This window comes from Salinispora pacifica CNR114, assembly GCF_000514775.1.
GTDB lineage: Bacteria > Actinomycetota > Actinomycetes > Mycobacteriales > Micromonosporaceae > Micromonospora > Micromonospora pacifica.
Map to the genome: position 1 here is coordinate 1 of NZ_AZWO01000034.1, position 55,737 is coordinate 55,737.

The following is a 55,737-nucleotide window of genomic DNA, read 5'->3' on the forward strand; positions in this document are numbered from 1 at the left end:
GGCTCTTCGAAGTTAGGCGAGGTTGAGGTGTCCGCGGTGGCGTCGGGTGGTCGCGGTGCGGGTGCGTAGGCGCTGGTTTTCGGGGTTTCGGAAGCCGTAGGCGTCGCGGGCGACGGTCTTGATGACCCGGTTGGTTCCTTCTGAGCCGGCGTTGGTGATGCCGGTGGTCAGGAACGCGTGGATCTGCGGCCACCAGGTCTCGATGGTGGTGGCGAGTCGGTGTAGTTCGGGCAGGTCAGTGGCAGCGCAGCGGGTGTAGAAGCGGCGTAGCAGCCGGTGGACGTGTTCGCGGTCGGGCTGGGTGCGGGCGGTCGCGAGCAGGTCGAGCAGGTCTTCCTTGGCGTTCCACGCGGCGAGGATCGGGGTGCCGATCTTGGCGGGTAGGGCGTCGAGGGTGTCGGTCAGGCGGTCGACGTGTTTGCCGGGCATGCGAGCCGCCGAGCGGGTCAGCCGGTTGCGCATCCGCCACTCCGGGTCGTTACCGCGGCCACGACGCCCGCGTTGGGTGAGCGTGACCCGGCGGCGGACCTCGGTCACGGCCCGGTTGGCCAGCTGCACGACGTGGAAGTGGTCGGCGACCAGCACCGCGTGCGGCAGCACTTGCCGGATCGCGGCCTTGAACACGGTGCACATGTCGATCGCGACCGCGCGGATCTGCTCGCGCCAGGCCGGTGGGCGAGCGGCCAGCCAGCCGGTGACAGCGGCGGTGGTGCGGCCTTCGACCTGCGCGAGGAGCCCTTGGCCGCCGGACAAGTCGCAGAAGCCGACGTGCCACCGGTCCGCGGTCGTGGTCCACGAGGCGGCCTGCTCGTCCCAGATCCAGTGCGGTTTGCCCCGGCGGACCTCGTCGATGCCAAGCACCGCGACCGGCTCGGGCTCGGCCGGCAACACCGCAGTGGCGTGGGTGGTGAACGCGGCCGCGACGATCGGCCACGAGACACCGTGGTCGCGGGCGGCCTGCACGATCGTGCGCCCGCCGTCGGCGACCGCCGCCCCAGCCGCCTGCCGCAACCGGATGGTCAGCCTTGAACGGGCCGGCACCTGGGCGACCTGCTCGGTGAACGACCTGCGCGGACAGGCCGGCGTCGGGCAGTACCAGCGTCGTTTACGCCAGCGCAGCCTCACCGGCCGCCCAGCGACCGGCAGGTCCCGCGGCCGCGTCGTGGTCCACTGCTTCACCCGCGCTGCTCGCTGCCCGCACTGCGGGCAGCATCGTGCCTGTTCACAACTGGTGGACAGGTTCACCACGGGGACGCCGGCGGCGTCCAGCTCGACTCGCTCGGCCACCAGGCCGTCCAGACCCAGCAGCCGGGTCGTATCGTTGACCATGCTCGCAGCTCTTCACTTGTGACATCCGAACTAGACACTCAGATGATCACCGATGAGCTGCGAGCCCTTCACATCCGGGTCACCGCCAGCCACGAACCCCGCTCAACTTCGAAGAGCCCCGATGAGCGGACGCGTAGCCAGTAGGGTCAGAAGCCGCCGGGACGGTGAGTAAGGCCACGGTTCCAGACGGGCACCGGGCTATCCTGCCCCGCCCGGCGCAGGCACAATCAGTTGGTCAACGGCCCAGAAGTCGCTGCCGTCCCGGACGTCACCGGTCTCCTTCCACTTCACGAGCAGGCGGCGGACCTCGTCGACGGTGAGGATCGTCAGTGCCCACCTGGAGCCGTCAGGAAGGTCGCCGACGGTATCCACGTTGGTCACCCACTCCTCGGTCTCGTCGGGATCAAGGAGGAACCGTGCCACAAAGGTCGATTTCATGACGGTCACGTACGGCTCGGTCGCGCCCATGAACGCCCATCCTGCCGCACGGCTACGAGCAGGTCGGGGTTCGCGGGTGTCGCTCACGCAATCTGCGCTGAGGTCGGCACGGACACGCCCGGGTCGTGGCCGACAAGGCGTACACATCAAGGCCAACCGCTGCTACCTGGACCGGCGCGGGATCGCCGCGACGGTCCCGTCGAAGGTCGACCAGGACGCCAACCGGGGTAAGGAGGGGGCCTAGGGTGGGCGGCCACCGGCCTTCGAGCCTGGGCGGTACAAGCAACGCCAGGCCGTGGAGTGCGGTATCAACCGCCTCAAACGCCACCGCGCCGTGGCCACCCGTTTCGACAAACTCGCCGCGCGTTACGGAGCCACCGTGCACATCGCCGCGATCAACGAGTGGCTATGACCGACTTCGACACAGGCCCTTGGTCGCCCCGGCGCGCCCAGGACTCCGCCGACGTCACCCCAGCGCCGGCGGGCCGACCGTGTCCGCCCTCACCGTGAAGTGAGTTCTTCCCGAACGCGTTCCACCAACCGTTACCCGAACAGATCCGCCGCGCCGAGCGGTGCGCTCAGCCATCGCCTGTCCGGCATCGCGGGCGGCATCGACCAGCAACCGGTACCGAACTCCGGTCATCACGGTGACGTCGACCGGCGCGCGACCGCTCGACGTCACGCCACGATTACGCTCACGGGCCACCCGCACGATCATCGCAGAGTTCACGGGGGTACGGCTTGGCGCAGCTCGGCCAGGCGACGTGCTCGTACGGTGTCCAGGACGCGGACCCGGCGGGTGGCGTGGTCGGTGACCGCCGGGCGCACCTTCCGGCGCCGGTCGGCCCAGGTGTCGAAGAAGCGGGCCTCGCGGAGTACGGGGAGGTCAGCTGAGGTGGCTCCGGTCGGACGAGATGTGGCACAGTCCGGTGGTGTCCGTGCCCACTATCCTCCTCGCCGAGGACGATCCCGCCATCCGCCGCGCCGTCGAGCAGTCCCTGCTGCTCGAGGGCTACCACGTCGTCGCCACGGGTGACGGCCTTGAGGCGATTGCCGCGGTCCGCCGGGACAACCCGGACCTACTCGTCCTGGATGTGATGATGCCCGGCCTGGACGGTCTCACGGTCTGCCGGGTCCTGCGGGCACAGGGCGACTGGACCCCGATCCTTGTGCTGACCGCACGAACCCAGGTCTCCGACCGTGTCGCTGGGCTCGACGCCGGCGCGGACGACTACCTTGTCAAGCCCTTCGAGCCGGAGGAACTCCTGGCCAGGTTGCGCGCCCTGCTGCGCCGGGCGGCCCCGAGCATCGGCCCAGACAGCCCTGCCAGCGACGAGTTGGCAGCAGCCGGGGTACGGCTCGACCTGGCAGCGCGCCGAGCATGGCGGGGTGGTGCGGAGATCATCCTGTCGCGGACGGAATTCGACCTGCTCGAACTGCTGATTCGTAACTGCGGGGTGGTGCTGGACCGCACCACGATTCACGACCGCATCTGGGGCTACGACTTCGGCACTGGTTCGAAGAACCTGAGCGTCTTCATCAGCTACCTGCGGCGCAAGCTGGCCCGCCCAGGCGCACCCGAGATCATTCACACGGTCCGGGGAGTCGGGTACACGCTCCGCGAATCATGACTCTGCGTGACATGACCCGACCCAGCTTGCGCCTGACCTTCTCCCTGCTGTTCGCCACGGTCGCGGCGGTGGTCGCCGTCGGTGTCGGCGCGCTGAGCTATGGTCAGGCGTCCGGGTTGATCTGGCAGGAGACCGACGACGACTTCGACCGGGCGACGGAGGCCGTGGCGGAGCTGACGATTGACGCCGGTGACCTGACGCCGGAGGACCTGGTCGAGCTGGACGACGATCTCGGTGTTGATCTCGGTGATGTCCTCGCTGGATCCGACACGCTCATCGGCCAGATCCTCGGACCCGGAGGGCAGGTCGTTGACGAGGGTCACCCCCAGCCGCTTCCGGTGTCCTACACGGACCGGGCGGTGGCCGCGGCCGGGGATCCGGGGCACACCCGGAGCAGCGAAGCACAGCTGGATCACACTCGGGTACGAATTATCACGGTCGCGCTCGGTGGAGGACGCGGAGCTATCCAGGTGGCACAACAGCTCAGCGAGGTGGATTCGCTACTCACGAGCCTCAGGACCAGAATCACGGCGGTCGGCGTCGCGATCTCGCTGGCGGCCGGGGTGTGTGGCTGGTTCGTGGCGACCCGGGTGACCCGCGGCCTTGTTCGACTGACCAGGGTGGCGGAGGAGGTAGCGGTCACCGGAAGGCTGGATCTTCCCGTGCCGGCGGGTGGGCGAGACGAGGTCGGCCGCCTCGGCACGGCCTTCGACCGGATGCTGGGTCAGCTCGCCCGGTCCAGGGACGCCCAGCAACGACTGGTGCAGGAGGCAGGCCATGAGCTACGCACTCCACTGACCAGCATGCGGACCAACATCGCCCTGCTGCACCGGTTCGACGAACTGCCCCTGGCCGCCCGCGGTCCACTGCTGACCGACCTCACGATGGAGTCCAGGGAATTGATCAAGCTGGTGAACGAGCTGGTGGAGCTTGCGACGGACACCCGAGAACTGGAGGCGACCGAGCCCGTTGATTTCGCGGAGATCGCGGGAAGGGTTGCCCAGCGGTTCCGTACCCGATCCAGCCGGGAGATCACGACGCAGGCCGACGATACCGTCGTCACCGGCCGGCCACAGGCCCTGGAACGAGCCCTCACCAACCTTGTCGAGAACGCCACCAAGTTCGATTCCTCCGGGGCCCCGGTGGAGATCGTGATCCACCGGGGCCGGGTCGAGGTGAGGGACCGCGGACCCGGGATACCAGACCTACCCGAAGGGCGGCTCTTCGACCGGTTTTACCGGGCTCCCGAGGCCCAGGGCATGCGCGGCTCGGGGCTGGGCCTGGCGATCGTCCGGGATGTGGTGACCGCTCACGGCGGGACGGTGTTCGCGGGTAACCGCGACGGTGGGGGCGCCACGATCGGCTTCGAGCTGCCGGAGCGCTGAACCGATCATCTGGCGCTCACAAGCCCAACCTCGGCCCCGAGGATGAGTGGCCGCCATGTGGCCCCCCTTTGTGTCGTCGGCCTGCGGACCTTCACGCACGCGCCGGGGACCGTTTCCTGCCTCCGCCCAGCAGCGAGGGACGTCTGCGGGCAGCAAGGTCCTCGACCCAGCCGAACACACACGCCGCGACCAGGACCAGCGAGAACTCCACGCAGATCATGGCCAGCGCCTCCGGCATCGGCCACCCGGCGAACACGCCGTCCTCACTCAGCCACCACACCAGCGGCAGCAACGGGTAGTGCCAGAGGTAGATGGTCACCGCCCGGGAGTTCATCCGTTCGCTCAGCACACGGAGTGGGGCGATCCGGTCGATCAGCCCGGCACCCGGCCGGAAGCGTAGCAACACCAAGGCGAAAGCGAGTGACAGCAGCGTATTCAACATCAGGCTGTCATAGAGGCTCAGAGAGCTGAATTCGATCTCTTGCTCGGCCCGGTAGGTCCACCACAGGCCTACGGCTGTCAGCCCGCCGGCCAGGAGCATGGTGGCCCAGCCGCTGATGCGGGACAACAGACCGTCGTGGTGAGCGAATCCCAGCAGCCAGCAGGCCAGGTAGACGACGAAGCTGCTCAACAGCCCTTCCGAGCCGCTCAGCGTCGAGCTTAGGATCCCCTGCTCCCCGACGGTTGACAGGTCGAGGGCAACCACCCCGCACACCGCCACAGCCAGCACCGCCCAGGGACTCAGGCGGAAGATGCGCAGCAGCAGGGGCGAGAGCAGCACGAACCACAGGTACGCGCGCAGGTACCACAGCACGCCGGTGAAACCGCCACCGAGCTCGGACTCGCCGGCGGGTGGGTCACCCACCGGCAGGAGCCAGAAGAGATACTGCCACGTTGGGCGGAACGGCTCATCCGACCCGTGTGCCTCCCACCACATCAACGGCAGGGCCACCGCCGCCACCATCCACAGCGGGGGTAGTAGCCGACGCATCCTGCCCCGAATGACGGTCGTGACTCCCTTCCGGCGGTCGAGGGACGCAGCCATCATCGCTCCACCGAGCGTGAACATGATGCCCATGGATGGAAAGGCCAGCGTCATCCAGGGTGCCCCGGCGGTGTGTAGCACCACCACGCGAAGGATGGCGACGGACCGCAGGAGGTCAAGGTAGCGGTCTCGTCCCACCGCTGGCGGGGTCGATGAGGCAGCACTGTCTGCCCCCTCATCGCCGGTCGACGGAGCGGTGTTTTTCCTGGTGTTGAGCAACAGACGTCTTCCTCACTCGGTGAATCCACAAAGGTGGCGACGCACCGCCGGACCGGTGAGTGGGAGGTGCGCAGCTTCGGCAGGCCTCACGATGGCAGCGCAAGGTGAAGGCACGTCTGGAAAAGGGTAAGAAGCAGTCAAGAACCGGCCAGCGTTTCGGCGTCGGCCACAGCACCTTCTGCAGTGGCTGCCCGCCCCCACGGCGCCCGACAGCTCCCGCCGAGCCGCATGAACGCGGACATCGGTGGAATCGCAAGGCGGTGGCCCGACTGATGCGGCTGGCCGGTATCGAGGGCGCCCACCGCCGGCGCCGCGGTCAGTCCCGCCGCCAGGCCTCGTCCACGGCGACCGCGTCGGACCTGGTCCAGCGGCAGTTCACCACCACGACCGCAGCCAACCGGCGGTGGTCACCGACCTCCTACCTGCGCACCGGGGAAGGGTTCCGCAACCTCGCCGTCCTGGTCGACGCCTACTCCCGGCGAGTTGTCAGGTGGGGCGAAGGCCGAGCATTCGCGCACCCGGCCGGTCAGGAGGCGGTGCCGGCGGTGCGCGGGGCACCGGTGGTAGGTGCGCGCGCGCCACCGTCCTCGGCGCGCAGTACCCGGCGCAGCACCTTGCCGGTGGGATTGCGCGGGAGGCTATCGAGGAATCGGTATCCCACCGGCACCTTGTAGTCCGCGATCCAGCCGCGGAGGAACAGCATCAACTGGCGCGGCGACACCTGCGCGCCGGGGGCCAGCACGACGGCCGCGTGGACCACTTCACCCCAGCGCGGGTGCGGTACGCCGTAGACGGCCACGTCGGCGACGTGCGGGTGGGTCCGGATCACGTTCTCCACCTCGACCGGGTAGATGTTCTGGCCGGCCACGATGATCGTGTCGTTGATCCGGTCCCGCAGATACAGGTAGCCGTCGTCGTCGAGGTAGCCGCTGTCGCCCATGCGCAGCCAGCCGTCTACCTTCATCGCGGCGGTCTCGTCCGGCCGGTTGGCGTACTCGATGAACTCGGCCGGGGTGCGTACGCAGATCCGGCCTGGCTGCCCGGGTGGCAGCTCGACGCCGGCCTCGTCGAGGATACGCAGATCATTGCCGGGACAGATCCGCCCCGCCGAGCCGAGCTTGGGGTGACCGGGGGTGTGTTCGTCGGCGCGTAGGCAGGTGACAAAGCTGCCCGTCTCGGCGGCGGCGTACGCCTGCACCAGGTCGCAGTCGAACTCGCGCATGCAGCGTTCCTGCAGTTCCGGGGAGATCGGCGAACCACCGTAGACGATCTTGCGCAGGGACCGGAACCGATGCGGGCCAGCGTCCGGCTCCGACAGCACTATCTGCAGCATGGCGGGGGCGGCCCACAAAGTTGTCACGGCATGACGTTCGATCAACGCGCCCGCCTCGCCGGCCACGAACGACTGCATCACGATGCTGGTCGCGCCGACGCTCAGGCTGTGCATGAACCACGCGTAGCCGCCGGCGTGCAGGCCAGGAAAGGCGCTGAGACTGCGGTCCTCCGGCCGCCAGTCGATCCAGTCCACGCCGGCGCGTCGCATGTTGTCGATGAACGTGAAGAATGTGCGGTGCGCCAGTATGACGCCCTTGGGTAGTCCGGTGGTGCCGCTGGTGTACATCTGCGCCACGGGGTCGTCGGTGTCCACTGGTAGATCCAGGTCGTGTGTCGGGCCGCCAGCGAACCACCGCAGAAATCTGCCGTAGCGCGCTCCCGGCGCGTCCATGTCGACCATTTGTCGCAGCGCGGCCAGGTCCGCCCGCAGCGGTTCGATCACCGACACGAACTCGTGCTCGACGAAGAGGATCTCCGCCGTGGAGTCGCGCAGCACATGGTTGATTTCCACTGTGGTGAGTCGAGGATTGACCGGCACCAGCACCGCGCCGATCTTCGCGCACGCGATGGCAATCGTGTAGAAGTGGTGTGACTCGCGGCCGAGATAGGCGACGCGGGAGCCTCGGTCGAGGCCGTCCCGCAGCAGAGCGTGCCCGACACGGTTGCTCTCAGCGTGCAGCTCCGCGTAGCTGACCCGCACGTCCTCGAAGAGGATCGCGGCCACGTCCGGCCGATGCCGGGCGTGCTCCGCGATGCGCGCGGCGATGGTGTGCTCGTAGGAGATCATGCCGCCCCTGCGCCCATCTCGTGCAGAACGTTGTCCCAGAGCACTCGGGTTATCGCAGGTGGTAACGCGGTCGGCGGCGAGGCGGATTGCGGGAACATGTCGGGCAGCACGTCGGTCGTAAGGTAGTCGATCACCTGGGCGACCGTGCAACTGTTGAATAACACGGAACTGTGCAGATTCTGACCGAGCAGGTCGGAGAGGCGATGTTGCACCTCGCCGATGAGAACCGACGACATGCCGAGTGCGAACAGACTCTCGTGCAACGGCACGGGCTCGTCGTCCGGAATGAGGAGTACCGCCCGGAACTGTTCGGTCACCATGGATTCCAGCTCCGCGCGGCGCTCGGAAGCCGGCAGGTGCCTCAGTCGTTCGACGGCTGGAGCGCGTGTGGTGGTCATTCATTTCCTCCCCATCATGAACGACAACGAACTGCGCAGTGGTCCTCAGCCCAGTGGTTGTGGGGTTCCCACCCAGTTAACTATTAGATCAGTTGATCTTTACGTCACGCTGACCCGACGCTGATCCGGCCCGATGCTCCTGAGCCGCGTAAATGATATTGGACGATTCTCTGGGGTTGCGAGGATAGGCCCACGACCGGGAAACGTTGCCGGGGCAGTCCGCAGTTCAAGGCCCAGCCTGCAACTGGTCGTCAAGACCGGTAGCCGGTAGACCGATCGCGGCTGTGGCCTGCGATCCGGAGGTCCACGAGGGCATCCGGGACGATCCGGCCTGCCCGTGGCGCGGCCGCACGGGCAGGTCGGCCAGGTCGGGCGGTCAGCGCGCTGATTGCGGCGCCCGGGGCAGGAATTGGACCAAGGTTGCCACCAGGACCCCGACCACCGCGATGAACACGAGGCTGGCACTGAAGGCGTCCCGGAACGGATCGCCGCCGACGCGCGACAGCGTCCCGTAGAAGATGATGCCAATGATCGCGACACCGAAGGCGTTGCCGGCCCAGATTCCGGTACTGAGCACGCCGGAGGCCGCGCCGGCATGCTGCGGGTCGATGCGCGACAGCACCGTCGACGCGAGCGGCGCTACGGCCAGCCCCTGTCCGGCACCGTCAATAACCAGCGCGGGGACCAGCCACCAGATGCTGCCCTCGCCCGCCGGCCCGGCCAGCGCCACGATCATCAACACCGCGGCGGTGGTACGCAGCAGGGCGCCGAGGGCGATCACCTGACGCCCGAGCCGCATCGCCACCCGCTGGGCGCTCAACGACGTGGCCATGTAGCCGCCGCCGATGGCGATGAACAGGAGGCCCGCCTGCAGCGCGCTGAATCCTCGGCCGTTCTGCACGTAGACGGCGAAGACGAGGAAGAACGACGCCTGCCCGAAATAGAAGAGCAACTGGGTGAGCAGTCCAGCGGAGAACGCCCGATCGTGAAACAGCCCCGGGTGCACCAACGGCGCTGCGCGGCGCCCGGCCACGGCCCGCTCCCGCACCATGAAGGCGGCGAAGAGCATCAGCGCGGCGGCCAGGCACAACCAGGCCCAGAGCGGCCAGCCGCGCTCGCGGCCCTCGATCAACGGCAGGACCATCGCGCCCATCGCCAGCGAGATCAGGATCATGCCGGGAAGGTCGAGCACCGGCCGGCCGGTGGCGCGTGACTCGGGCACCCGGCGCGGCACCAGAACCAGCGCCGCGACGCCGATCGGTACATTGATCAGGAACACGCTGCGCCAGCCGAGCCCCATCGGGTCGGCCCAGATCAGCACACCACCGATGAGCTGGCCGAAGAGTGCCGCTACGCCCATCGTGAAGCCGTACGCGGTGAACGCGCGGGCGCGCGATGCGCCGGTGAGTGTCGCGCTGACGATGCTGAGCACCTGCGGCGTCATGATGGCAGCGGCGAGCCCCTGCGCGAACCGGCCGGCAATCAGGGATCCGGCGTTCGGGGCCACCCCGCACACCGCCGACGCGACAGTGAACAACAGGATGCCCGCGCTGAACATACGGCGGCGGCCGAAGATGTCACCAAGGCGGCCACCGACGATCAGCAGGCCGGCGTATCCAAGGGCATAGGCGGCGATGGTCAACTGCACGGTCGCTGACGTGGCGGAAAGATCCCGCTGAATCGACGGTACGGCGACGCTGACGACAAAGAAATCGAGGACGCTGAGGAATATGCCGATCATCAGCACGAGGACCATGCCTGGGTGATCGGCTGACCCCGCGGCAGTGGCATCCGTGCGCGGAGTCGGCGGTGTCGTGCCGCCACCGGCGTCGACCGGGCGTGCGTGAGTCGCCATCGTTACTCCTGGAAAAGGTGCCATCACCGGCCGTCCTGATACTCTGCGACGGAGATGGCGACGGGCAATAACCTCAGAGGTCGCGAGCGGAAATGAGCGAGACGGCACAGCGGAACCGCTCGATGGTGTCCCGGGGCCCGGCGCCGGCCCTGGTGCGGGAGCGGCGTCATGCGGGCACGCTGCTGCGCTGGTGGCGGCAGCAACGCCGAATGAGCCAGCTGCGGCTGGCCTCGGACGCCGCGGTGTCGCCAAGGCATCTCTCCTACGTCGAGTCCGGCCGAGCGGCGCCGAGCCGAGAGTTGATCATCCGGCTCGCCGACCATCTGCGTATCCCCGGCCACGCCCGCAACCAGATCCTGCTGGCCGCCGGGCTCGCCCCCGCGTACGCGGGGGACGCCGACGACCTCGACCTGTTGCACGCCGCCGCCCGACAGGTGCTGCTCGGCCACGAGCCGATCCCCGCCATCGCCGTCGACGGTGCGTGGCGGTTGATCGCGGCCAACACCGGGTGGGGGCTGTTCACCCGGGATGTCGCCGACCATCTGCTGGTGCCGCCGGTCAACGTGCTGCGTCTGACACTGCACCCGGACGGGCTCGCCCCTCGGATCGTCAACCTGGTCGAGTGGCGGCAGAACCTGCTCGGTCGCCTGCAGCGCCGCCTGACCTCGCTGGCCGATCCTGTCCTCGCCGAGTTGTACGCCGAGCTGTGCAGCTACGGCGGGTCGGAACGGCTTGTCGCCGCCGGCGAACGTGACAATCCGCTGCTGCCCCTGCGGCTGCGCGACGGCCAACGTGAGCTGACCTTCTGCTGCACGGTCACGGTCTTCGGCACAGCGCTCGACGTGACCGTGCCGGACCTCGCGATCAAGGCGTTCTATCCGCAGGACGGGCTCACCGCGCTGGCGCTGACCGCCCAGCCAGCCCGGTCCAGCCGCATGTCGGTTCTCGACGGCATCGTCGGGCTCGGCGCCGACCACGGGACCATGGGGGTCGGCGCCGATTCCGAATGACCTACCCGTCACACCGACGGCTTCTTCATTGCAAACTGATAGTCCACCCGGATGCGACCCGACTTGTCCAGGATGACGAAATCTTCACCGAAGGTATCCACCTCTCCGGTCGCGCTGGAAACCATCACCCAATGGAAGCGCATCCCGCCGTGGTGGCCGTACGCGTCGTTCTGGTAGCGGAAGCAGAAGCCCTTGCCGTAGTACTCGTCATGAGCCCGCCCCACCACGAACGGCATCATCTCGCGTCCGGAGGCGACGAACAGCCGGTTGTAGTAGGTACAGTCCTCCGCCCACAGCTCCTCGACCAGCTTCTTGCGTGTCTCGGGGTCGGGCTCGTTCCAGGAGGCGACGTAGCGCTCAGCGATGTCGTTGTAGTCGAAGTGGTCTGCCATCGTGCTGCTCCCTCGGATCGGCCGGCTCAGATCGCCGGTGGGCGGAGACCGAACTGGTAGTCCGCGACGATCCGCCCGGAGCCGTCGAGGATCAGGAACTCCTCGCCGAACGTGTCGACCTCCCCGGTGGACCGGGCGGCGAGGACCCAGCCGAACTTCACCCCACCGTGGTGGCCGTACGCGTCGTTGCGGGACTTGAAGGTGAACCCCTTGGCGCTGTATTCGCGGTGGGCGGTGGAGATGGCCGCCTCCACCATGTCCCGCCCCTGGCAGACGAACAGCCGGTTGTAGTAGGTCCCGTCCTCCGCCCACAGCTCGTCGATCATCTTGCGGCGGACGTCGGGCTCCGGCTCGTTCCAGGTGGCGATGTACCGGTCAACGAGTACGTTGAGGCTTCTCTTCGACATGATCGCTCCGTTCTGGCGGGTCCCGGCCCGCCGGTTAGTGCCCGGGTGCCGAGGTGAGCGCCGCGAGCCGGCGCAGGTGCCGGGTCAGGTCGGCGGCGATCGGCAGCGCCGCGGCGTAGATGAAGAAGTGGCCGCCGGGGAACGCCGAGTTGCCGAGGTACTCGGGGCTCCGGCTGTTCCAGGACTCCGGGGCATCGGCGGTCAGCAGCGGGTCGTCGCGCCCGGTGTAGCTGATCACGGGGCACGGCACCGGGGCGCCGTCGTCGACGTACCGGGCACAGGCAGTGAGGTCGGCCCGGGTGGGCGGTATCGTCAGCTCCAGCAGCTCCGGGTCCTGGTAGATCACCGGTGGCAGCGAGCCGAGACCCACGATCCAGGAAACCAGCTCGGGCTGGGGCAGTTGCACCTGCTCGAGGGTCGGCATCGAGAACCCCTCCGGGGTCCATCCGGCCGAGGCGACCAGCATCGGCGTCGCTCCGTACTCGGCGGCGAGCAGCACCGCCACCCGGTACGCCAGCAGCCCGCCCATCGAGTGCCCGAACAGCGCGAAGGGCCGCCCGTCCAGCTCCGCGGCGATCGCCTCGCCGAGCGCCTCTGTCATCGGGCCGAGGTCGGTCAGCAGCGGCTCGTCGCGGCGGTCGAGCCGGCCGGGCGGCTGTACGGCCTGCGCCGCGATGTCGGCCGGGAACAGCGGCAGCCAGTCGCGAAACACTCCGGCGTTGCCGCCCGCATACGGCAGGAGGAACAACCGCACGGCAGCGTCGGCGGGCACCCCCTCGGGTTGGAACCAGCGGTTGACTATCGCGCGACGCTGGACCATCGGACCTCCTTTCGTCGTCGCGGGAGCCGCGACCAGAACTCGGTCGTGGCGGGTGCCGCCTCCCACCGTGCTGAGGTGGGACGCGGCACCGCGGGTTCAGGCGGTGGTTTCGGTAAGGAGCAAGCCGTCGAGGTACTCCGCCAGCGCCTCAGCCGTGGGGTACTCCAGTGCCACGGACGCCGGCAGTGGCACGCCGAACGCGGACTCCAAGGCGTTCTTCAGCTCGACGCCCACCAGCGAGTCCAGACCCAGCCGGACGAACTCGACAGTGGAATCGACGGCGTCGACGTCGTCGAAGTGCAGTACGGCGGCCACCTTCGCCCGCACGTACTGGTCGATGCTCGCCAGGCGCTGCTCGCTCGGAGCGGTCAGTAGCGCGGCCACGTCGAGCCCGACGGCGGCAGCGTCACCGGTGTCGTCGCGCAGCCGCTGGTAGAGGGCGTTGGCGACCGGCTTGGCGGCGATGAACCGGTCCCAGTCGCACCCGCCGACGACGGCCTGCCCGGTAGGCGTACGCAGCAGGGCGCGCAGCGCCCGCATGCCGACCGCCGGTGTGGTCAACACGATGCCTTCGTCGGACCACCGTTTGATCAGCTGATCGGAGAGGCGGGCCGACATGCCGACCTCACCCCACGGTCCCCAGTTGACGGTCATCCCGCCGTGCCCGGCGGCGAATCGGCGCAGCAGCAGGTCGTCGAGGAATGCGTTGGCCGCCGAGTAGTTGAACTGCCCCGGCGTGCCGACAATCGGCGCCGCCGACGAGTACCCGATCAGGAAGGCCAGCTCGGGCAGGTCCCGGGCCGCCTGGTGCAGCAGCCAGGTGCCGTACACCTTGGGGCGGAACACCTCGTCGATCGACTCCCAGGTCTGGGCAGCGACCGGCGCGTCACGCAGCATGCCCGCCGAGTGCACTATCCCGCCGATCGGGTGCGGCCGGCGACCGATCTCGGCCAGGATCCGGGTCAGGTCGGCCGGCTCGGCCACGTCACCGCGGTGCACGGTCACCTCGGTGGTGGCGCGCAGCCGCTCGACCAAGTCCGCCACGTCCGGCGCGGGGGCGCCGCTGCGCCCGATCAGGGCGATGTGCCGGGCCCCGGCGGCGACCAGCTCGTTGGCAGTCACCAGACCGAGGGCACCGAGCCCACCGGTGACCACGTACGTGCGGTCGGGTCGGATCGGAATCTCCGGCCGGGCCGGCTCCGGCGCGAGGTCGACGACCAGCTTGCCGATGTTCTGACCCCGGCTGAGCACCCCGAACGCCTCTTCCAGCTCATCGAGGGTGTAGGTGGTGGTGCGAATCGGGCTCAGTACCCCTGTGGCGAGCCGATCGGCGATGATCCGCAGCGTCTCGCTGGTGACCCGGACAGCGTCGTCCCACGGCAGCTCACTGAGGTCGAAGTTGTGGTAGCGGAGGTCGGGACGCACCTCGCCAGCCTGTTCGGGGGTCCAGGCGCCGACCTTGCCCATCTCGATGAACCGGCCGCCCGGCGCCAGGCAGGACATGCTGACCGGGATGTAGTCCTTGTTCAGACTGTTGAGCACGATGTCCACGCCGGCGCCGTCGGTGACCCGCATCAGCTCGTCGGCGAAGTCCAATGTGCGCGAGTTCATTACATGCCGGACACCCTGCGCGGTCAACACCTGCCACTTGTGCGGGCTGGCGGTGGCGTACACCTCCGCGCCGGCTGCCTTGGCGAGCTGGACGGCTGCCTGGCCCACCCCGCCGGCTCCGGCGTGGATCAGGACCCGCTCGCCGGCCTTGATGTTGGCGAGCGTGTGCAGAGCATAGTGGGCCGTCACGTACACCGCTGCCACGCCGGCCGCCTCGAGCATGCTCAGGTTGGGCGGCTTACGCACCGCGACCGCCGACGGCACCACGATCCGGCGCTGCAGGCAGCCGAGGTAGTTGACGATCACCTCGTCGCCGACCTGGTGGGTGGCGTCGGGGCCGGCGGCCACGACCGTGCCGGCTGCCTCGAAGCCGAGGGGCTGCTCGCCGTAGGCGCGCAGCATCCCCAGCGCGTTCAACACGTCCTTGAAGTTCAGGCCGGCGGCACGCACCAGAACCTCGACCTGGTCGCCCTCCGGGGCGACAACCGGCGCCGGGATGACCTGCAGGTTGCCGAACTGCCCGTACTCGCGAATGGTGACGGCGACGTTGTCCTCGGGGCCCGCTCCCGTGCTCAGCGGCAGCGGGAGCAACCGACGGACGTGTCGGTGACCGTAGCGGTACGCCACCTGGAACTCGCCGCCGACCGAGGCCGCGATCTCCTCAAGTAGCTGCCGGTAGCCGGTCCTGTCGCCGGGCACATCCACCAGGGTGGTCCGGTACGAGGGGTGTTCGTTGAGCAGCGTGTGCCCGGCTCCCCACAGGCTCGCGGCCGCGACCGGCCGGTCATCGGCGGCGGCGTCCCCGGGCAGCAGTTGGGCCCCCTCGGTGACCAGCCACAATCGCTGCTGCCGGCCGAAGCCGGCGTCGCCGAGCGACCGGATCAGGTCGAGCAGTGCCGTGTAGTTCGCCTTGCACTCCGCACGCAGGGACGCGACGGCTGCTTCGCCGGTCGGTGTGCCGGTTTGCCCGGCCGGCGTCCAGAACCAGCACACGTCGGTGATCCCGCCGGCGGCCACCATCCCGGCGGCCTCGGCGGCATCGGCTGCGGTAACCACGCGAGCCGACTCCACCGCCTGCTCGCCCAGTCCGGACGCCACCGGTCCCGGCGCACCGACCAGTAGCACAGTATGCGGCTGCGGCGTAGCGTTCGGCGGCAGGGACCGCTTCAGCCACCGCTGCTGGTGGGCGATGCCGCGCCGCCGGCTGCCGGCGGCGTTTTCCACCCGCTTCATACCGAGGCCGCGCAGCTCGAACACCGGCTGGTCAGCTTCCAGCGCCAGCAGGTCGATCGAGCGGTCCAGGCCGGCCGGTGGCGCGGGATCGATGCGCATCAGCACCCGCAGTGCGTCGGCCCTAGGCTTCTTGAACATGCTGAACGCCGCGTAGCTCACCGGCAGGTAGCTGTTGCCGTCGTCGCCGATCGCGGCGTACGCGTGGGTGGCACTGTCAGTCAGGTATGGCGGCATGTGCTCCACCGCGCCGGCCCGAACGCCGCGCACCTCGCCGACGGCGAGGTCGGTACCGTGCCGGGCAGCCTTCTGGGTGCGGCGGAACCTGGGCCCGTATTCCAACCCGGCGGCGGCGTACGCGGCGTAGACGGCGTCCTCGCCGAGCACCTCGTCGGGCTCGCCGACGGAGGCTGCCAGTTCCTGCAGCGCCGCCCCGGTCTCCGTTGGCGCGTGCGACGGGTGCCGGGCGATGCGGGCCCGCACATGCACCCGTTCGACGCCGTCGGCGTGGCTGGTGATCTCGGCGATGTGGTCCTCGCCGTCCTCGGTGGCCGGACGGAAGCGGATCCGCACCTGCACGGGTTCGTCGCCCAAGAACAGCGGCTCCGCGATCTGCACGTCGCGAATCTCGTGCCCGGTCTGGCCGAGGACCGCGTCCTGCAGCGCGAGAAGCACCTCCAGGTAGCCGGTGCCGGGAAACACCACGTGACCCATCACCACATGATCGGCGAGGTAGCCCGGCGACGTGGCACTCCACCGGGCCCGGAACTCGCGCATCCCGTCGCCGCCCTCGGTCTCGGCGCCGAGTAGCGGGTGGTGAACGGTTCCGTCACCGGAAGCGCCGCCAAGGCCGTGCCGCGGTCCCTTGATCGGCAACCAGTACCGCCTGCGGTCGAACGGATACGTCGGCAGGTCGATCTTGCCCCGTTCCCTGCCGGAGTGGAATCCGGTCCACGAGATGGTGGCGCCGGCCCGGTAGAGCGCGGCCACCGACTCGCGGATCACGTCACCGTGCTCGTCGCGGCGGTCCAGGCTGGCCAACCACCGGTGGTTCTCCGGCGTCAGGCACTGCCGGGCGAGACCCATCAGGGCGTTGGACGGACCGATCTCGACGAAGTTGTGATTGCCCCGCCGCTCGACACCGCGCATACCGGCCAGGAAGTTGACCGGCTCGCCGATATGCCGCACCCAGTACTCGGGGTCGGCCAGCTCGCTGAAGCGGGCCGGCTTGCCGGTCAGGTTCGACACCACCGTCATGCTCGGCTCGTGGAACTCGATGTCGGTCAGCGCCGCGCGGAACTCGTCGAACACCTCCCGCATCAACGGCGAATGGAAGGCATGCGAGACGGCGAGGGTGGTGACCTTGCGGCTCTGTGCGGTCAGCGCGGCCGTCACCTCGGCGAGCGCGCCCGCGGCGCCGGAGATGACTGTCTGGCTCGGCGAGTTGATACTGGCGACCGCCAGATCGTCGCGGCCGGCCAGCACTTCGGTCAGCTCCTCGGCGGCGCAGTTCACCGCAGCCATGCCGCCCGGCGCGGTGACCGCCTGCATCAGCCGGCCACGGGCGGCGACCAGACGCACCGCGTCCGGCAGCCTGAACAGGCCGGCGACCGTGGCCGCCGCCACCTCGCCAATGCTGTGTCCGATGAGCACGTTGGGCCGGATTCCCCACGACAACCACAGCTGCGCGAGCGCGTACTCCAGGCTGAAGAGCGCCGCCTGCGTGTAGCGGGTCTGCTGCAGGTCCTCGGCGCTGCTCTCCGGTCCGAGCATCAGCCCGACGACCGAGCGGCCGAGTTCGGGGGCGAACAGCCGGTCGCACGCGTCAAGGTGCTCGCGGAAGACCGGGAACTGCCGGTAGAGCGCCTCTCCCATGCCCGGGTACTGCGAGCCCTGCCCGGTGAAGAGGAACGCCACCTTGCGGATCTTCTCGGTGGCGGTGGCCTTGCCGGTCCGCTCGATCTGCTTCGCGAGGAACGCGTCGAGCTGTTCGCGGTCGCGCACAACAGCAGCGGCCCGCAGCGGGAAGTGGGAGCGGCCCACGGTCGCGGTGTAGCAGAGCTCGTCGAGGCGCGTTTCGGGATGCGCGGCGAGGTGCTCCCGGTACCGGCTCAGCAGCTGCGCCAGCGACTGACGGCTCTTGGCCGAGACCACAACGACGTGGTTGCCGGGCAGCTCCACCGGAGGCTCGACAGTGACCGGCGGTGCCTCCTCCAGTACCGCGCTGGCGATGGCGCCGCCGAAGCCGAAGCTGTTGACCAGCGCCCGTCGGACCGGGGCCTGCCAGGGACCGCCCTCGGTCGGGATGTGCACCGGGATCCGGTCCCACGGAATGCGCCCGGAGGGCTTGGTCATGTTGAGATGGGGGAAGAAACTCCTTTCCCGCATCTGCAGCACGCTCTTGACCACGCCGCCGATGCCGGCGACCGGTTCCATGTGCCCGACATTGGTCTTCACCGAGGACACCACCAGCGGCGCGTCCTTGGTGTGATGTGCGGCGAAGACGTCGGTGATGGCGCCCATCTCGATCGGGTCGCCGAGCGCGGTGCCGGTGCCGTGGGCCTCCACGTATTGGATGTCGCCCGGCGTCAACCCGGCGTTGCGCAGCGCGGCGCGCATCACGGCCTCCTGCGCGTTGCCGTTGGGCACGGTCAGGCCGGCGCTCTCGCCGTCCTGACCGATGGCGGTGCCGCGGATAAGCGCAAGGATGGGATCACCGTCGCGCTGCGCGTCGGCCAGCCGCTTGAGCACCAGCGCGCCGCAGCCCTCGGCACGCACGTACCCGTCTGCGGAGTCGTCGAAGGTCTTGCACTGCCCGTCGGGGGCAAGCATGTTGCCGTGGGTGAACATCACCGGGATCTTGGGGTGGTGGATCGCGCAGACCGCTGCGGCCACCGCGATTGGGCACTCGCCACCACGCAGACCCTCCACGGCCAGGTGCAGGGCGGTGAGCGAGGACGCGCAGGCGGTGTCGGTGCTCAGGCTCGGCCCACGCCAGCCCAGGAAGTACGACAGCCGGCCGGCCAACGGGAAGAAGCTGATGCCGGCGGCCAGGTGCCCGTCGACCTCCTCGTAGGGCAGCGAGTCCAGCTCAAGGGCGTAGTCGAAGGAGCTGGCGCCGACGTAGACGCCGCCGCTGCTGTGCCGCAGGGCGGCGGGATCGAGGTTGGCGCTCTCCAGCGCCTCCCAGGTGACCTCCAGCAGCATCCGCTGCTGGGGGTCGACGTACTGCGCCTCCAACGGGGAGATCCCAAAGAACGGCGCGTCGAACTGATCGATCTGGTCGAGGAAGCCGAACCCCGCCGCCCCGATCTTGCCCTTGGCGTCGGGGTCATCGGACCGGAACGCCTCCACATCCCACCGATCCTCAGGCACCGGGCGAATGCCGTTGCCGCCGCGGGTGAGGAACGCCGCAAACTGGTCGAGTGACTCGTTGCTGCCCGGGAACCGGATGCCGGCTCCGATGATGGCGATCGGCTCACGACTCGCGCCAGGATCGGCACCATGGTCCCGGACCGCCGTCGGCTGCGTGTCAGAATTGGTGGACACGGCGCCGCCTCCTTACCTTCTGTGCTATGTGGCCGACAGACGCAGGAGGTCGTCGGCTAGGTAGTTGACGAACTGCTTGAGGGTTGGCCGGTTGAACACAACTGTGGCGCTGATGGGGCAACCAAGCAACGTTTCGAGTTGTTCCTTCACATCAGCGATGATGAGCGACGTGCAGCCCAGGTCAAAAAAACTGGTTTCCGCTGGAAATTCTTCGTCCTCCTCCATAAGAAGCGTGGCGCGGAACTGCTCCGCGACGATCACCTCGAGAGCTTCGCGGCGCTCGTGTCGAGGCAGCTCCCGCAACTCCAGCACCGTTTCCGGGGTCATCAAGGCTCTCCCATTTACCGGCTACGTGCCCGCGGCTCCCCCGTCGCGGTTGTGGTCTATCAGCAAGTCAAGCAGTTGCCGCTGACCGCCGACTGACGACCGGGTGATACGGCGGCTAGGCTCCAATCAGTGGCGGATCAGCATCGGGTCAGCGGCGGATGCGAAGGTGACACCAACCGCCCGCGTCCGGTATTTCCGCCCTGAGTGGGCACATACGGCAGGCACCTTTGCCTTCTCGCGGACGGGTGAATCGGTTGATCTATTGCCGGAGGGCGACGTGAGGATAACGCTGTTCGAGCAGGCACCGTACCGCTATCTCCCGGCGGATTTCGAGGAGCGGTTCGACTCGGTCTGCGACACGCCGTACGCGCTGGTCGATCCGCGCCGCATGTACGAGTCGATGCGCTCGTTTCTGGACGAGCTGATGGTCGGGGCCCGCTCCGGTTTCGACGCGCTCCTGGTCACTGAGCACGGCCAAAGCGCCTACGACGTGACGCCCAATCCCGACATCGTCGCCGGTGCACTCGCATACGCCACCGAGTTGGAGGGGCTCAACGTCGGGATCATGCCACTGGGCCGCACGTTGGGTAAGACCCATGAGCCGGTCCGGGTGGCCGAGGAGTACGCACAGCTCGACGTGATGAGCGGTGGCCGACTGATCGCGGGCTTTCCGATCGGCCTGGGCTACGACGTGACGATCAACAACGGCGTGCCACCCATCGAGGCACGGGGACGCTACGAGGAGAACCTCGACCTGGTGCTGCGCGCCTGGAGCGACCCAGCGCCGTTTCCGTGGAACGGTCGGTACAGCCGCTATCCCCAGGTCAACATCTGGCCGCGGCCGTTGCAGCCGCGTCCGCCGCTGTGGGTCACCGGCATCGGCAACCCGCGCACGATGCAGATGACGCTCGACCGGGACTTCGGCTTCAACTACTTTGGCTTCTCCGGCGCCAAACTGACCGGCAGGCGCATCTTTCCCCGGTTCTGGGAGCTGGTCGAGCGCGCCGGCCTCCCGGCCAACCCGTATCGGGTGGGCTTCCTACAGACCATCGCGGTAGCCGACACCGACACCGAGGCGGACCGCCGGTACGCCGAGCACGCCGAGTACGCATTCCGCAAGGGCCTCGGTTCGATCCCTGGCCACCTGCTCGGTATCCCCGGCGGGATTGACATTCAGGGCCTGCGGGCGGTCTTCGCCGACCCCGGTGACGTCGGCATGTCGCGGCAGATGCGCGGGGCGTCCTACCGAGAGCTCGTCGAGGCCGGCGCGGTGATCGCCGGTAGCCCGGAGACCGTGGCGGAGCAGCTGTTCGCCTTCTGCCGGGAGCACCGGATCGGCAACCTGCACGCCATGCTCGGTTTCGGCTCGCTCCCCACCGAGCTGGTCCGCGAAAACATCCAGCTGTTCGCGGAGGCGGTCGCGCCGCGACTCCGTCAGTTGTGGAGCGACACGGACCACGCCCACCACTGGTGGCCCGAGCGCCTGGGTGGCAGCCCTGTTACGACGACCGCCGCACCCGCCACCACGTCAGACAACCACAATGAGAGGACCGTCGCATGAGCACCAGCTTGCCTTCGGTACGTCGCGAGGCGGTCACCGTCCTCGGCGGACGGCTCACGGTCGAGGTGCAGATCGCCGGCGCGGGTGCGCCCCTGGTCTACCTGCACCAGGCCGGTGGCTTCGGTTGGGATCCGTTGCTGTGGCACCTGACCGAGCGGTACACCGTGTACGTCCCGGAGTTCCCCGGAACCAGTCCCGACGACCCGCACGCCATCCGGCAGATAGCGGATTGGTCGGACCTGGTGCTGGCCTACCAGGAGATGATCGGACAGCTCGGGTTGCAGCGCCCGGTACTGGTCGGGGCCTCGTTCGGCGGGATGCTCGCCGCTGACCTGGCCGCGCACTTCCCCGAACTGCCGGGCCGGGTGGTACTGCTGGCCCCACTCGGGTTGTGGCTCGACGACGCCCCCGTCGTCAACTGGAACGCCGTAGCCCCGGACAAGCTGCCGGCGCTGCTGTTTCACAACCTCTCCAGCGACCTGGTCAAGACGGTCCTGCAACTGCCCACCGATCCAGAGCAGATGCGCGCCAGGATGGTTGCCCAAATCTGGGCGTACGGTTGCAGCGGCAAGTTCGTGTGGCCGTTTCCGGAGCACGGGCTGCGCCGCCGGCTGCACCGGATCACCGTCCCCGTGCTGCTCGTTTGGGGACGTCAGGACCGCATCGTCGACGTCCAGTACGCCAAGGAGTTCGCCGCGGTGGTCAGCGACTGCACGGTGGCCGTGCTGGCGGAGTGCGGACATCTGATCCAGCTCGACCAGCCGCAGCTCACCATGGCGACGCTGGACAATTTCCTCGCCTGAGCTGACCGCGGCGTCGCCACCGCCTACGGGTGCAGGACCTCAGTCACGGTGGCCGCGATGCGCACGGCGGTGTGGTCGACGTCCGCCGCGGTGGTCTGCCACGAGCTCACCGAGATCCGCATCGCGGCAGAGCCCTGCCACATCGTGCCACCGAACCAGCAGTCGCCGGAGTTCTGCAGCCGCCGGATGACGGTTCGGGTGACCTCATCGTCGTCACCGAAGCGCACCAGCACCTGATTGAGCGGGCCGTCGTTGAGGACCCGCACCCCCGGGACGTCGCGCAGGTGGTCGGCGAAGCGTCGGGCCAGTGCGCAGCACCGCTCCACCTGCTCGGCGACCCCGCTACGGCCGAGCGTGCGCAGCGTCGCCCAGACCGGCAGACTGCGGGCCCGACGGGAGAAGTCCGGCACCCAATCGATCGGATCACGTTCACCAGGTGCGGGGTCCGGAAGGTAGCCAGGTCGGACGCTGAGCATCGCGGCGCGATGGGCATCCGGGTTCGCCACGAAGACCAGTCCGCAGTCGTACGGCACGTTCAGCAGCTTGTGTGCGTCGGAGGCCCAGGAGTCCGCGTGCTCCACCCCGGCGACCAGGTGGCGCAGTTTGGGGCTGGCGGCCGCCCACAGCCCGAACGCCCCGTCCACGTGCACCCAGGCGTCGTGCTCATGAGAGATGTCGCAGACCGCGCCAACCGGGTCGACGGCCCCGGTGTTCACATCACCGATCTGGGTGCAGACAATCGTCGGGCCCTCGCAGGTGCGCAGGATCTCCGGCAGCCGGTCGGCGAGCATCCGGCCGTGAGCGTCGGTGGGCACGAGCCGGGTGTTGGCCACCCCGAAGCCCAGATAGCGCAGCGCCAGGTCAACGGTGAGGTGGCGCTGCTCCGAGGCGACCACGTTGACCAGTGGCGCGCTCTGGAGCCCGTCGCGTTCCACGTCCCAGCCGACCTCTTCCAGCACGTTGTGCCGGGCCGCCGCCAACGCGGCGACGTGCGCCATGGCGCAGCCGGTCGGAAAACCGACGGAGGTACCTGGCGGAAGACCCAGTAGGTCGACCAGCCACTCCGCGGTCACCTGCTCGGCGGTGGCCACGGCCGGGCCGAGGTCGTACACGCCGCTGTTCTGATCCCAGGCGCTGACCAGCCAGTCGGTTGCGATGGACACCGGGTGAGTGCCGCCGACGACGAAGCCGAAGAACCGGGGCCCGGAGCTGGCGACCACGCCGCCCTCCTCGGCCGCCTGGTTCAGCAGCGCGATCGTCTGCTCGGCCGGGGACGGGCCCTCGGGCATGGTGCCGCCGAGCAGCCGCACCAGCTGCTTCGGGCTGGCGGTCGCGCCGACGCGTCGGGTGGGCAGACTGTCCAGATAAGCGGTGGCGTAGCCGGCGGCGAGACCGAGCAGCCGATCATGCGCATTATCCATGCACCCGACGATATCGACCGGTTCCTGATCGGACGCTGACCGAAACATTCCTCCGGCGAGGCACACCGAACCGGGGAACGACGTCAGTTGGGCGTCAGTATCGGGTCAGGACCACTCTGCGATGATTGTCTCAGCAAGGCGGCGGGAGATCTCACCAGCGGAGCCGGCCGCCGCGCTGAGGGAGAGGTGCCCAGAGCGGCCTATTGGGGTCCGGGTCACCGGAAGGGCTTCGGCCCACGCAGGTTCGAATCCTGCCCTCTCCGCACAATACAGCGAGCGCCCGGGTACGCCCGGGCGCTCGCTGTATTCCTACCCGATTTTGCTCTTGTCAAGACGGCGTCAGTTTTCGGTCAGCGCAGTTTGTCAGATTGAAAACGGGCTCGAAACACGTGGCTGGACGGTGCCTTTCGACATCAGGGAGTGTTACAGATGCGTTCTCTCACGGTGGCACGGGAAGTGTGCGAGCGGTTCCATCCCGGGTTGCTCGCGGCGTTGGAGCGGATGCCGCTGCACGAGCGCGAGGCTGAAGGCAGTCGCGTCGTCGAGGTGTTCCGTGCGCACGGCGGTCCGGGGCTGCTGGTGCCCCGGCAGCACGGTGGATCAGCCGCGGATCCCCTGGACGCGGTACGCGTACAGCGGGCGGTGTCGGCGTTGTCGCCGTCGCTCGGCGTGGGCCTGGCCATGCATCACTTCACCGTCGCCATGTTGTTCGCGCTCGCCGAGACTGCCGGGCGGCTGACTGACGCGCAGCTGAAGGTGCTTTCGGGTATCGCCAGCGACGGACTGCTACTCGCCTCCGGCTGGGCGGAGGGACGTACCGATCAGAACATCCTGCTGCCGTCTGTCGTGGCGCGGCCGACCGACGGCGGCTATCTGGTCAACGGCAGCAAGAAGCCGTGCAGCCTGTCGGCGTCGATGAACATCCTGACCGCCAGCGTTGCGCTCCCCGGACCGGACGGCCGTAACAACCTGGCCCTGCTGTTGATCCCTGCCGGATCGGCGGGCATCAGCACGACACCGTTCTGGGTCAGCCCGATCCTCGCCGCCGCGCAGAGCCACGAGGTGCGGCTGGAGAACGTCTTCGTCCCGCAGGAACTGGTCATCCAGAGCACCGCCGAGGACGAGAGCCGGCTCGACGACCTGCAGACCGTCGGCTTCACCTGGTTCGAGTTGCTGGCCACGTCCATCTATGTCGGTGCGGCTTCGCACCTGGTGGCGCAGCTGGTGGCGACCGGCCGGGGCAGCGTCTCGGACCGGGTCGGGGTGGCCCGGCGCCTGGAGGCTGCGGTCGACCTGGTGGAAGGCGCCGCCCGGGCGATGAACGACGGGGTCACCGGCGACGAGGCGGTGGCGTCCGTACTCGTGGCCCGGTACGCGGTGCAGGATCTGCTCGCCGTCGCGGTCAACGACGCCGCCGAACTGTTAGGCGGGTTGACCTTCATGCGCACCTTCGACGTCGCGTACCTGATATCTGCCGTGCGGGCCCTGGCGTTCCACCCACCGTCGCGCACCAGCACCGTCGAGGCGCTCGGTGACTACTTCGCCGGCGCTCCGCTCAATCTGTCGTAACCGCCGATCGCGAGGGAGGACCACCATGGACCAGAAGAATCCGTACGAGTCGCCGCTGACGTTCCGTCTACACCGTGCCGAATACCTGGTGGGCTTCGCGATCTCGATCGTGCTGATCCTCGTCCACTTCGACGAGATTCGTTGGATCCCCTTCATTGCCTTGTTCGCGATCATCGACCTGGTGGGCTACATCCCCGGGGCCATCGCGTTCCGCCGCAGCCCGGACGGGCGGATCTCGAAGGTCTACTACGTGCTGTACAACACTATGCACAGCCTGATCACCCAGACCGCCCTGGTCGGTCTGTGGCTGTGGCTGATCGGCCCGGAGTGGGCCCTGTTGGCGATTCCGTTCCACATTTTCGGCGACCGCGGGGTGTTCGGTAACTTCCTTAAGCCGTTCGGCCGGCCCTTCGAGCCTGTCCCCAACGCCGCGTACGACCGGATCGTCGCGATGCTGCGGGCCCGCTCGGCCGGGACCAGCCGGGTGCCCGCCCCCGAGGAGCCGGTTTCGGTCGGCAGTGTCGGGGCGGCGCGGTGACCGACCAGGTACGGGAGCGCGGTGCCGTCGCCGGCGGGGAGGTGGTCGATCTCGGGTCGCCGGCCCGCTCCGCGCTGCGCCGGTTGGCCTCGGGGGTGACGGTGCTGACGGTCCACCAGGACGGCGCCGCGCACGGCGCGACGGTCAGCGCGATCGTCGCCGTCTCCCGCGATCCGCTGGTGCTCGGTGTCGCGCTGCGCGTCTCGTCGACGTTCACTGCCCTGACCGAGAAGGCTGGCGCCTTCTGCGTCAATGTGCTGGGCCGATACCAGATGGACCTGGCCACCCACTTCGCCGATCCGTTGCGGCCCACCGGCGACGCCCAGTTCCACAACCTGACCTGGCATCCGGATCCGCACACCGGGGCGCCGCTGATCGACGGGTGTCTGTCCCACCTGTCCTGCCGCGTCCGTGAACTGCACCCGGTGGGTGACCACGATTTGATCTTCGCAGATGTCGTGGAGGGCCGGCACCACCGGGGCGAGCCGCTGCTGTCGTACGCCGGCCGCCTGTACCCCCACGTCTCCATGCCCCTGCCCCCGAGTCAACAGAGCTGACCAAGAGGAGCTGATCACTATGACCGATGTGGTTGCCACCGAAGCGGACTTCGACCACGCGCCCGGCCTGCTGGACGGTGCCGCCAACCTGGCCCTGACCGTGGAGCAGTGTGACGTCGGCTACTGGTTCCGGGAGGTGGCCCAGGGAACCCTGCGCGGTCGGCCTCTCGGCTACTCCGGCGAACTGGTCACCCCCGACTACATGCGCGAGCCCGGCCCGCTCAACGAGGCGCTTCGCCTGGAGCTGGCGTACCGCGCGCTGGATGAGGAGGCCGCGACCCGGGTTCTGGCCTACTACGTAACGACCGCCCCCGACATTCCCGAACTCGAGTTCTTCAGCACCCAGCTGCTGGACGAGGCCCGCCACCATATGATCTTCAGGAATCACCTGCTCAACGTGGGTGTGCCCAAAGGCGAGCTGATGGACTTCGTGCGCCGTGCCGGCGCGGAATACCAGCGCCGGGTGCTGCGACCGGTGCAGGACTTCGCGATCACGCTCGTGCGGGACGAGGGGGACTTCGTCGGCGCGGTCATCGCCTTCGCGGTCATCATCGAGGGGATCCTGGCAGCCTCCACCGAACTCAGCGAACGCAAGTGGGGGGTGCTGGACCCGGTCGCGGGGGAGATCGCCCGGGGTGCCTCCATCGACGAGATTCGTCACCTGACGGTCGGCAGCTCGTACGTACGGGACCACCTGATCAAGCACCCGGAGGATCGGGGGCACGTGCTCGAGGTGCTGCGCCGAGGCCGACAACTGTGGGATCAGCTGGAGGACGAGGAGTTCGTCATGCACCGGGAGCGGCTGTTCCAGGAGGGTATGCAGCCGCATGCCGAGGCGTTGCGCGACTACGAGATCTTCCCGGGACGCCGGCTGATCGACACCACACCGCAGGAGCGTTGGGACCTGGCGGCGCAGTGGAACGACGATCTGGCCGACGCCCGGCTGAGGTTCATGGGCCTGCCGGAGGCGATCGATCTGCTGCGGGCCAGGGCTGCCCGGATCATGTGAGGGGCGACCGAGCGGTCGACGCGGCCAGTGATGGGCGACCGGGGTTCGTACCTGCGCAGCGTGTCCCGGAACGGCGCAAGGCCAAACCGGGTACACATTGCTATGCTGACTGTAGATCTTGATAAAGAGGTCAAGCGCATCCGCGATCTGGGCGCGACCGAAACCGCCGATCTCCGGTCCGACGGTTGGGCCATGCTGACCGCCCCTGGAGGCAGCCAATTCTGCGCCAAGTGAAATGTCGCGAGCGCGTTCTGCTTTCCGGTACGGAAGTGAGGAGCCACATGGGTGCCGACATGGGCTTCGCGATGTTCGATACGGCGATCGGTCGGTGCGCGATCGCGTGGTGCGGCGATCGCGTCGTGGGCACCCAACTCCCCGAGACGAACAGCGCCAAGACCCGACAGCGGATGCAGACCCGGTTTCCCCGCACGCGGGAGGGCAATCCGCCGGCCGACATCGCCCGGGTGGTGCACGACCTGGTGGCCCTGCTGTCCGGGCAACCGAGCGACCTCGGCGCCGTTCCGCTGGACCTCGACGGGCTGCCACCGTTCCGCCGCCGGGTCTACGAGGCTGCGCGACGGATCCCGGCCGGCGGCACCGTGACCTACGGGGCGCTTGCCCGCACCATCGGCGCGCCCGGCTCCGCCCGTTCCGTGGGGCACGCGCTGGGGCGCAACCCGTTCCCCCTCATCGTCCCGTGTCACCGGGTCGTCGCCGCCAACGGCCGGCCCGGCGGCTTCACGGCGGCGGGTGGCGTGGACATCAAACTGCGACTCCTGGACATCGAGAACGCCGCGCCCACCAACGCTGCGCCGGCCAGGACCACCTCCGCGAGGAGCGCGCCGGACAAGACGCGGTCGAAGAAGAGAGCGTCGGCCACGACCGCGTCGGCGGCCGGCGGCGCCGCGATCCCGCTGGCCGGCGCGGAGACACCCCCGGGCCGGCTCGGGTTCGACCCGGCGGCTGCGGTCGCGTGCCTGCGCCGCGCGGACCAGGTCCTCGCCGCGCAGATGCCCCGGCTGGGGCCCTTCGACCTGCCGGTACGGCCGACCTTCTCGGTGTTCGACATGCTTGCCGAGGCGATCGTCCACCAGCAGTTGAGCACCCGGGCTGCAGCGACCATCTTTGGCCGGCTGCGCGCGCTCGGCGCGGGGGCCGACGGCCGGCCCACCCCGGCCCGGATCCTTCGTGCCAGCGAGGACGAGTTGCGGGCGGTCGGGCTGTCCCGGGCCAAGGTCCTCGCCCTGCACGACCTCGCCAACCGTGCCGACCGCGGAGCCCTACCCGGGCTCGAAGAGCTGGCCGGGATGGACGACGACAGCATCGTCGCCCGGCTGACGGAGGTACGCGGCATCGGGCGGTGGTCGGCGGAGATGTTCCTGATCTTCCGGCTTGGCCGCCCCGACGTCCTGCCGCTGGCCGACCAGGGTCTGCGGCGGGGCGTCGGGCTGCTCTACGGGATAACTCCGATCCCCACCCCGGAGCAGGTAGCGGATCTGGGGGAACGGTGGCGGCCGTACCGGACAGTGGCCAGCTGGTACCTGTGGCGGGTGGTCGAACTGGAGCGGAACCCGGTAGTCGGATGAGCCGCACCGGGCCCCTACGGAAGCCGCCGTTTGAGATTTTGCTGGTGAACCGGGGTGGATGCGGGGCGGCCACCGCGTGATCGTCTATGCGTTGTGGACACAAAATCAGATCTGGCGGTGGCCGCGTGCCACAGCGTAGCTGTTGGTCGGTGGGAACGGGTGTTGGCCGAGGTGCTCGGCTGCTTCGCGGGCCGGTTCGGTCGGGTGGAGCCGCGGCGGGCGGCGGGACAGTTCGTGACGGGGCTGCTGTCCGACGTTGAGGTCAAGACGTGTTGGCAGTTGGCGGAGCGAGCGGGACACGCTCGGCCGGATGCGATGCAGCGGTTGTTGTATCGGGCGGTGTGGGATGCCGACGCCGTGCGTGACGACCTGCGGCAGTTGATCGTCGACCGGTTCGGCGGCCCGGACGCGGTCCTGGTCGTTGACGAGACCGGTGACCTGAAGAAGGGTGTGCACACGGTCGGGGTGCAGCGACAGTACAGCGGTACGGCGGGGCGGATCGAGAACAGCCAGGTCGGGGTGTTCCTGGGCTACGCCGGCGCCGATGGGCACACCCTGATCGACCGGCGAGTGTATCTGCCGGCGTCGTGGACCGACGACCGGGACCGCTGCGCAGCTGCCGGCGTGCCCGAGGACATCGAGTTCGCGACCAAGCCGGAGTTGGCCGGCGAGATGATCACCGCGGCGCTGAAGGCGGGGTGCCGGCCGGGTGGGGGGCCGCGGACGAGGCTTACGGCAACAGCAGTGTCTTCCGCGCTGGCCTGCGTGAACACGCACTCGGTTACGTCCTTGCGGTCTCGTGCAGCCACGTGGTGCCCATCGACGGCGGCAAGACCGGCCTGCGCGTCGACCGGATCGCCGCTGATCTGCCGAACTCGGCGTGGCATCGCCGCAGCGCGGGCGCCGGGTCCAAAGACCCACGCTTCTACCACTGGGCCTGGCTCGATGACGTGTGCACCGACGCCGACCCCGACGACGGCGGCCAGCACAGCCTCCTGATCAGGAAGAACACCACCACCGGTGAACTGGCCTTCTACCGCTGCTGGACCCCGAAACCCGCCACCCTCACCCAACTCGTGCGGGTCGCGGGCATCCGCTGGAGCATCGAGGAAAGCTTCCAGAGCGCCAAGAGCCAGGTCGGTCTGGACCAGCACCAGGTCCGCCGCTGGGACTCCTGGCACCGGTTCACCACCCTCACCCTGGCCGCCCTCGCCGTCCTGACGATCTGCGCAGCCGACGCAGCCGACGCAACCGACGCCGTCGACCAGGGCCACACCGATACCGGCCTGATCACACTCACGGTCAACGAGATCCGCCGCCTGATCAACGCCTGTATTATCCGCCCGATCAATGACCTCACCCACCGTTTGCACTGGTCAGGCTGGCGACGACGACATCAAGCACGAGCCAGACGAGCCCACTACACACGCCGCCTCAACCTCGAACCCAGCCATGATCCCGAACGGCGACAGCCGTACTAGCGCAGGTTCAGGTCGCGGCGAAGTCGAACGAAATCCCGGCGTTCGCCCCGCTGCTGGAGCAGGTCAAGGTCCGGCTGGGCGGCCTGGCGGGCGTGGTCATCGTCGCGGACGCGCTGCATACGCAGATCGCCCACGCCCGAGCCGTGGCCACTGCCGGCGGGGACCTGTACGTGTCGGTCAAGGCCAACCAGCCGACCTTGTACGCCCCGCTCAAGCACCTACCCTGGGCCCAGGTGCCGATCGGGGACCAGCACCGCGACACCGGACACGGCCGCCGTGAGACCCGCACCGTCAAGGCGTTGACCCTCCAGACACCCGGCGGCATCGGCTTTCCCCATGCCCAGCAGGCCGTCCGGATCACCCGCACCCGCATGATCACCGGCAAGCGCACCCGGGAGACGGTCTATCTGGTGGCCTCACTGCCCACCCCCCACGCCCAGCCTGCTGACCTGCAGCAATGGGCCCGCCTGGAATGGCACATCGAGAACCGGTTGCACTGGGTCCGCGACGTGGCCTTCGGCGAGGACGCCCACCGGGCACGGACCGGCACCGGACCCGCCGTCGCGGCCGTCCTCCGCAACACCGCCACCGGATTCCACCGCGGCAACGGCGAGACCAACATCGCCCGAGCAACACGCCGCGCCAACCGCCGCCCCCACGACCTCATCGACGCCGTGACCAGCAGCTACCCCACTACGCAATGACCCTGCCACACCCAGCCCCCAGACCATGGTCAAGAAGCTCCACGAACGCGGGGCTAGCTCAACCCCGTGTGGCGACACGGGACAGCGGGCTTCGGCCCATAAAGTACGATGAGCGCTCACTTCCCGCACGATCGCTTCGAGGTAAAGCCCCCAAGGAGTCAGATTGTCCAACCTCAAGAAATCACTAGTCTCAGCATTTTTGGCGGGCACCGTGGCCGCTGGCTTCGCCCTCGCGCCTAGCGCGTCCGCTGTCGCCAGCACGACCACTACGTACAACACTTGGCAGTGGAACGTCGCCGGTAACACAATGCACCACGGCTCGACGACCGACGGCATGGTGAGTGGCGCCGTCTCGTCGATCGTCAACCGCAGCGCGGACTTTGTCGCCTTCAATGAGCTGTGCTGGGGCCAGTACAAGGCGATTCAGGCCGGGCTCAAATCAGCCGGCTGGCCCGTGGACACGACGAACTACTCCCGGTTCGCGACGAGCCGTGGCCCAACGGCCGGCATCTGCAACGGCAATGAGGACTTCGGCAACGCGATCTTCAGCCGGCAGCCGCTGGGATTCGCGCGCAAGTTCACCCTGCCGTCCGACGGCTCCAACGAGCGGCGCACCCTACTCTGCGACAACCTTGTCAGCGCGCCCCGGGTCCGCTTCTGTACCACCCACATCACCACCAGCGGTGCCGCCGGCTCGAACGGGCTGCCCAACAATGTCAACCAGTTGAACTACGTGCTGGATCAGATGGAGACCTACTACGCTGCCGGTGACACCGTAATCATTGCCGGCGATTTCAACGCCCAGCCGCACTACGGCCGTCTCAACAATTGGTACTCCACCACCTTGAACACCGTGAACAACGGCGGCAACAAGGGGCACTATCGGGAACTCGACGACAATGACAGCGGCAACTGCATTGGCTATGGTGAGTGGACAGCGACCGGCACCCCCGGTGCCACGCCGCCCTGCGCGAGCTCAAAGCCGTTGGCCAAGATCGACCTGACGTTCGTGCGGGAGGACAAGATCGTCGGTGGGTACCGCGGTGACTCGCTCAGCATCTCGACCAGCTGTACCGGCATCCCGGCGACCCCCAACTACCCGGCGGGCTCCTGCTCCGACCACCGGATCACGATCGGCACGGTGACTGTTGTGACGAACTGAGGGTTCCTATTCGAGATCGCGATGGTTCTGCTGCCCCAGCGGATCCGATGGCTGCGCGCTCGCGGCTCCGACCAGTGGTAATGAACAAGACCAAGTACCGCGACAACACCTACCGACAGATTCTCCTGACCACCGATGTCTTGACCGAAACGGGCCGGGCCGACTTCAGGTCACCGGTGTCATCGACGACCAGGACGCCGTCGGGGTCGCCGAGCCGGTCGACGACGACACGGCGTACGTCGTCGCGGACCGCGTCGGCGTCCCACTTCGCCCGGTACAGCAGCCGTTGCATTCTGTCCGGGAGGGCGTGTCCGGCCTGTTCGGCAAGCTGCCAGCAGGTTTTGACCTCCAGCCCGGCGAGCAGGCCGGTGACGAAGCCGGCCGCCGCCCGCCGGGGCTCGACCCACGCGAACCGGCTCGCGAACGAGTCGATCACCAGGTCGCTGATCTGCCGCCATCGGGCAGGCTCTACGCTGTGGCTCTCGGCCACCGCAAGGTCTGAAGTTGTGTCCACAACGAACAGATGATCACGCGGTGGCCGAGCCCTGTTCCCGGGGTCTGCAGCTCAGATCACGAATGGCGGCTGCCGGGTTAGGACGACGCACCGGCGTCGTGGGCGCGGCGCATCAACTTCTCCAGTTCGGCGAGCACCTGGTCGGCCGTGGCACCCGCCGCCCGGTCGTCCGGTGCGGCGGCGCAGGCCCCGAAGCACTCGGCCAGTCGTTCGCTGAGGGCCTCGATCTCGGTGTTGGACACGTTGACCTCCCTAAACATCTTGTTGGGGCAGGGCTCACACGGCGTTGCAGGCGCGGAAGATCGCGACCAGGGCGGGGATACTCGCCCCGTGCTGGAAGCCGATGTACTCACCCGTGATGTGGCTGGGGGCCCACTTCTGCTTGTACGCCAGTTGGGTCTGTGCGGGGTAGACCGCCTCCCCGTGCTGCCACAGGTAGCGCATGAACTGATGGAAGGCGCGGCTGTGGTCACCAAACCGGGGCAGCCTGTCCAACTCGGTGAACGGCGTGAAGCCGAAGTGCAGCCAGTGCACGCCCTCGGCGATGAACGTGTCGATCGCCGCCCGGTTGATCGCCTCCATCGTGCCGGGCGGTGCCTCTGGCTGGCGGCGGGTCAGGTCGTGCAGCCATCCCTGGTGGGCGCCGTACACCGGCGAGTAGGTGATGTAGCCCATGAGTCGGTCGCCGATGGCCGCCACGAACAGCCGGCGTAGCGACTGGTGGCGGTCGCCGTACTGGCCCACCAGGAATTCCAGTGGTTTGGCACCAGCACCCTTGCTGCCCAGCCAGGCGGCGTCCAGCGCCTGCATCCGCTCGTACCAGTCCGCCAGCGGTGCCTCCCGGGCCACGAGGCCGGTTCGGTGGGCCCGAGAGATCTTGTTGCGGAGCTGCATGAACGCCGTCCCGCGCAGCGAGAACCGGGTCAGGTCGACGGCGAACGAGGCGCCCATCTGGTTGACCGTGAATCCGCCGGCTACGTAGTCGGGGGCGTCGGCGGCCTGGATCTGTACGGCGACCACCTCGCGATCGCGCTCGGCGGCGAACGCGACGAACGCGTTCAGCAGCTTGCCGCGGTCGCCCGGTGCGGCGAAGGGGCCGGCGAACTGCACCAGGTACCGCCCCGCCTCGCGGTAGACGATGACGCCCGGGATCCCCTCCGCGTGGAAGTACCGGTTACCCGAGTTCAACGCTAGGAATGCACTCGGATTGTCTGACTCCGTATAGTCCTGGAGCGCTGCCAGGACGATATCGGATTCGCTGGGTGAACCGTTCATAATGTCGTCCCATCTGACGCGGTGGCCGATCCAGTTATTGCACAGGTGAGTGCTGCGGAACAAGGGTTACGCGCGTGCGAGTTCGGTCAGGCTGCCGTCAGTGTCCCGTCAGTATGACGAATGATAATGGCGTCCGTTCGCGTTGGAGCGGTTATGAGAAGCGTCAGCGCAACGTCAGTAAACGGTAAGTATGGGATGCCAAAATCGCCGTCAGAACTCCTTGGGCTTTTGGCGTAACGACCCGTCGCCGTCCCGAGTTAGTTGCGAAAGGTAGGGACCGTGACCCGTTCACCGGACCGAAACGATGCGCGGTCGCTCGATCCTGACGAGGTGGTCCGGCTGGCCTCGGACCCGGTGGGTGGCGAGCCCGATGAGGATCCGGAGGTCGTCGCCGGACTGCGCCAGCTCACCGCCGCGTTGGACGCGGAGGCCCGGCTGACCGACGACGGACGCGTCCGGACCCGCGCGGCGCTCGTGCAGGCCCTGACCAGTTACCACCGCGTACGCCAGATGGTGGCGTCCCGGCCTCTTCCCCCTCCGCCGCGGCCGTTGGTGATCACGGGTTTACTCCGCACCGGCACCACGTTCCTGCACAACCTGCTGTCCCGGCATCCAAGGCTGCGCACGCCGAGGCTGTGGGAGCTGATGCACCCGGCGGATCCCCGTCCGGAGCCGCAGTTGGTGCGCGAGTGCGAGCGGTACGTCGCGGAGTACTACCGCGCGGCGCCCGGCTTCCGCACCATCCATCACCTCGACGCGCGGCACGGCGAGGAGTGCCACCGGCTGATCGCCAACACGTTCCGGCACTTCATCTACGGCCTGCGGTACCGGGTGCCCGGCTATCTCGGCTGGCTGGCGGAACAGCCGATGGCGCCCGCCTACGCGCATCACCGCGCCGCCCTACAGTGTCTGCTCGCCCGGCCCACTGCGGACGCCGACGTGGCAGAGCCGTACGCGGTGCTGCTGAAGTGCCCGTCGCACCTGTGGCACCTCGATGAACTGACCCGGAGCTTCCCGGACGCCACGGTGGTCCGGCTGCATCGCGATCCGGCGGTGGCCATACCGAGCGTGTGCAGCCTGACGGCGACCATCCGGGCGGCCCGGTCCCGCCAGGTCGACCCCGCCGAGATCGGCCAGGAGTGGCTGGCGCGGGCGGCGGCGGTGCTACCCGGCCTGCGCCGCGGCCGAGGCGGGACCGCCCGGGCGCCGCTGGACGTGCGCTACGCGGACCTCGTCACACACCCGCTCGGCGTCGCCGAGCGGGTGTGTGACCACGCCGGGGTGCCGATAACCCACGCCGCCCGCGACGCGATGACCCGGTTCGTCATCGCTGGGGCCGGTCGGCCGCGGGATCACCACCGGTATCGGGTCGAGCCGTTTGGCCTGCGCCCGACGGAACTGGCGGACCGCTTCTCCGGCTACCTGACCGAGTTCGAGCTGACCCCGGAGTTCGAGGAAGGACGATCGTGACCGCAACCGCAGACAACCCCCGTACCCGCGCCACCGCCATGGTGGAGAAGGTCAACCGGAGCGCCGGGGACGACCCGGTCCGCATCGGCATCCTCACCCCGCTGACGCCGCCGGGCGACCCGATCGCCGGCGAACTGATCGTCCGGGGCGCCTGTTTGGGCGCGGAGTACGTCCGCGAGCACGACCTCGTCGGCGGTCGCGGCGTGCAGTTCGTGCTCTACGACGACCAGGCCACCGCCGCGCAGGAGGGCATGGCCCGTTCGTCGGCGGCGCAGATGACAAAGCTTGCCCTCGTTGACGACGTGGTCGCGGTGCTCGGACAGTGGCACCTGCGGACCACCCCGTGGGTGGTCGACGTGGCGACCCGTTACGACGTGCCGATCTTCATCGAGAACGGGCACAGTGACGTCACCGCAGAGCGACGTCGCAACGTCTTTCGCGCGTACTTCAGCATCGCCGACCGGGTGCCGGTGATGCTCGACTTCGCCGCCGCGCAGGGCATGCGTCGGGTCGGTCTGATCGCCTCCGACACCGTCTTCGGCCAGATGATGGCCGACACCCTGGTCCGGTACGGCACCGAGCGGCACGGCATGGAATTCCTGCGCTTCGACTTCCCACAGGACGACACCGACAACTTCACCGAGCAGCTCAAAGGCATCCAGCAGTTCGAGCCCGACCTGTTCATCAATGGTGGCGTCGTCCGCACGAACTATCTGATCATCGAGCAGGCAGCGGCGCTGGGCATTCTGCCGGGCACCCCGATGATGGTGACCTTCGGCTTCCCGCTGCGGTCGGAGGACTTCTGGCGCTTCTCGGGGCCGGCGGGCGTCGGCACCATGTGGCCGGCGATGCGCTACCGACCGTCGTGGCAGGGACTCACCGACGTCGCGCACTGGTTCATTGACCGGTACAGCACCCGGTACGGATCGTTTCCGCCGGACACCGCGCTGACCCACTTCACCGACGTCACCGTCATCGCCCAGGCCGTCGCCGCCTCGTCGGGCAGCCGGGCCGGCGTTCTCGACGCGCTGGAGCGGATGCCGTTCGACACCTGGCGCGGTCCGATCCGCTACGAGCGCGGCGCCGAGCACTGGCACCATGTGGCGCCGGAGCTGGTGCTACTGCAGTACCAGCGGTTGGGGCAGACGTTCGATGAGTCGGCGATCATCTTCCCGCGGACGGAGGCCACGGCACCGTACCGGGCGCCCGGCGGGGGCGGCGTATGACCGGCGCCGACGGCGCGCCGGCACCGGTCCCGGCCGGCGCGACCATCGTGGCCAGCCTGCGGGAGTACGACGTCGATCGGGTCTTCTGCGTCGCCGGGGAGAGCTACCTGCCGATCCTCGACGCCCTGCACGACGAGCCCCGGGTGGACGTGGTGACCTGCCGGCACGAGGGGTCGGCCGGCTTCATGGCGCTGGCCGACGCCAAGCTTGCCGGCCGGGTCGGGGTCGCGTTGGTCAGCCGAGGGCCCGGCGCAGCCAACGCCGCGATCGCCGTACATGCCGCCCGCGAAGACGGTGTCCCGTTGCTGCTTGTGGTGGGCGGTGTCCCGCGGCGCGATACCGACCGCGACCCGTTTCAGGGCGTGGACTGCGGCCGGCTCTTCGGCGGCATCGCCAAGGCGGTGTGGACGTTGCACGACCCGGCGGACACCGCCGAGTTCGTCGCCCGCGCCGTGCGCACCGCCGAGTCCGGCACGCCCGGACCGGTCGTGCTGACCGTGCCGGAGGACGTCATCGGCCGCGCCGACCCGCTTGCCCTGCCGGCCTGCCGAGCGGCGGTCGCCCCGCCCCGGGTCGGCGCGGCGGAGTTGGTCCGGGCTGCCGAGCTGATGGCCGGGGCGTGCCGCCCGCTGCTGATCGCCGGCCCGCAACTTGACCATCCGCGCGGTCGGCACGCTGTGCGTGCGTTCGCAGAACGGCAGGCGGTACCGGTGGTCACCGCCAACAAGTGCCAGCACCTGCTGCCCAACCGCCACCCGCACTACGCCGGGCACCTGCACAACGCCACGCCCACGGCGCAGGCCGGCGCCTTCGCCGCCGCCGACGTCATCCTGGCCGTCGGCACCGCTTTGGACGGCACCACCACGCTGCGGCGGCGGCTGCCGGCCCGGGGACAGACCCTGATCCACGTCCACACCGATCCGGCCTGGCTGGACGCCTACCACCCGGTCACGCTCGGCGCCGTGGGCGATCCCGCCACGTTTTTGACCGACCTGACCAGAGAGTCAGCCGTACCGGATGACCGGGCCGAGTGGATCGCCCGGCTGCACCAGATCGAGGCCGACAAGGCCGTCTGGCGACCCGTCACGGCGCCGGACGGTGTGGTGTTCGGCGAGGTCGCCGCGGCACTCGACGAGTTGACCGGCGGACATCTCACGCTGGTGGTCGACTCCGGCACGTTTACCAGCTGGCTCTACCGGTATGTACGCTTTGACGAACGCGGCCGTCTGCTCGGCGTCGCGTCCAGCGCGATGGGCTTTGCTGTTGGCGCCGGCGTCGCGGCCGGACTGCGGGACGCGACCGTACCGACCGTCGCGGTGGTCGGCGACGGCGGACTGGTGATGAACCTCGGTGAGCTGACAACCGCGGTGCAGCGACAGGTGCCGGTCACCTACGTGGTCGCGGACAACCGCAGCTATGCCACCATCCGCCTCCAGCAGGAACGTGATCATCCGGGACGGCCGATCGGCACCGAGCTGGTCAACCCGGACTTCGCCCGGCTGGCCGAGGCGTTCGGCGCGCTCGCATTCACCGTGCAGCACCCGGACGAAGTGCGCCCGTGCCTGGTGAAGGCCCTCGCGAATCCCGGCCCCGCGCTGGTGTGGGTGCGGACCAGCCTCGAATTCATCACCGCGTACCGCCGCCTATCGACGGTGTCGGAAGCGCGCCGTGCCGGGGGAGAGGCGTCGTGAGGTACCACGAGTCGATCGTGGACCTGATCGGTAACACACCGCTGGTCCGGCTCAACCGGATCTCCGCTGGCCTGGCGCCGCTGGTGCTCGCCAAGCTGGAGTCGCTCAACCCCGGCGGCTCCGCAAAGGACCGGATCGCGCTGCGCATGGTGGCCGAGGCCGAGGCCGTCGGCCAGCTGCGGCCAGGCGGGGTGATCGTCGAGCCGACGTCCGGCAACACCGGCGTGGGGCTGGCGATGGTGGCGCAGGCCCGTGGCTATCGGTGCGTGTTCACCTGCCCCGACAAGGTAGCCGAGGAGAAGCGGGCACTGCTGCGCGGCTACGGCGCCGAGGTGGTTGTGTGCCCGTCCACCGTGCCGCCGGAGCATCCGGACTCCTACCGCAGCGTCGCTGCTCGGCTGGCCACGGAGATCCCCGGTGGCTACTCACCCAATCAGTACGCCAATCCCGCCAATCCGGACTCACACTATTACGGCACCGGCCCGGAGATCTGGGCGCAGACCGACGGACGGATCACCCACCTGGTGGCCGGGATAGGCACCGGTGGCACGATCAGCGGCATCGGCCAGTACCTCAAGGAGGTCTCCGGCGGGCGGGTGCGCGTCGTCGGGGCGGACCCGGAGGGGTCGGTCTACAGCGGCACGGGGATCCGGCCGTACCTGGTTGAGGGAGTCGGCCAGCCGTCGCTGCCCGGGTCGTACGACCCGTCGGTGCCCGACGAGGTGGTGGCGGTCAGCGATCGCGATTCGGTGCTGTACGCCCGACGGCTGGCGTGTGAGGAGGGGATTCTGGCTGGCGGTTCCAGCGGCATGGCCGTTGCCGCCGCGGTGCGGTTGGCCAGACGGTGCAAGCCGCAGGACGTGATCGTGGTCGTCGTGCCCGACAGCGGCCGCGGCTACCTGTCGAAGATCTTTGACGAGGGGTGGGCGCGCCGGTACGGCTTTGTCGCCGACCCCACCTCGGCGCGCTGTCTCGGCGCCGCGCTCGAAACGGTGACCGACCGGCCGGCGGCCGTTGTCGTGCATCCGCAGGAGACGGTCGCCGGCGCGCTGAAGTTGATGGCCGACACCAGTCTGCGCCACCTCCCGGTGACGGCGGCGGAGCCGCCGATCCGGCTCGCCGAGGTGTCGGGCACCGTGTCCGAGCCCGGCCTCGCCCACCTGCTCGCCACCGGTGCGGTGGTGGTGCACGATGCCATCGGCCCGATCGTCGATCCGCCCCTGCCGCACGCCGGCGCCGGCGAGGTGCTGGACGACGTGCTCGGGCGGCTTCGCGCCGCCGGTGCGCTACTGGTCCTCGACGGCGGCCTGCTCCGTGGCGTCGTAACCGCCCGTGAGGTGGCAGCGCTGCTGCGTCGATCCCAGATGGAGGACGACCGACCATGACCACTGTGCTGAGCTACGAAGACCACCGGTCGGACCTTCGTGGCTGGCTGGTCTACGACCGGGTCGAGCGGCCGCTGGCAGCAGGCGGTTGCCGAGTGCAGCCCGGGCTCGACGTCACCGAGCTGGGCCGGCTCGCGCAACGGATGACGTTGAAACAGCGGGTCCTGGGGCTCAACATCGATGGTGCGAAGTGTGGCCTGGACCACGACCCGCGTAGTCCCGACAAGGACGCCGCGCTGCGTGGCTTCATCGGCTTTCTCCGTGACGAGCTGGGCTCGCGGTTCAGTATGGGACCCGACATGGGCACCGAGTGGGCGGAGCTGCAACAGCATGCCCGCACCGTCGGCGTCCCCTCGATCAAGTACGCGATCGCCACCGCACAGGGGCTGACCAACGAGGAGTTCTTCACCCGGATGGCGCGGTTGGACGAGATGGTCGGGCCGTTGGCCGTCAGCCAGCGCCGGGCTGGGCATGCGGTCGCACACGCCGTCGTCGGCGCGGCACGGGTGATCGACGTGTCGGGCCCGCTGCGCTGTGCGGTGCAAGGTTTCGGCAACCTGGGCCGGGCGACGGCGCTGACGTTGCACGAGGCCGGCGCGCGTGTCATCGCGGTTGCCGACGAGTTCGGTTCGGTCACTGACTCCGCCGGCCTGGACGTCGTCCGCATGCTGGCCGACCCGACCGGCACGCCGGTGTCCCAGCTCGGCGTGGGCGGCCGGCCGGAGGACATCTTCGCCGCCCCGGCCGACGTGTTGGTGCTGGCCGCCTGCGCCGACGCCATGTCGATGTCGCAGGTAATGCGCTGCCAGTTCCCGGCCGTGGTCGTGGGGGCGAACTGCGGGTTGTCCGCCGAGGCCGAGCAGGCCCTGTACCACTGCGGTGTGTTCGTGGTACCGGACTTCATCGGTGGCATCGGGGGGTCGGCGTCGATGGAGGCGTTGTTCGGCCCGCGACAGGTACCGAGTGGTCAGGAAGTCCTTAACACGTTGACCGGCATCATGCGCGAGCTGATCGGGCAGATCGCCCACACCGCCCGCCGTGACGGCCTCACCCCGCGGAAGGCGGCGCTGGACCTGGCCGCCGCGGCCCGCATCGACACCGCCGCCCCGCCGTACGGCGGCTGTCCGTACCTGAGCGAAGCCAAGCTCTGACGAAGGCGAGGTAGAGCTGTGCCCGAGGCACAAGCCGGCAGCTGCCGGCACGAACGAGGCCACATCACCGACTCCCGGTTCTACGGCAACCGCTACGCCACTCCGGCGTCTCGGCGGATCTTCTGCGACACCTGTCGGCACCAGCGGTGGCTCGACATCGAGGCGGCCCTGGCGTTGGCCGAGGCGGAGGTTGACCTGATACCCCGGCGCGTGGCGGACCAGATCGCCACCTCGGCGACGCTGTCCAATATCGACCTGGACGAGGTGCAGGCGCAGATCGAGAGCTCAGGGCATTCTCTGGTCGGACTGCTGCGGGTCTTCGAGACCGCCTGCGGGCCGGAGGCGGGCCAGTTCATCCACTACGGCGCGACCACCCAGGATATTCAGGACACCGGCCAGACGTTGGAGATGCGTGACGTGCTCGACGAGGTCGAGCCGGCGCTCGACCGGCTGCTCACGCTGTTGGCAGCGCTCTGTGAGCGGCACGCCGGCACGGTCGCCCTCGGTCGCACCCACGCTCAGCCGGCGTTGCCGATGGGCTTCGGGCTGAAGCTGTCGAGCTGGCTGGACGAGCTGCTGCGGCATCGCGAGCGGCTGGACCAGATGCGGGAGCGGATCCTCGTGGTGCAGCTGTTCGGCGGCTCGGGCACCATGGCCGCGTTCGGTGACCGCGGCCCGCAACTACTGGAACGGGTGGCAGCCCGACTCGGGCTGCGTGTCCCGGCGGTCGGCTGGCACGTGGCCCGTGACCGGGTTGTCGAGTTCGTGACCGGGCTGGCCATGCTGACCGGCACGCTCGGGCGGATCGCCGACGAGGTCCGGACGCTGTCGCGGCCGGAGTTCAACGAGGTACGGGAGGCGTGGCGGCACGGCAAGGTGGGCAGCAGCACAATGCCGCACAAGCGCAATCCGGAACGCTGCGAGCAGGCCGTGGTGATGGCCCGGCTGGCAGCCGCCCAGTCCGGTCTCGCGCTGGCGGCCATGATCGGTGACCACGAACGCGACTCCCGTTCGTTGCGGCTGGAGTGGGCGTGCGTGCCCGATGTCTCCCACTACTGTCTCGCCGCGTTGGCGATGGTCCTGGAGAGCGTCGAAGGCCTGACCATCAACACCGACCGTCTGGAGCGCAACGTTGTCGCGGTGGCCGACCAGGTCATGTCGGAGCGGCTAATGCTGGTGTTGGGCCGTCAGTTCGGCAAGCAACATGCGCACGAACTCGTATATCAGATTACCCAGGAGGCGTTCCAGCAGGGTCGGCGGGTGCGCGACCTGCTCGCCGAGCGCCCCGACCTGATCAGCGCCATGGCACCAACCACGATCGAGGAAGTATGCGACCCGGGGTCGTACCTCGGCGCGTCCGCCGAGTTGACTATGCGGACGGTCGACGAGGCGCGAAAGCGGTTGGGCCCGCAGCGCACGGGCTCGTCGGCGTGACGGCGCGCTCAGGCCGTGTATCGGTTGGGGCTGTTGAACCGCAAGGTCATACGTTGACCGGGTGTGGATGACGTGGAGAGGTACTGCCCGGAGGCGTTCTGGCATCTCGCGCAGCCGTTGCTGCCGCCGCACCCGGAAAGGCACCAAGGCGGCGGCCGGCGGCGGACCGACGACCGGGCGATACTCGCGGCGATCATGTATGTCCTGGGCTCCGGCTGCTCGTGGCGCACGCTTCCCGGCTCGTTTCCGGTGCACTGGCGGACCGCGCACCGCCGGTTCGCCGAATGGGTCGAGCTTGGGGTGATGGCAGCTCTGCACCAGGCGACGCTCGACGTGCTCGGCCTTGCCGCGCAGATCGACTGGTCGCGGGCGAGCATCGACAGTACGCACGTCCGTCCGCGCGGGAGGGGGACCGGACCGGGCCCAGCCCAGTAGACCGGGGCGGGCCCGACTCCAAGATTCATGCGATCAGCGAACGCGGCGGGCTACCGGTACCCGAGCGCAACATCATCCTGCGGATCGCCCGACTTCCCACTTCCTCGGATGCCTGCGCCTGGCCCGCGCTCTAGTCCGCTACCCGGCGCCGACCGGCAACAACGTATCGAGCGGCGACAGCCCCAAATGACACAGGGTCTCAGCCCCGCCCGGCGATCGCGCCGCCGTTGACCTGCAGGATCTGGCCGGTGACGAAGCCGGCCGACTCGCTGGCCAGGAAGCCGACGGCTGCGGCGACCTCGCGTACCTCGCCGCCGCGACGCATCGGCGACTGCTGTACGCGGCTAGCGTGGAATCCCGGCGACATGCGGTCGCCGTAGAACTCGGTATCCGGGATGTAGCCGGGCGCGACGACGTTGACGGTGACGCCTTCCGCCGCGAGCAGGTTGGCCAGCTCGAGCGACCACGGATGCAGGGCCGCCTTGGCCCCGCCGTACGTGGCAGGGCCGCGGAAGGCCGCGATCGAGGTGACGGTGACGATCCGACCGCCGGGCCGCCGCAGCGCGGGCAGCAGCGCGTGGGTCAGCAGCGCCGCCGGCAGCACGTTGGCGTCGATATTCGCCCGCCAGTGCTCACCGACCTCGGTCAGGTCCTGCGGCGGGGCGGGAGCGACGTTGCCGCCGGCGTTGTTGACCAGCACGTCGACGATGGCGCCGCCGTCGGTGATGTCCGCGGCGGCGGCGCGGACCTGCTCGACCTGGGTGAGGTCGGCCAGTACCGGCCGTACCCGGTGCGCCCCGACATCGGCGTTGATCTGCGCTGCGGCCGCCCGCAACGGCTCCGGCCGGCGGCCGAGGATGACGACGTCGGCACCATCGGCGGCCAGCTCCGCTGCCACCGCTCGGCCGATACCGGTTCCGCCTCCCGACACCACCGCCAACCGAGCCATCCGGTCCTCCCAGGGCCTGTCCGACGCGTGGACGTGTCGATCGTAGCGGCCGGGCGGCTCCGTCGATGTCCTTGTGGCCCGTGCCGCCGGGATGCCGGTAGTCAGTCGCCCCTGCTGAACACCGGCGGGGCGGCCTGCTGGAACAGCAGCGGATCGTGGTCGAGGATCGCCTTCTCGTATCGCCGGAGCACGGGCGAGGTCTCCATACCCAGCTCGTCGGCGAGGTGACGGCGGAGGTGGCGGTACACCTCGAGTGCCTCGGCTTGGCGCCCGGCGCGGTAGAGCGCGACCATGAGCAGGCTGCACAATTGCTCGCTGGTAGGGCTCTCGGCCATCAGTCCCATCAGCTCGGGGATAATCCGGGCCTGGTTGCCGTTGCGCAGCTCCCGGTCGTAGAGCAGTTCGAGGGCGGTGGTCCGGATTTGCCGGTAGCGGGCGGCTGCTGCCTGGCAGATCGCACCACCGGCGAGACCACCGAAGATCGGGCCGCGCCACAGCTCCAGCGCGCTGCGCAGGTCGCGGATGTCGCGCCTCAGGTCCGTACACGGTCGGTCCTGGATGGTGTTTACGGTGCGTTCGAACGACAACACGTCCACCTCGGACCAGGAAACCATCATTCGGTAGCTGGACACAGTGGTGATAAGACGGCTTTCCGGGCGGTCGGGTTCCAGCCGGTGGAGCAATCGTCGAATGCGGCTGACCTGGGCCTGTAGTGCGTTCTCCATCTTTGCCGGTGGCGTTGGCCCCCACAGCTCCTCGGAGAGGGCTTCGATGGTCACGGGCCGGTTGTCGGCGGCGAGCAGGGCAGCTAGCAGCGTCTGCTTCATGACCCCGGTGATCCGCTGAACAGTGGTGCGGGTACGGACCTCTATGGTTCCGAGTACCAGGAAACTGGTCACTTCCTGCTTCTCCGATCTGGAACGCCGGAAAAATACCGGTCGGATGAATCACGTCCACTCTGGCCGGGTAGATCGCTAATTCTTCCGTGAACGGCCGGTAGCGTTTCAGGACACGCCGATCGCCGACCGCTTGCCTCGCGCGTCTTTGTCCCTGAGGGCCCGTTTGTTACGGGCCGTGATGCCCGAATCGTCACTACGAGGAAGCCCATCGCCACAATGGAGTTCGAATCCGTCGGATCTCTGAGTAATCCTGTCACAAATAGGAAAGATTATCAATCTAAGATGTCCTGGCGAGTTTCGAAGGCCAAAAGCGCAGCCAGGGTCCTCCCGTTAGACCGTGTGTCATTTGGTGTTGTTGAAGCGCAAGGTCATTAACCGGGTGTGGATGACGTGGAGAAGTACTGCCCCGAGGCGTTCTGGCATCTCGCACAGCCGTTACTGCCGCCGCACCAGGAAAGGCGCCAAGGCGGCTGGGCGGTGGCCCGATGACCGGGCGATGTACGAACCTGATGCCACCGAGCGAGGAGCTCGGCACCCCTGGTCACGGCCGCTCATCGACACCAGCTATCTCACCTCAGTGATCAGGATGATCGTGACCAGGATGGCGAGGCTTTCGGTACCCACAGATCCACCTACTCGCCGCCTACGGCTACGTGTGCCGATCGTTGTAGATCAAGGGACCCTGGGCGACCAGCTACTTATAAGGGGCAGAGGTGCCGATCAGGCCCGGTGATCAGGGTCGCCTCGTAGACGGAGATGAACAGCTGGATCCGGTCTCGGGTGTTTGGTTTACTCAGCAGCCGGATGACAGAATTGTGTGGACCGTTTCGCGCTGGCTGCACGTCCAGCAGGCGTAACATCTGATGGCTCAACTACGCGGGAGCGAATTCGGGTCTGGATCGACAGAACGTGATCACGAAGTGTCGCTGCCGGGCGGGGATGGATGACCTAGGGGATGCGCCTCGGTGTTGCCGGTGTTTCTGGCAGAGGTAAGCGTATGAGGGACGACAGCCGTGAGCTGACACACCGGTGGGTGCCTGTCTACTTGGACCGCGACGGTGTGCAGGGCCCCTCTGGGCGCCGCTATCCTGAGTTACCTCCATGCGGTTGCGACCAGGGTCGAAAGGACCTGTGCGGCGGTGCCGCGCAGGTTGATGGCGGCGATCCGGTCGAGTGGGGTCGGCTGGGGGTTGACCTGGATCACGGTGGCGCCTGAGCGTGCCGCGATCTGGGGGATCGCGGCGGCCGGGTACACGACGCCGGAGGTGCCGACGGTCAGCAGCACGTCGCAGGCGGTGGCGGCTTCGACCGCCGCGGTCAACGCGGCCTCGGGCAGTGCCTCACCGAACCACACCACGCCCGGGCGGACGGGCGCCCGGCAGTAGGCGCACCGGGGCGGCGAGATGCGGCGGCCTTCGTGCGGTTCTGCTGGCTCCCCGTCGGGTGGGTCTGGGAAGGTCGCCGGGTGCGCAGCCGCCGTCCCGCAGCGAGGTGTGAAGAGGCTGCCGTGTAGGTGGATCACGGCCTGGGTGCCGGCGCGTTCATGCAGGTCGTCGACGTTCTGCGTGATGACGGTACTGCCGGGGATTCGGGATTCGATGGTGGTGATGGCCAGGTGCCCTGAATTGGGCTCGGCTCGGCGTACCCGGGCGCGTCGCCATTCGTACCAGCCCCAGACCAGGTCCGGGTCGGTGCGGAACGCCTCCGCGGTGGCGAGTTGCTGGGCGTCGAAACGCGCCCACAGGCCGGTGAGGTCGTCGCGGAAGGTGGGAACGCCGCTCTCTGCTGACATCCCGGCACCAGTGAAGATGACGACCCGGCGGGCCTCGCCGAGAAGTTGAGCAGCTCGGTGCGGCAGAACACCTTCCATGCGAGGAGATCCTGCCACGACGCGGCAGCGCGACGCTTCGGGCAGGCCACGCGGCGTCTGCGACAGCCGGAAAGCCATAGGGCAGACGATGGACGCAGGTGGTCGTGAAGTGAAGCTGTTCAGGACCACCCTTCGGGCGCCACTCGACTCGACAGTTGCGGAGCTCGGTTCAGGATGGATTGGGCTCTGGCGTAGCTCACCGCGGAGGGCTACACTCCGCCGCGATGAATCTTTCTCTCAGATTGGGGGTCCGGTTCGCGGAAGGTGAGTGCTGATGCGCTCCCCGGCCGCGACTGCGGATTCCCGCCTCTCTCTCCTGCGCCGGGTGCGCGAGTACGCCGTGCCACCCTTCATGATCGAAGCCGCGACCGTTCGTCGCCGCGTCGGTGACTGGGCCGGGGCCTGTGCCGCCGCTCGTGTCGACGTTGACCTTGACCTGCGCGCCGTCGCTCACTGCCACGGCCGTGAGCTGGCCGCCCGGCTCCGGGCTGATCTCCGGCATCTCGCGCCGGACCTGCTGCGCTGGCACATGCCGAGGATCGCTCCGGACGGGCTGCTGCGCCCGGGCCTGACCGTCTCACTGGCACGGTACGGCCCGGCGGAACACAACGATGCCAAGCAGGTGCACCTCGTCGCCCGAACGGCACCGGCCTGGGCGGATGCGGGCCAGCGGATCAGTCTGGCGCTGTGGTGTGGATCCCGCGACGAGGGCGATAGCCCGCATCCGCATGCGCGTCCCGACCGTCGATTCCGCCTCGACCTACATCGCCACCTGTGGGACGTCCGGAGCGCCGACGAACTGCGGGTTCGGGCTGGCGCACTGGAGCTGGCCGCCGGCACCGCCACCGCGATTCGCCTTGATCCGCAATGGGATGCGCTGCGGGAATGCGGTTACGGAGTGCACCGGTGGGCGGCCGAGGCGGCGCTGCTGCTCCATGCCGTGGGCCAGACCAGCGGCACCGTGGCGGTGCGCCTCGGCCCTCGACGTCGTCTGCTCCTGGACGTCGCTCCGGCCGGCACCGACCGGCGGCCTCCCACGGCGCGGATCGCCGGGGCGTCGCGGGCTTGTCGGGTCGCCGGGCTGCCGGTGCTGCCCGACGCGGCGACCTGGATGGCGCCGGACCTGGAGCTGCTACGCCACGGGCTGATCGAGGTCGACCGGCTCCACCCGCTGGTGGCCTCCGCGCTAGCGCCGGGCCATCGGGTGGGCCTCACCCCGGCATCTCCGGACCCGGCGGCAGCGCCACGTCTCGTGTCCTGCCGGGGCGCCTGGCACCGCATCGGCCTGGTGAACGGGGTGCTCACATCCCTAGACCACGACGGGGCGCAGATCCGCCGGGAGGAACTGCTGGCCGCGCTGACCGGCACCCCGCTGCCCTGTCTACAGGCAATCGACGAGACACACCGCCGACCGGAGCTTCTTCCCGACATCCGCGCCCGCCTGGACCACGGGGACACCGCCGGCGCGCTGGCCACCGTCGAGGCCCTACTCGGACCCAACGTGCTCCTCCGCAACGGGAACCTGCGGGAGGAACTGGAGAACGCCGCGCTGCGGCGGATCACGTACGGGCTGTTCCGAGCCGGACTGACCGGACACGGACCACCTCCCTCCTTTTGGAACCGGCGGCCCAAGCATGACCGTCGCCACCACCCACGCCACACGTTCCCCCGCTGACCAGCGGGCTCTCCCTCGCCCGGCTCCTGGCGGGCCCACCACGACCTCATAGGTGATCTCAGATGCTATCCGCCTGTACCTCGATCGACACCGCCCCGGCGCCCCAGCTCGACGTTGCCGCCGACCTACTCGCGCTGCTTTCCCGCACCACCACCGAAACCCGGTCCGACACCCAGTTGGAGGCCCTGACCCTGGCCGTCGCCGCCGACCTGCCGGTCCTGCTGTGGGGCGAGCCGGGAGTCGGCAAGACCGCCGCGCTGACGCAGCTCGCCGCATCGCTGAACCTGCCGCTTACGACGGTGATCGCCAGCGTCCATGAGCCGTCCGACTTCTCGGGGCTGCCGGTCATCGGCGACGACCCGGCGACCCAGGGCGTTCCGATGGCCCCGCCAGACTGGGCCGTACGTCTGGTACACGCCGGTCGTGGGCTGTTGTTCCTGGACGAACTGTCGACTGCCCCGCCGGCCGTGCAGGCCGCCCTGCTCCGTCTCGTGCTCGAGCGGCGGATCGGCAGTCTGCGTCTACCCGCCGGGGTACGCATCGTGGCCGCAGCGAATCCACGATCCTCGGCGACGGACGGCTGGGAGCTGAGCCCACCGCTTGCCAACCGCTTCGTCCACCTGCAGTGGACCCACGACCACGAGGTCGTCGTACGCGGTCTGGGCGGGACCTGGCCCCGGGGCAAACTGCCCCGGCTCGACCCGGAGCGGCTGCCGGAGGCCGTCACCTTCGCCCGCCGCGCGGTGTGCGGACTCCTGTCGGCCCGCCCGGGGCTCGTGCACCGTCTACCCACCAGCGAGGCCGGCCGCGGTGGTCCGTGGCCGTCGCCCCGCAGCTGGGAGATGACCCTGCGCCTGATCGCCTTCGCCGCTGCGGCCGACACCTCCCGGGAGGTGCTGTCGATGCTGGTCAGAGGCGTCGTGGGCGACGGCCCAGGTCTGGAGCTGCTGGCCGGTCTGGACCGGATGGACCTTCCCGACCCCGAGGTGCTGCTCGCCGATCCGGCAATCGCCGTCCTGCCCGAGCGCGGCGACCTGCGCCAAGCCGTTCTGGATGCCGTGGTGGAGGCGGTACGCCGCCGCCCGGAGCGGTCCCGCTGGGAAGCGGCCTGGACCCTGCTGGTCCGGGCCCTGGAGACTGGCGCCCCGGACCTGGTTGTCGTCCCCGCGTCCACCCTCGCCCGATTGCGCCAGGATGACTGGGACGTGCCCGCGTCCATCGAGCAGCTCACCGGTGTGGTGTCCCTGTCCCGCCGAGCCGACCGTACGGCAGCCAGAGTCGCGGCGGTCACGGGGACCGGTCGGTGAGCACCGACCACGCCGAAACGCTGGACCGAGACAAGCTCTTCACCGCCCGGCTGCACGCCGCCCGGGTGCGGCCCTACCTCGCGACGGCGCTGTTCGCCCTGCACGTGGTCGAGTCCCGGTGGGTGCCGACAATGGCGGTGGACCCACACTGGCGGTGCTACGTCTCGCCCGCGTTCGTGGACCGAACACCCGTGGCGGAACTCGCCGGAGTCTGGGTTCACGAGGTCTCGCACCTGCTCCGCGACCACCACGGGCGCGGCGACCGGGTTGCCCGGGAACGCGGGCTGACCGGGCCGGGGGAGCGGCTGCGGATGAACATCGCCGCGGACTGCGAGATCAACGATGACGTCTTCGGTGACGGGCTGGCCCGCCCGGAAGGCGCGGTCGAGCCGAGCTCGCTGCTGCTGCCGGAGGGACAACTGATGGAGGACTATCTGCGGCAGTTCCGGCTCGGCCCGCGATTCCAGCACCTGGCATGGCTGGACTGCGGCAGCGGCGCCGACGGGCTGCGGCGGCGATGGGACCTCGGACCCGACGGCGCGCACGCGCTCAGCCCGCAGGAACAGGACATGGTGCGGTTCCGGGTGGCCGAGGGCATCACCGGCCAACCGGGGAACGTCCCTCAGGGCTGGCGGCGGTGGGCGGAACAGGCATTCCACCCACCGCAGCCGTGGCGGGTACTACTCGGAGCGGCGGTCCGCTCGGCGGTCGCCGCGCCCGGCGTGGGCGAGGACTACTCCTACGGCCGGCCAGCGCGACGCTCCGCCGGCATACCCGGGGTCGTCCTGCCGGCGCTGCGACGCCGACTCCCGCGGGTCTGCGTCATCATCGACACCTCTGGCTCGGTCAGCGACGCCGAACTGGGCAGCGCCCTGCTTGAGGTCGCCGCGATCGCCCGGGTCGTGGGCGGCCGTCGCGACCTGGTCACCGTCCTCCCGTGCGACGCGGCTGCCCACATCGTCCGCCCGCTGTGCCGGGATGCGAGCATGCCGCTGATCGGAGGTGGGGGTACGGATCTGCGCACGGGCTTTGCTCGCGCGCTTCGGCAGCGTCCACGCCCGGACGTCATCGTTGTGCTGACCGACGGACAGACGCCCTGGCCGGCCTCACGGCCACCCTCCCGAACGGTCGTGGGGCTGTTCCATCGTGCCGCTCGGTACAACGAGGACGATCCCGACTACCGGCCGGACGCCCTGCCCGAGTGGGCGCGTGTGGTCACCATCGGATCCGCTCCCACCGGGCGGTAGGCCTCACCCAACGCCCGCAGTTCGGCGGTGAGTTCCTCGACGGATGCGGGCTGCTGCGGCACCTGAACACGACGAGTGGCCGCCGGCGACTCGGGTGGGTTCACGTCGTGGTCCGCGGCCAGGCACCTCGGAGCGCGTCGCTACCCTGGCGGCATGTATGTCGAGGAGCGCCTGCGGCGGACTCGCGGCTGGTTGTGGGTCGTGGTGGTGGGGCTGTTCCTGAGTGGGGTGACCGCGTTCCCACTCGAGATCGAGGTGCGTTGGCTGCTGCGGGCGGTCGACCCGTTCACCGACCAGTTGCCGGCGCTGGTCAGTTGGATTGAGCGGGTGCACGTCGGGCTGGTCGAAACCGGGGACCGCCACCCGTTCATGCGGTACGGGACGGATTGGCTCGCTTTCGCCCATCTGGTGCTCGCGGTGGCGTTCTGGGGACCACTTCGCGACCCGGTGCGCAACGTCTGGGTGGTCCAGCTCGGCATGATCGCCTGCGTCGGGATTGTACCGCTGGCGTTGATCTGCGGTCCGCTCCGGCAGATCCCGTGGTTCTGGACCATGGTGGACCTGTCCTTTGCCGTCGGGGCGTTCCCACCGTTGTGGTTCGCGTACCGGCACATCCGGGCGATCGAGGCGCAGCAGGCCAGGCCGACAGACCCGGCTCGCTCGTCGACGTCCGAGACTTCCGGGTCGGCACGACCGTAGCGGCCGACGGCCGCCGGCGCATCGCTGCCGCCCGCGGAATACGCTGGTGTCGACCGTCTCGCCGCCCGGTGCGTGAGTGCGGTGGGCGATGCGGCGATCATGTACCGGCCTGGTCGGTGAGCACGGGGATCCGCGTGTTCGGCGATGGCCGGTAGGTCACCTGCGTGGACAAGCTCGCCGGATCGAAGCCAACCTTCAGCAGCTGCTCGACGACCGTCGTCACGACGGTCACGGCCAGCATCTCGCCGGGGCAACGGTGTGCCCCAGCGCTGAAGGTGAACACGGTGGGGGCGGTCCGGTCGGCGCGGAACGTGTGTGGGTTGGGGTTGGCCGCCGGATCGCGATTGGCGGCGGCGAGCAGCACGAGTATGGCCTGCCCGGCCGGCACCTCGACGGCACCGTGCCGGATCGGCGTCGCAGTGAAGCGACGGGTGTTCTGGACCGGGGCATCGTGGCGGATGACCTCCCGCACGAATCGCTCCAGGGTTGTCTCGTCGGCGGGCCGCTCGCGTTCCTGCTGGGACAGGGCAAGCAGGGTGTTGCCCATCAGGGCGGCGGTGGCGTCATAGGTCTGGGACAGGAAGCCGATCCCGTTGGCCAGCAGGGGAGCTCGATCCGTCCAGTTGACCTGTGTTGCCATCCGCACCAGGTCACCGAGGAGACCTTGCTGCGTGTCGTCGAGCTTCGGGCCGAGTAGCTCCTGCAGCCCGGCGGCTGCCCGCGCCGCCCGCTGCTGTTGCTCAGGGGAGGCAGTGGCGGGAATACACTGCACGAAACGGCCCACCAGCCGGCTGGCCTCACCACCGGCAGCCGGGTCGAGGCCACACAGCATCGCCACGACCTGGGCAGGCAGTTCGAACATCAACTGTTCGTACGGCGTGCGGACCGGATCGTTGAGGATCTGCTGGGCGCGCGATGGCATGCACACTACCGAGATCTTCTGAAATCAGCTCCACGACGACCGTTGTCAGCCGACGCGTTCAGCGCGCCACGCTCGGATGCCGGCCAACGCTCCGGTCGCCGCGGTCGGCATTCCACCCCGCTCGGCCGACCCTCGCCAACGCCGTGTCGACGGCTCGTCGCGCGCACCCCACCGCGGTGGCGCCTACGGCCATCACGAGAGCTCCCCAGGATCCGCCATCATCGCATTGACCTGCTGGTAGGGGAGGGCGTCGCCGGCGAACCCGAAGCTACCCCGCTCCTTGATCTCGGTGGCCGCGGCGAGCACGGTGGCCAGTGCGGCACGTGGCAGCGCGGACCCGATGCTGATGCGGCGCACCCCGCACGCGGCGAGTTCCGCCGCCGTCCAGGTCGGGCACGTCCCGCCCGCGAGCACATTCACTGGTCGGTCGACCGCTGTGCACACCGCCCGCACCGCAGCGAGGTCGGGCAGCCCGGGCGCGTACAGGACGTCCGCTCCTGCCGCCTCGTACGCCTGCAGACGGCGGATAGTGTCGTCGAGGTCCGGAATGCCGTAGAGGAAGTTCTCCGCGCGTGCCGTAAGGATGAACGGGAACGGCAGGGCCTTGGCCGCCTCCACCGCCGCGACCACGCGCTCCACGGCCAGGTCGAACGGAAACACCGGCGAATCCGGTCGCCCCGTGGCATCTTCGATCGATCCGCCGACCAGGCCCGCATCGGCGGCGAGCCGGATCGTTTCACCGATCTGGCCAGGGTCGGTGGCGAAGCCGTTCTCGAGGTCCGCGGAGACGGGAAGGTGCGTGGCCTCGGCCACTGCGGCCGCGTTGGCCAGCGTTTCCGCGCGGCTGACGAGATTAGCGCCATCCTGGCGACCGAGTGCGAAGGCCAGTCCCGCGCTTGTGGTCGCCAGGGCGGCGAACCCGAGACCGGTGAGGATTCGAGCCGTGCCCGCGTCCCATGGGTTCGGGATCACGAACGGCTCAGCGGCCGCGTGCAGGTCACGGAACTGGACGGCGCGACGGTGCTGGTCAGAGGGGTCGAGCGGCATGTGGTGAACCCTTCTCGGTCCGACTACTTCGGTATGGCTCCTGCTGACGTCGACATGCGGGTCATCGTGACCGTTCACCAGGCTTACCGGCAGGGAGTCGGAGCGCGGCGGGCCGATAGCGGGCGACCAGGCGGAAATCCGCCGCCGCGGGCAGCAGCAGTTCCCGAAGGTCGTCGTCGGAGCGGAGTGGCGTTGGTCCGCGGGACCTGCGAGTGTCCTGATCGTGACCGGCGGTTGGCCGGATCTCCACGAGGGCGTCCCCCGCCGCCATGCCGAGCCCCTCGGCCTGGCAAGTGGCGGTGGCTTCGCACACCACGCGTTGGACGGAGCCAGGCACCCGCACAGCGCTGCTGGACCGGTCGAGAGCAAGGGAGTTGAGCCGGTGGAGGCAATGCAACGCATCCCGGGCGTCCTCGCTGTCGAGACGCGGATGCGATAGCACAGCGCTGCGCGAGGTCGGGACCTGTCGCGCGAGTGGCGAACACGTCGAGGGAAGTGGCATTCCGGAATGCACCTTCGTCTAGGTTCGTGTCGTCAGCACCGGTAGCCTCTGCGGCTTGTGTATGGGTGGTGAGATCGCTGCCCTTGATGATTCCGATGCCCACACTACCGCCAGCCGGCGTAGTCGTGGTGTATCCACCTGCTGCGGGCGTATCGGTGCCCCTGCCCGGCGTATCCGCGGTCTGGTACCCATCGTGATGATCGCTTCCAGCCCCATCACGGGTGCCGGGCTCCCACAACAGGCGGATCCTGAACGGGGTCTCGTAGCCAGCTGAGAGCATGGATCGATCGCGGAGAAAACTGGACGACCTGGACCGCGTTCGGTCCCGACCGGAGTGGGACAGGCCGTGGGAGCAGCACTCTCCACCATCCCGCCAGAGACTCGTCGCCCACCGCCGAAACGCCGGCGCCGGCTGCCTCGGTACCCACGTCGGGAGCTAGGGGGCGCTCTGGGGGCGGTAGGGGGTTGGGGGTGCGCGCACCGCTTCGTAGGGTCATCGCGAACAACCAACAATGCCTGAAGAAGCTCGCTATTTCGACAGTTGCCGTCCCGATGGCCCGTGAGTCGCAATTGGCCCGGGCTTTGCGGCTGGGCTAGTGGTGGGAGACATAGATGGGGAACGAGGAGAAGCTTCTCGGGTACCTGAAGCGGGCCACCACAGATCTGCGCGAGGCACGCCGGCAGCTACGCAATGCCGAGCGCCGAGAGTACGACCCGATCGCGATCGTCGGTATGAGCTGCCGATTTCCGGGTGGTGTGGATGGTCCGGCGGCGCTGTGGCAGCTCCTCGTCGAGGGGGTCGACGCCGTCTCCGACTTCCCCGACGACCGGGGCTGGAACACCGAGGACATCTATGATCCCGACCGTTCCAGGGTCGGCAAGACGTACGTGCGGAGCGGCGGCTTCCTTTCCGACGCCGCGCTTTTCGACCCCGAATTCTTCGGCATTTCACCGCGTGAGGCGATGGCCATGGACCCGCAGCAACGGCTGTTGCTGGAGGCGTCCTGGGAGGCGTTTGAGTCGGCCGGCATTGACCCGGTCTCGGTACGCGGCAGCCGCACCGGGGTGTTCGCCGGGCTCATGTACCACGACTACTCGACCCGGCTGCCGACGGTGCCCGCCGAGTTGGAGGGCTTTCTCAGCAACGGCAACGCCGGCAGCATCTTCTCCGGTCGGGTCGCGTACGTGCTGGGCCTGGAGGGGCCGGCGATCACGGTGGACACCGCCTGCTCATCGTCATTGGTCGCGCTACACCTGGCGATTCAGGCACTGCGCCGGGAGGAGTGCACCCTGGCGCTGGCCGGTGGCGCGACGGTGATGGCCACCCCGGAGACATTCGTCGACTTCAGCCGGCAAGGGGGTCTGGCCTCCGACGGCCGGTGCAAGCCGTTCGCTGCCGCCGCCGACGGCACCGGTTGGGCCGAGGGCGTCGGGGTGCTGCTCGTCGAGCGACTCAGCGACGCCCAGCGCAACGGGCACCGGGTGCTGGCCGTCGTACGCGGCACCGCGGTCAACCAGGATGGCGCCAGCAGCGGCCTCACCGCCCCCAACGGTCCCTCGCAGCGTCGCGTCATCGCCGACGCCCTGGCCAACGCGCGGCTTTCTGCTTCTGATGTGGATGTGGTGGAGGCGCATGGTACGGGTACGACGTTGGGTGATCCGATTGAGGCGCAGGCGATTCTTGCGACGTATGGTCAGGGTCGGGAGTTGCCGTTGTGGTTGGGTTCGGTGAAGTCGAATCTTGGGCATACGCAGGCGGCGGCGGGTGTGGCTGGTGTGATCAAGATGGTGTTGGCGATGGGGCATGGGGTGGTGCCGCGGACTTTGCATGTGGATGAGCCGAGTCCGCATGTGGAGTGGAGTGCTGGTGCGGTGCGGTT

The 55,737-nt window shown here is 68.9% G+C and carries 46 protein-coding genes, 1 tRNA gene and 3 pseudogenes; 29 read left to right on the forward strand and 21 right to left on the reverse strand.

The annotated features are described in order from the left end of the window. Positions 1-12: 12 nt before the first annotated feature. Positions 13-1,329, reverse strand: a complete 1,317-nt coding sequence (locus B118_RS0119335) for an ISL3 family transposase (protein ID WP_018812113.1) — start codon at positions 1,327-1,329, stop codon at positions 13-15. A 198-nt stretch (positions 1,330-1,527) separates the two neighbouring features. Next, on the reverse strand, positions 1,528-1,797 hold the full coding sequence (locus tag B118_RS0119340) for a hypothetical protein (protein ID WP_028193242.1): 270 nt from the start codon (positions 1,795-1,797) through the stop codon (positions 1,528-1,530). Between the two features lie 92 nt (positions 1,798-1,889). Between B118_RS0119340 and B118_RS33910 the strand changes: the two are divergent. The 4 genes and pseudogenes from B118_RS33910 to B118_RS0119360 form a co-directional block, all read left to right on the forward strand. Continuing rightward, positions 1,890-2,179 (forward strand): annotated as a pseudogene (locus tag B118_RS33910) (transposase); the annotation flags it as partial. 329 nt (positions 2,180-2,508) lie between these two features. Further along, positions 2,509-2,661, forward strand: coding sequence for a hypothetical protein (locus B118_RS31865; RefSeq protein ID WP_018827957.1), 153 nt, complete (start codon positions 2,509-2,511; stop codon positions 2,659-2,661). A gap of 20 nt (positions 2,662-2,681) precedes the next feature. Then, on the forward strand, positions 2,682-3,398 hold the full coding sequence (locus tag B118_RS0119355) for a response regulator transcription factor (RefSeq protein WP_018810987.1): 717 nt from the start codon (positions 2,682-2,684) through the stop codon (positions 3,396-3,398). An 11-nt stretch (positions 3,399-3,409) separates the two neighbouring features. After that, positions 3,410-4,783, forward strand: coding sequence for a HAMP domain-containing sensor histidine kinase (locus B118_RS0119360; protein WP_028193243.1), 1,374 nt, complete (start codon positions 3,410-3,412; stop codon positions 4,781-4,783). 91 nt (positions 4,784-4,874) lie between these two features. On the opposite strand, the gene B118_RS0119365 is transcribed toward B118_RS0119360, so the two are convergent. The 4 genes from B118_RS0119365 to B118_RS0119380 all read right to left on the reverse strand — a co-directional run bounded on the left by B118_RS0119365 (position 4,875) and on the right by B118_RS0119380 (position 10,323). Next, positions 4,875-6,047 (reverse strand): acyltransferase family protein, encoded by a 1,173-nt coding sequence (locus tag B118_RS0119365; RefSeq protein WP_028193244.1) that lies wholly within the window; start codon positions 6,045-6,047, stop codon positions 4,875-4,877. Positions 6,048-6,573: 526 nt separating this feature from the next. Then, positions 6,574-8,169 (reverse strand): long-chain-fatty-acid--CoA ligase, encoded by a 1,596-nt coding sequence (locus tag B118_RS0119370; protein ID WP_028184490.1) that lies wholly within the window; start codon positions 8,167-8,169, stop codon positions 6,574-6,576. After that, positions 8,166-8,567, reverse strand: coding sequence for an acyl carrier protein (locus B118_RS0119375; protein WP_028193245.1), 402 nt, complete (start codon positions 8,565-8,567; stop codon positions 8,166-8,168). Before B118_RS0119375 ends, B118_RS0119370 begins: the two co-directional genes overlap by 4 nt. A 376-nt stretch (positions 8,568-8,943) precedes the next feature. Continuing rightward, entirely contained in the window at positions 8,944-10,323 is a 1,380-nt protein-coding gene (locus B118_RS0119380; protein ID WP_028193246.1) for an MFS transporter, read from the reverse strand. Positions 10,324-10,514: 191 nt separating this feature from the next. Between B118_RS0119380 and B118_RS0119385 the strand changes: the two genes are divergently transcribed. Next, positions 10,515-11,432: a helix-turn-helix domain-containing protein gene (locus B118_RS0119385; RefSeq protein WP_027658808.1), complete on the forward strand. Its 918-nt coding sequence runs from the start codon at positions 10,515-10,517 to the stop codon at positions 11,430-11,432. 8 nt (positions 11,433-11,440) lie between these two features. On the opposite strand, the gene B118_RS0119390 is transcribed toward B118_RS0119385, so the two are convergent. From B118_RS0119390 to B118_RS0119410, 5 genes are all read right to left on the reverse strand, one after another. Then, positions 11,441-11,824, reverse strand: a complete 384-nt coding sequence (locus B118_RS0119390; RefSeq protein WP_018223764.1) for a hypothetical protein — start codon at positions 11,822-11,824, stop codon at positions 11,441-11,443. 26 nt (positions 11,825-11,850) lie between these two features. Then, positions 11,851-12,231, reverse strand: coding sequence for a hypothetical protein (locus B118_RS0119395; protein ID WP_018223765.1), 381 nt, complete (start codon positions 12,229-12,231; stop codon positions 11,851-11,853). A gap of 34 nt (positions 12,232-12,265) precedes the next feature. After that, entirely contained in the window at positions 12,266-13,051 is a 786-nt protein-coding gene (locus B118_RS0119400; RefSeq protein WP_018223766.1) for a thioesterase II family protein, read from the reverse strand. A 96-nt stretch (positions 13,052-13,147) separates the two neighbouring features. Then, complete coding sequence (locus tag B118_RS0119405) at positions 13,148-19,441, reverse strand: type I polyketide synthase (RefSeq protein WP_028193247.1); 6,294 nt, start codon at positions 19,439-19,441, stop codon at positions 13,148-13,150. Between the two features lie 24 nt (positions 19,442-19,465). Further along, complete coding sequence (locus B118_RS0119410; protein WP_018223768.1) at positions 19,466-19,768, reverse strand: acyl carrier protein; 303 nt, start codon at positions 19,766-19,768, stop codon at positions 19,466-19,468. A gap of 277 nt (positions 19,769-20,045) precedes the next feature. On the opposite strand from B118_RS0119410, the gene B118_RS0119415 reads away from it, so the two are divergent. Continuing rightward, positions 20,046-21,329: an LLM class flavin-dependent oxidoreductase gene (locus tag B118_RS0119415; RefSeq protein WP_018810997.1), complete on the forward strand. Its 1,284-nt coding sequence runs from the start codon at positions 20,046-20,048 to the stop codon at positions 21,327-21,329. Next, positions 21,326-22,132: an alpha/beta fold hydrolase gene (locus B118_RS0119420; RefSeq protein ID WP_027648498.1), complete on the forward strand. Its 807-nt coding sequence runs from the start codon at positions 21,326-21,328 to the stop codon at positions 22,130-22,132. Before B118_RS0119415 ends, B118_RS0119420 begins: the two co-directional genes overlap by 4 nt. A 23-nt stretch (positions 22,133-22,155) precedes the next feature. On the opposite strand, the gene B118_RS0119425 is transcribed toward B118_RS0119420, so the two are convergent. Continuing rightward, the gene (locus B118_RS0119425) at positions 22,156-23,553 is read right to left on the reverse strand and encodes a pyridoxal phosphate-dependent decarboxylase family protein (protein ID WP_028193248.1); all 1,398 of its coding nucleotides are present in this window, start codon (positions 23,551-23,553) and stop codon (positions 22,156-22,158) included. Positions 23,554-23,733: 180 nt separating this feature from the next. Here B118_RS0119425 and B118_RS31870 point away from each other — a divergent pair. From B118_RS31870 to B118_RS0119465, 10 genes and pseudogenes are all read left to right on the forward strand, one after another. After that, positions 23,734-23,816: transfer RNA gene (locus B118_RS31870), tRNA-OTHER, on the forward strand. Positions 23,817-23,982: 166 nt separating this feature from the next. Beyond that, positions 23,983-25,122, forward strand: coding sequence for an acyl-CoA dehydrogenase family protein (locus B118_RS0119430; protein ID WP_026185865.1), 1,140 nt, complete (start codon positions 23,983-23,985; stop codon positions 25,120-25,122). A gap of 25 nt (positions 25,123-25,147) precedes the next feature. Beyond that, positions 25,148-25,660, forward strand: a complete 513-nt coding sequence (locus B118_RS0119435) for a hypothetical protein (RefSeq protein ID WP_018223773.1) — start codon at positions 25,148-25,150, stop codon at positions 25,658-25,660. After that, a complete protein-coding gene (locus tag B118_RS0119440) occupies positions 25,657-26,217 on the forward strand; it encodes a flavin reductase family protein (RefSeq protein ID WP_028193249.1) in 561 nt (186 codons plus the stop codon). The genes B118_RS0119435 and B118_RS0119440 overlap by 4 nt, the downstream gene beginning before the upstream one ends. Before the next feature lie 19 nt (positions 26,218-26,236). Next, on the forward strand, positions 26,237-27,226 hold the full coding sequence (locus B118_RS0119445; RefSeq protein ID WP_018223775.1) for a ferritin family protein: 990 nt from the start codon (positions 26,237-26,239) through the stop codon (positions 27,224-27,226). 30 nt (positions 27,227-27,256) lie between these two features. Next, positions 27,257-27,460: a VOC family protein gene (locus B118_RS33915; RefSeq protein ID WP_420329460.1), complete on the forward strand. Its 204-nt coding sequence runs from the start codon at positions 27,257-27,259 to the stop codon at positions 27,458-27,460. Positions 27,461-27,507: 47 nt separating this feature from the next. Then, a complete protein-coding gene (locus B118_RS0119450) occupies positions 27,508-28,812 on the forward strand; it encodes a methylated-DNA--[protein]-cysteine S-methyltransferase (RefSeq protein WP_027646061.1) in 1,305 nt (434 codons plus the stop codon). 159 nt (positions 28,813-28,971) lie between these two features. Further along, positions 28,972-30,293, forward strand: a pseudogene (locus B118_RS31875) (IS701 family transposase). 32 nt (positions 30,294-30,325) lie between these two features. After that, a complete protein-coding gene (locus B118_RS30760) occupies positions 30,326-30,997 on the forward strand; it encodes an ISAs1 family transposase (RefSeq protein ID WP_080678086.1) in 672 nt (223 codons plus the stop codon). Between the two features lie 211 nt (positions 30,998-31,208). Continuing rightward, positions 31,209-32,159 carry an endonuclease/exonuclease/phosphatase family protein gene (locus B118_RS0119465; protein ID WP_026189389.1) on the forward strand — a complete coding sequence of 317 codons (951 nt, stop codon included), beginning with the start codon at positions 31,209-31,211 and terminating at the stop codon, positions 32,157-32,159. A gap of 163 nt (positions 32,160-32,322) precedes the next feature. Here the strand turns inward: B118_RS0119465 and B118_RS31880 are convergent. The 3 genes and pseudogenes from B118_RS31880 to B118_RS0119480 all read right to left on the reverse strand — a co-directional run. Continuing rightward, positions 32,323-32,592 (reverse strand): annotated as a pseudogene (locus B118_RS31880) (transposase); the annotation flags it as partial. 158 nt (positions 32,593-32,750) lie between these two features. Further along, a complete protein-coding gene (locus tag B118_RS0119475) occupies positions 32,751-32,933 on the reverse strand; it encodes a hypothetical protein (protein WP_026270624.1) in 183 nt (60 codons plus the stop codon). 16 nt (positions 32,934-32,949) lie between these two features. After that, positions 32,950-33,948, reverse strand: coding sequence for a bifunctional lysylphosphatidylglycerol flippase/synthetase MprF (locus B118_RS0119480; RefSeq protein ID WP_018811008.1), 999 nt, complete (start codon positions 33,946-33,948; stop codon positions 32,950-32,952). A gap of 279 nt (positions 33,949-34,227) precedes the next feature. On the opposite strand from B118_RS0119480, the gene B118_RS0119485 reads away from it, so the two are divergent. The 7 genes from B118_RS0119485 (at position 34,228) to B118_RS0119515 (ending at position 42,740) form a co-directional block, all read left to right on the forward strand. Next, positions 34,228-35,418, forward strand: coding sequence for a sulfotransferase family protein (locus B118_RS0119485; RefSeq protein ID WP_028193252.1), 1,191 nt, complete (start codon positions 34,228-34,230; stop codon positions 35,416-35,418). Then, complete coding sequence (locus tag B118_RS0119490; protein ID WP_018223780.1) at positions 35,415-36,644, forward strand: ABC transporter substrate-binding protein; 1,230 nt, start codon at positions 35,415-35,417, stop codon at positions 36,642-36,644. Before B118_RS0119485 ends, B118_RS0119490 begins: the two co-directional genes overlap by 4 nt. Further along, on the forward strand, positions 36,641-38,335 hold the full coding sequence (locus B118_RS0119495; protein WP_027646059.1) for a thiamine pyrophosphate-binding protein: 1,695 nt from the start codon (positions 36,641-36,643) through the stop codon (positions 38,333-38,335). The genes B118_RS0119490 and B118_RS0119495 overlap by 4 nt, the downstream gene beginning before the upstream one ends. Continuing rightward, positions 38,332-39,720, forward strand: coding sequence for a pyridoxal-phosphate dependent enzyme (locus B118_RS0119500; protein WP_018223782.1), 1,389 nt, complete (start codon positions 38,332-38,334; stop codon positions 39,718-39,720). The genes B118_RS0119495 and B118_RS0119500 overlap by 4 nt, the downstream gene beginning before the upstream one ends. After that, a complete protein-coding gene (locus tag B118_RS0119505; protein WP_027658817.1) occupies positions 39,717-40,871 on the forward strand; it encodes a Glu/Leu/Phe/Val dehydrogenase dimerization domain-containing protein in 1,155 nt (384 codons plus the stop codon). The genes B118_RS0119500 and B118_RS0119505 overlap by 4 nt, the downstream gene beginning before the upstream one ends. An 18-nt stretch (positions 40,872-40,889) precedes the next feature. Then, positions 40,890-42,305 carry a class-II fumarase/aspartase family protein gene (locus B118_RS0119510; protein WP_027646057.1) on the forward strand — a complete coding sequence of 472 codons (1,416 nt, stop codon included), beginning with the start codon at positions 40,890-40,892 and terminating at the stop codon, positions 42,303-42,305. A gap of 63 nt (positions 42,306-42,368) precedes the next feature. Beyond that, positions 42,369-42,740: an IS5 family transposase gene (locus B118_RS0119515; RefSeq protein ID WP_018223785.1), complete on the forward strand. Its 372-nt coding sequence runs from the start codon at positions 42,369-42,371 to the stop codon at positions 42,738-42,740. Between the two features lie 199 nt (positions 42,741-42,939). Here the strand turns inward: B118_RS0119515 and B118_RS0119520 are convergent, their stop codons facing one another. From B118_RS0119520 to B118_RS0119535, 3 genes are all read right to left on the reverse strand, one after another. After that, positions 42,940-43,689: an SDR family NAD(P)-dependent oxidoreductase gene (locus B118_RS0119520; protein WP_018811015.1), complete on the reverse strand. Its 750-nt coding sequence runs from the start codon at positions 43,687-43,689 to the stop codon at positions 42,940-42,942. Between the two features lie 101 nt (positions 43,690-43,790). Further along, entirely contained in the window at positions 43,791-44,588 is a 798-nt protein-coding gene (locus B118_RS0119525) for an AfsR/SARP family transcriptional regulator (RefSeq protein ID WP_018223787.1), read from the reverse strand. Positions 44,589-45,681: 1,093 nt separating this feature from the next. After that, entirely contained in the window at positions 45,682-46,458 is a 777-nt protein-coding gene (locus B118_RS0119535) for an SIR2 family NAD-dependent protein deacylase (protein WP_027646055.1), read from the reverse strand. A 274-nt stretch (positions 46,459-46,732) separates the two neighbouring features. On the opposite strand from B118_RS0119535, the gene B118_RS0119540 reads away from it, so the two are divergent. From B118_RS0119540 to B118_RS0119560, 4 genes are all read left to right on the forward strand, one after another. Continuing rightward, positions 46,733-48,133: a hypothetical protein gene (locus tag B118_RS0119540; protein WP_028193253.1), complete on the forward strand. Its 1,401-nt coding sequence runs from the start codon at positions 46,733-46,735 to the stop codon at positions 48,131-48,133. Between the two features lie 62 nt (positions 48,134-48,195). Continuing rightward, positions 48,196-49,440, forward strand: coding sequence for an AAA family ATPase (locus B118_RS0119550; protein WP_028193254.1), 1,245 nt, complete (start codon positions 48,196-48,198; stop codon positions 49,438-49,440). After that, positions 49,437-50,687, forward strand: a complete 1,251-nt coding sequence (locus B118_RS0119555; protein WP_028193255.1) for a vWA domain-containing protein — start codon at positions 49,437-49,439, stop codon at positions 50,685-50,687. Before B118_RS0119550 ends, B118_RS0119555 begins: the two co-directional genes overlap by 4 nt. A gap of 153 nt (positions 50,688-50,840) precedes the next feature. Then, on the forward strand, positions 50,841-51,386 hold the full coding sequence (locus B118_RS0119560; RefSeq protein ID WP_018223792.1) for a hypothetical protein: 546 nt from the start codon (positions 50,841-50,843) through the stop codon (positions 51,384-51,386). Positions 51,387-51,483: 97 nt separating this feature from the next. On the opposite strand, the gene B118_RS0119565 is transcribed toward B118_RS0119560, so the two are convergent. The 3 genes from B118_RS0119565 to B118_RS33035 form a co-directional block, all read right to left on the reverse strand. Continuing rightward, complete coding sequence (locus B118_RS0119565; protein ID WP_028193256.1) at positions 51,484-52,308, reverse strand: cytochrome P450; 825 nt, start codon at positions 52,306-52,308, stop codon at positions 51,484-51,486. A 192-nt stretch (positions 52,309-52,500) separates the two neighbouring features. Next, entirely contained in the window at positions 52,501-53,355 is an 855-nt protein-coding gene (locus tag B118_RS0119570) for an isocitrate lyase/PEP mutase family protein (RefSeq protein WP_018223794.1), read from the reverse strand. Positions 53,356-53,416: 61 nt separating this feature from the next. After that, on the reverse strand, positions 53,417-53,626 hold the full coding sequence (locus B118_RS33035) for a hypothetical protein (RefSeq protein ID WP_238324019.1): 210 nt from the start codon (positions 53,624-53,626) through the stop codon (positions 53,417-53,419). A gap of 843 nt (positions 53,627-54,469) precedes the next feature. Between B118_RS33035 and B118_RS0119580 the strand changes: the two genes are divergently transcribed. Further along, positions 54,470-55,737: type I polyketide synthase (locus B118_RS0119580; RefSeq protein WP_028193258.1), on the forward strand; the 1,268-nt coding region annotated here is incomplete at its 3' end.

Coding starts and splice junctions, on each gene's coding strand:
- B118_RS0119560 (WP_018223792.1), top strand. CDS start 50,841: ATGTATGTCGAGGAGCGCCTGCGGCGGACTCGCGGCTGGTTGTGGGTC.
- B118_RS0119445 (WP_018223775.1), top strand. CDS start 26,237: ATGACCGATGTGGTTGCCACCGAAGCGGACTTCGACCACGCGCCCGGC.
- B118_RS0119540 (WP_028193253.1), top strand. CDS start 46,733: ATGCGCTCCCCGGCCGCGACTGCGGATTCCCGCCTCTCTCTCCTGCGC.
- B118_RS0119335 (WP_018812113.1), bottom strand. CDS start 1,329: ATGGTCAACGATACGACCCGGCTGCTGGGTCTGGACGGCCTGGTGGCC.
- B118_RS0119480 (WP_018811008.1), bottom strand. CDS start 33,948: ATGAACGGTTCACCCAGCGAATCCGATATCGTCCTGGCAGCGCTCCAG.
- B118_RS0119420 (WP_027648498.1), top strand. CDS start 21,326: ATGAGCACCAGCTTGCCTTCGGTACGTCGCGAGGCGGTCACCGTCCTC.
- B118_RS0119355 (WP_018810987.1), top strand. CDS start 2,682: ATGTGGCACAGTCCGGTGGTGTCCGTGCCCACTATCCTCCTCGCCGAG.
- B118_RS0119370 (WP_028184490.1), bottom strand. CDS start 8,169: ATGATCTCCTACGAGCACACCATCGCCGCGCGCATCGCGGAGCACGCC.
- B118_RS0119535 (WP_027646055.1), bottom strand. CDS start 46,458: ATGGAAGGTGTTCTGCCGCACCGAGCTGCTCAACTTCTCGGCGAGGCC.
- B118_RS0119565 (WP_028193256.1), bottom strand. CDS start 52,308: ATGCCATCGCGCGCCCAGCAGATCCTCAACGATCCGGTCCGCACGCCG.
- B118_RS0119430 (WP_026185865.1), top strand. CDS start 23,983: ATGCGTTCTCTCACGGTGGCACGGGAAGTGTGCGAGCGGTTCCATCCC.
- B118_RS33035 (WP_238324019.1), bottom strand. CDS start 53,626: ATGGCGGCGGGGGACGCCCTCGTGGAGATCCGGCCAACCGCCGGTCAC.
- B118_RS0119505 (WP_027658817.1), top strand. CDS start 39,717: ATGACCACTGTGCTGAGCTACGAAGACCACCGGTCGGACCTTCGTGGC.
- B118_RS0119395 (WP_018223765.1), bottom strand. CDS start 12,231: ATGTCGAAGAGAAGCCTCAACGTACTCGTTGACCGGTACATCGCCACC.
- B118_RS0119390 (WP_018223764.1), bottom strand. CDS start 11,824: ATGGCAGACCACTTCGACTACAACGACATCGCTGAGCGCTACGTCGCC.
- B118_RS0119550 (WP_028193254.1), top strand. CDS start 48,196: ATGCTATCCGCCTGTACCTCGATCGACACCGCCCCGGCGCCCCAGCTC.
- B118_RS0119425 (WP_028193248.1), bottom strand. CDS start 23,553: ATGGATAATGCGCATGATCGGCTGCTCGGTCTCGCCGCCGGCTACGCC.
- B118_RS0119495 (WP_027646059.1), top strand. CDS start 36,641: ATGACCGGCGCCGACGGCGCGCCGGCACCGGTCCCGGCCGGCGCGACC.
- B118_RS0119380 (WP_028193246.1), bottom strand. CDS start 10,323: ATGGTCCTCGTGCTGATGATCGGCATATTCCTCAGCGTCCTCGATTTC.
- B118_RS0119385 (WP_027658808.1), top strand. CDS start 10,515: ATGAGCGAGACGGCACAGCGGAACCGCTCGATGGTGTCCCGGGGCCCG.
- B118_RS0119410 (WP_018223768.1), bottom strand. CDS start 19,768: ATGACCCCGGAAACGGTGCTGGAGTTGCGGGAGCTGCCTCGACACGAG.
- B118_RS0119475 (WP_026270624.1), bottom strand. CDS start 32,933: ATGTTTAGGGAGGTCAACGTGTCCAACACCGAGATCGAGGCCCTCAGC.
- B118_RS33915 (WP_420329460.1), top strand. CDS start 27,257: ATGGGCGACCGGGGTTCGTACCTGCGCAGCGTGTCCCGGAACGGCGCA.
- B118_RS0119400 (WP_018223766.1), bottom strand. CDS start 13,051: ATGGTCCAGCGTCGCGCGATAGTCAACCGCTGGTTCCAACCCGAGGGG.
- B118_RS0119450 (WP_027646061.1), top strand. CDS start 27,508: ATGGGTGCCGACATGGGCTTCGCGATGTTCGATACGGCGATCGGTCGG.
- B118_RS0119340 (WP_028193242.1), bottom strand. CDS start 1,797: ATGGGCGCGACCGAGCCGTACGTGACCGTCATGAAATCGACCTTTGTG.
- B118_RS0119375 (WP_028193245.1), bottom strand. CDS start 8,567: ATGACCACCACACGCGCTCCAGCCGTCGAACGACTGAGGCACCTGCCG.
- B118_RS0119520 (WP_018811015.1), bottom strand. CDS start 43,689: ATGGCTCGGTTGGCGGTGGTGTCGGGAGGCGGAACCGGTATCGGCCGA.
- B118_RS0119360 (WP_028193243.1), top strand. CDS start 3,410: ATGACCCGACCCAGCTTGCGCCTGACCTTCTCCCTGCTGTTCGCCACG.
- B118_RS0119570 (WP_018223794.1), bottom strand. CDS start 53,355: ATGCCGCTCGACCCCTCTGACCAGCACCGTCGCGCCGTCCAGTTCCGT.
- B118_RS0119435 (WP_018223773.1), top strand. CDS start 25,148: ATGGACCAGAAGAATCCGTACGAGTCGCCGCTGACGTTCCGTCTACAC.